Annotated in this window: 31 protein-coding genes, 1 other RNA gene and 1 pseudogene; 21 read left to right on the top strand and 12 right to left on the bottom strand. The window is 59.1% G+C overall.

Annotated elements, in window-relative coordinates:
* Positions 1-79 precede the first annotated feature (79 nt).
* Positions 80-1,498, top strand: coding sequence for an MFS transporter (locus tag IRZ31_RS03255; RefSeq protein ID WP_297149491.1), 1,419 nt, complete (start codon positions 80-82; stop codon positions 1,496-1,498).
* A 1,401-nt stretch (positions 1,499-2,899) separates the two neighbouring features.
* Here the strand turns inward: IRZ31_RS03255 and ssrA are convergent.
* From ssrA to fxsT, 3 genes are all read right to left on the bottom strand, one after another.
* Positions 2,900-3,266, bottom strand: a transfer-messenger RNA (tmRNA) gene (gene ssrA, locus IRZ31_RS03250).
* Between the two features lie 151 nt (positions 3,267-3,417).
* Positions 3,418-3,795, bottom strand: coding sequence for a thioesterase family protein (locus IRZ31_RS03245; protein WP_297149489.1), 378 nt, complete (start codon positions 3,793-3,795; stop codon positions 3,418-3,420).
* Between the two features lie 159 nt (positions 3,796-3,954).
* Positions 3,955-6,885, bottom strand: coding sequence for an FxSxx-COOH system tetratricopeptide repeat protein (fxsT, locus tag IRZ31_RS03240; RefSeq protein ID WP_297149487.1), 2,931 nt, complete (start codon positions 6,883-6,885; stop codon positions 3,955-3,957).
* Positions 6,886-7,195: 310 nt separating this feature from the next.
* Between fxsT and IRZ31_RS03235 the strand changes: the two genes are divergently transcribed.
* The 6 genes from IRZ31_RS03235 to IRZ31_RS03210 all read left to right on the top strand — a co-directional run bounded on the left by IRZ31_RS03235 (position 7,196) and on the right by IRZ31_RS03210 (position 14,906).
* Entirely contained in the window at positions 7,196-7,963 is a 768-nt protein-coding gene (locus IRZ31_RS03235; RefSeq protein WP_297149485.1) for a glycerophosphodiester phosphodiesterase family protein, read from the top strand.
* 219 nt (positions 7,964-8,182) lie between these two features.
* Positions 8,183-9,220 carry a glycosyltransferase family 2 protein gene (locus IRZ31_RS03230; protein ID WP_297149483.1) on the top strand — a complete coding sequence of 346 codons (1,038 nt, stop codon included), beginning with the start codon at positions 8,183-8,185 and terminating at the stop codon, positions 9,218-9,220.
* Positions 9,217-10,386, top strand: a complete 1,170-nt coding sequence (locus IRZ31_RS03225) for a lysylphosphatidylglycerol synthase transmembrane domain-containing protein (protein WP_297149481.1) — start codon at positions 9,217-9,219, stop codon at positions 10,384-10,386. Before IRZ31_RS03230 ends, IRZ31_RS03225 begins: the two co-directional genes overlap by 4 nt.
* Entirely contained in the window at positions 10,376-12,607 is a 2,232-nt protein-coding gene (locus tag IRZ31_RS03220) for a DUF2079 domain-containing protein (protein ID WP_297149479.1), read from the top strand. The genes IRZ31_RS03225 and IRZ31_RS03220 overlap by 11 nt, the downstream gene beginning before the upstream one ends.
* Before the next feature lie 42 nt (positions 12,608-12,649).
* Complete coding sequence (locus IRZ31_RS03215) at positions 12,650-13,909, top strand: hypothetical protein (protein ID WP_297149477.1); 1,260 nt, start codon at positions 12,650-12,652, stop codon at positions 13,907-13,909.
* A gap of 379 nt (positions 13,910-14,288) precedes the next feature.
* On the top strand, positions 14,289-14,906 hold the full coding sequence (locus tag IRZ31_RS03210) for a DUF4388 domain-containing protein (RefSeq protein ID WP_297149475.1): 618 nt from the start codon (positions 14,289-14,291) through the stop codon (positions 14,904-14,906).
* A 119-nt stretch (positions 14,907-15,025) separates the two neighbouring features.
* Here the strand turns inward: IRZ31_RS03210 and mfd are convergent, their stop codons facing one another.
* The 7 genes from mfd to IRZ31_RS03175 all read right to left on the bottom strand — a co-directional run bounded on the left by mfd (position 15,026) and on the right by IRZ31_RS03175 (position 25,356).
* Positions 15,026-18,337, bottom strand: coding sequence for a transcription-repair coupling factor (gene mfd / locus IRZ31_RS03205; RefSeq protein ID WP_297149473.1), 3,312 nt, complete (start codon positions 18,335-18,337; stop codon positions 15,026-15,028).
* 652 nt (positions 18,338-18,989) lie between these two features.
* Positions 18,990-20,480 carry an aminoacyl-tRNA hydrolase gene (pth, locus tag IRZ31_RS03200; protein WP_297149471.1) on the bottom strand — a complete coding sequence of 497 codons (1,491 nt, stop codon included), beginning with the start codon at positions 20,478-20,480 and terminating at the stop codon, positions 18,990-18,992.
* Between the two features lie 69 nt (positions 20,481-20,549).
* Entirely contained in the window at positions 20,550-21,734 is a 1,185-nt protein-coding gene (locus IRZ31_RS03195; RefSeq protein WP_297149469.1) for a metallophosphoesterase family protein, read from the bottom strand.
* Between the two features lie 194 nt (positions 21,735-21,928).
* Positions 21,929-22,966 carry a D-alanyl-D-alanine carboxypeptidase family protein gene (locus IRZ31_RS03190; protein ID WP_297149467.1) on the bottom strand — a complete coding sequence of 346 codons (1,038 nt, stop codon included), beginning with the start codon at positions 22,964-22,966 and terminating at the stop codon, positions 21,929-21,931.
* A 139-nt stretch (positions 22,967-23,105) separates the two neighbouring features.
* Entirely contained in the window at positions 23,106-24,569 is a 1,464-nt protein-coding gene (gene gatA / locus IRZ31_RS03185; RefSeq protein ID WP_297149465.1) for an Asp-tRNA(Asn)/Glu-tRNA(Gln) amidotransferase subunit GatA, read from the bottom strand.
* 3 nt (positions 24,570-24,572) lie between these two features.
* Positions 24,573-24,863, bottom strand: coding sequence for an Asp-tRNA(Asn)/Glu-tRNA(Gln) amidotransferase subunit GatC (gene gatC / locus IRZ31_RS03180; RefSeq protein ID WP_151726858.1), 291 nt, complete (start codon positions 24,861-24,863; stop codon positions 24,573-24,575).
* Positions 24,864-25,056: 193 nt separating this feature from the next.
* Entirely contained in the window at positions 25,057-25,356 is a 300-nt protein-coding gene (locus tag IRZ31_RS03175) for an acylphosphatase (RefSeq protein WP_223258250.1), read from the bottom strand.
* A 416-nt stretch (positions 25,357-25,772) separates the two neighbouring features.
* On the opposite strand from IRZ31_RS03175, the gene IRZ31_RS03170 reads away from it, so the two are divergent.
* The 9 genes from IRZ31_RS03170 to IRZ31_RS03130 all read left to right on the top strand — a co-directional run bounded on the left by IRZ31_RS03170 (position 25,773) and on the right by IRZ31_RS03130 (position 36,799).
* Positions 25,773-26,744: a MoxR family ATPase gene (locus IRZ31_RS03170; RefSeq protein ID WP_297149454.1), complete on the top strand. Its 972-nt coding sequence runs from the start codon at positions 25,773-25,775 to the stop codon at positions 26,742-26,744.
* A 3-nt stretch (positions 26,745-26,747) separates the two neighbouring features.
* Positions 26,748-27,971, top strand: coding sequence for a DUF58 domain-containing protein (locus tag IRZ31_RS03165; RefSeq protein ID WP_297149452.1), 1,224 nt, complete (start codon positions 26,748-26,750; stop codon positions 27,969-27,971).
* A gap of 127 nt (positions 27,972-28,098) precedes the next feature.
* Positions 28,099-30,477: a transglutaminaseTgpA domain-containing protein gene (locus tag IRZ31_RS03160; protein WP_297149450.1), complete on the top strand. Its 2,379-nt coding sequence runs from the start codon at positions 28,099-28,101 to the stop codon at positions 30,475-30,477.
* Positions 30,478-30,925: 448 nt separating this feature from the next.
* Positions 30,926-31,324 carry a hypothetical protein gene (locus IRZ31_RS03155; RefSeq protein ID WP_297149448.1) on the top strand — a complete coding sequence of 133 codons (399 nt, stop codon included), beginning with the start codon at positions 30,926-30,928 and terminating at the stop codon, positions 31,322-31,324.
* Between the two features lie 945 nt (positions 31,325-32,269).
* On the top strand, positions 32,270-33,208 hold the full coding sequence (locus tag IRZ31_RS03150) for an ABC transporter ATP-binding protein (protein ID WP_363325632.1): 939 nt from the start codon (positions 32,270-32,272) through the stop codon (positions 33,206-33,208).
* 8 nt (positions 33,209-33,216) lie between these two features.
* Entirely contained in the window at positions 33,217-34,059 is an 843-nt protein-coding gene (locus IRZ31_RS03145; protein ID WP_297149444.1) for an ABC transporter permease, read from the top strand.
* Between the two features lie 125 nt (positions 34,060-34,184).
* On the top strand, positions 34,185-34,883 hold the full coding sequence (locus IRZ31_RS03140) for a GNAT family N-acetyltransferase (RefSeq protein WP_297149442.1): 699 nt from the start codon (positions 34,185-34,187) through the stop codon (positions 34,881-34,883).
* Between the two features lie 225 nt (positions 34,884-35,108).
* Positions 35,109-35,315: a hypothetical protein gene (locus IRZ31_RS03135; protein ID WP_297149440.1), complete on the top strand. Its 207-nt coding sequence runs from the start codon at positions 35,109-35,111 to the stop codon at positions 35,313-35,315.
* A 161-nt stretch (positions 35,316-35,476) separates the two neighbouring features.
* Positions 35,477-36,799, top strand: coding sequence for an MFS transporter (locus tag IRZ31_RS03130; protein WP_297149438.1), 1,323 nt, complete (start codon positions 35,477-35,479; stop codon positions 36,797-36,799).
* A 29-nt stretch (positions 36,800-36,828) separates the two neighbouring features.
* On the opposite strand, the gene IRZ31_RS03125 is transcribed toward IRZ31_RS03130, so the two are convergent.
* Both IRZ31_RS03125 and smpB read right to left on the bottom strand, forming a co-directional pair.
* Entirely contained in the window at positions 36,829-37,302 is a 474-nt protein-coding gene (locus IRZ31_RS03125; protein WP_297149436.1) for a PaaI family thioesterase, read from the bottom strand.
* Between the two features lie 92 nt (positions 37,303-37,394).
* Entirely contained in the window at positions 37,395-37,901 is a 507-nt protein-coding gene (smpB, locus tag IRZ31_RS03120; RefSeq protein ID WP_297149434.1) for an SsrA-binding protein SmpB, read from the bottom strand.
* 214 nt (positions 37,902-38,115) lie between these two features.
* On the opposite strand from smpB, the gene IRZ31_RS03115 reads away from it, so the two are divergent.
* The 5 genes and pseudogenes from IRZ31_RS03115 to IRZ31_RS03095 form a co-directional block, all read left to right on the top strand.
* Complete coding sequence (locus IRZ31_RS03115) at positions 38,116-40,536, top strand: MMPL family transporter (RefSeq protein ID WP_297149432.1); 2,421 nt, start codon at positions 38,116-38,118, stop codon at positions 40,534-40,536.
* Complete coding sequence (locus IRZ31_RS03110; RefSeq protein WP_297149430.1) at positions 40,533-41,669, top strand: lipocalin-like domain-containing protein; 1,137 nt, start codon at positions 40,533-40,535, stop codon at positions 41,667-41,669. Before IRZ31_RS03115 ends, IRZ31_RS03110 begins: the two co-directional genes overlap by 4 nt.
* A 366-nt stretch (positions 41,670-42,035) precedes the next feature.
* Positions 42,036-44,684 carry a GAF domain-containing protein gene (locus tag IRZ31_RS03105; protein ID WP_297149428.1) on the top strand — a complete coding sequence of 883 codons (2,649 nt, stop codon included), beginning with the start codon at positions 42,036-42,038 and terminating at the stop codon, positions 44,682-44,684.
* A complete protein-coding gene (locus tag IRZ31_RS03100; RefSeq protein ID WP_297149426.1) occupies positions 44,681-45,460 on the top strand; it encodes a response regulator transcription factor in 780 nt (259 codons plus the stop codon). The genes IRZ31_RS03105 and IRZ31_RS03100 overlap by 4 nt, the downstream gene beginning before the upstream one ends.
* Positions 45,461-45,599: 139 nt before the next feature.
* A pseudogene (locus IRZ31_RS03095) lies at positions 45,600-45,821 on the top strand (hypothetical protein); the annotation flags it as partial.

Below are 45,821 nucleotides of genomic sequence, written 5' to 3'. Positions count from 1 at the left end.
TTAAGAGACCTATCATTGACAGGAAACGAGGTCCGATATATAATATTTATACATGAGAGATCATAAAGAGGCAAACTTAATGGCAAATATTTCCGAGCCTCCTCGGCGGCCTGCGGCTAGAGCTTCTCTCTTTAGTGGTTGGCTACGACGCAGCGGTCGGTTTTCTCGGCAGCTGACGCAGCGTTTCACCTTTGCGCGAGCCTTGGCCAGTCGTCCTTTTCGCTTGCTGTGGTTGGGCCAGACGATCTCGAACGTCGGCAATAATGTCTTCTCACTGGCGCTGGCCTGGCAGGTTTTGCTGATGACGCACTCGGCCACGGCGATGGGGCTGATCTTGATGGCGAAGCTGATCCCCAATCTGGCCTTTGTTCTGATTGGGGGGGTCGCTGCTGATCGCTTGCCGCGGCGCTCGATCGTGCTCTGGTCGGATGGCTTACGGGGCCTTGTCCTGCTCTCCGTTACAGTGCTCGGCGTTGCCGGTCTTCTTCAGCTCTGGCTGCTTGTGGTAGAGAGCCTTATCTTTGGGATCGTTGAAGGCTTTTTCAATCCTGCGCTGATGTCTCTCCCGCCCGAGCTTGTAGCGAAGGAGGAGCTGCCATCTGCCAATGCCTTGACCGCGCTGAGCCTCAATCTGGCGGGACTGGTGGGGCCGGCGCTTGGGGCTTTACTCATTGCCCTGGTAGGACCCTTTGCTGCCTTTGCCCTTGATGCTGTGAGCTTTTTTGTCTCGATGCTTCTCTTGTTCCCTGTTCCTATTGTTGAGCGCCACATGCGGCCTATGCAAGAGCAACTCGGCTCGTCAGCTCTGGCGCTGCGTGAGGACGCTGAAGGCGAGGAGGAGGGTCTCGTGAGAGGGCGGCTGTGGGAGCTGAGGTCTGGTCTGCAGAAGGTGCTGCAGGACGTTGGGGAAGGTCTGGCCTATGTCCGCCAATCGCCCTGGATCTGGGTGACCTTGCTCAGTGCGACTGTTGGGAATGTCTGCTTTATAGCCACTTTGGCGGTTTCTATGCCAAAGCTGGTGCAGGTTGTCTACGGACAGGGGGCTGGATTCCTTGGCCTTCTCCAGATAGCGGAGTCCGTTGGTTCTCTCCTGAGTATTCTCCTTTTGGGGATGATCTTGCGTCTGGGACGGCGCGGGTTGCTGGCCTACCTCATGCTGATGCTGAGCGCAGCTGGTGTGCTTGCTTTTGGCTTGATTCCGGCGCCGTTGGCGCTCTGGTTAGCTCCGCTGGCCTCGATCCTGGTCGGCTTTGGCCTGACCTTTTTTAACACGGTCTATTTCACTATTTTGCAGGAGCAGGTACCTGGGGACAAGCTAGGGCGTGTCGTCAGTCTGGATACCATCGGCTCCCTGGGTTTAGCACCACTGGGGCAAGTGCTGGGTGGGATTTTGACCGATCGGGTCGGAGCAGCGGCTGTCTTTCTGCTATTCGGGACCCTTGCACTGGGTAATTGTTTTTATCCGCTGCTTGTGAGAGAGGTACGGGAGACGCTCTAGACGGAGATGGGTGTCTGAGGGCCAGAGTTGGGGCCAATTGATCGCTTGTTGCAGGGAGGAAACGCAGCGGCCTGGCGCGCTTGATTACGCCGTGCCCATATGGCAGTGGCGCAAGATTGGCTGCTCTGCTACCACCAGATGCTGCGTGACCTGCGCCGAAAATGGCCCGCTGAGCGCGGAGTGCAGGAATTTCTCCGCATCTTACAGCTCCATGACATGAGCAGGACGCTACCCCGATGAGGCAAGCGGCGATTGAACAAGCTCTGACCTACGGCAGTGCCTATCTCGATGACTTCCTCTTGCTTGCACCACCTCGCCGACCAGCCACTGCCAGCCAGGACAGAATGCCTCGCCCCCGGCTGAACCCACACGCCCCGATCTGAAGGTCAGGTCATTGCCATGCGACCTGTGGACTTATCCCGCTATGGCCATTATTGAAGCTTTCCTGACAGCACAAGGAGGTCTGGGCCATGCAAGCACCTCGGCAGCGAGGTCAACGAGGTGAAGGATATCATCAACTTCCGCTATGACGGCACCTCTGTTGATTCCTTCAATCAATGGATCGGACGATCGTTGATGGGCCACCGCGGTCGGTCTTGGGTGGAGTGAGCAGTCCCATTCGATTGGATCGTATTATAGTAATACCGATACTCAGGGCACCGTCTGGACCTACGACCACTTCTATAGCGGCTCCTCCTGCGCCAATGGATGCCTTGCCGCTTCGCATCTGCACCTTTACTCTGAGTTCTTACGGATAACATTAGATGCATCGAGCCTATGCCGCTTCGCTGGTGCTCCTGGAGTTGGTAATCCTGGCTTCGCTCCTGATACCCTCAGCGCTACGTCGGACCTTGCCAGGCCAGCTCTCAGGAGGACGCTGGCTTAGTCTGGTCCCCTGCGTCTGGCCGCTTCCGTCCCTGCCAGGCCGTGGCCCGCAGTCTGTCGCCAGCCGTGCAAGGACAATCGCGGTGGCTGGTGGCTCACACCGTGGACGCCTTGGATCAAACCAGCTGGCGCATCGTGCACCAACCCCTGCCTGGGGAGGCAGATTGTGGAAGGGGGATCGGAGAGAGAGAGGATCGCCTGTCTCCTTTCAGGCGCGAAGGAGGTCCCTGATGCTATCCCCTCAAATACTCTTTCCTTGCTAGGAGATTATTGCCGCACAGCTGCGAGGGTGCAAAGCCTGGCTGACGCACCAGCTGGCGCCTGCGCGCTCCTCTCTGCACCGGAGTGCTGCTCTTGAGACATCAAGACTTTAGTATGACAGCGGACATCGATGACCACGGCTCGGTAGAGTTACTGAGAGAGGCGCTGAAACGGTGGAGTGCGCTGGAAGGAGGAGAGAGAACTGTCACACGGGAAAGGAGAAAGAGCGAGGCCGCTCAAGAAGCGGCCTCGATGTGGTGGAGATGGGGGAGAGTTGAACTCCCCGTCCAGGCAACCCTGTTAAAGGATATCCTACAGGCTTAGTCGGTGTATTGCTATGCGCAGAGGACTCCCACCGACAGGATTCCTCAGCGCTGGCCCTCTGGTCTTAGATGCCGATTAGAGGGCGATCACCGGCACCGCAGCCCGTGTCGTCGGCGCCCACATCTGACCCCACAGGCGAAGGTCAGAGGGACGACGCTCGCCTAATTAAGCGGCGAGAGCGTAGGAGTAATTTGCCTTGTTGGCAGTTATTTTTTCGCCGGTTGTTTAACGAGAGAGCACACCGGCACCTCGGCCTGCAATCCTTTCAACAGCTTGTCTGTCGAAACCCGTCATCCCCCTAGTGCGGTCGATCGGGTGGAATCAATCCCGATCGCCATCGCCAGACAGGCTTGGCCAGTCCAGGCGATCAGAGACAGGGTCCGATAAGAAGCCACTATCTTGTGGTCTCCTTATCCTACCACACCGTATAACACCCGTCAAGGGAGGAATTATTTCAGGCGTTCCAAAAAGCGTTGGAGGTGAACAATAAAACGCTCATGGATGCCTTCACCAATCTTCTTCTCCTCATCGTAAGCCTCAACCCTGAACACCAGGCGCCGCCCATCCACCTCAACCAGCTCGGCGGTCGCACGCACGCGCTGGCCGATCGGCGTTGCCGCCAGATGCTGCACATCAACGCGCGTCCCCACCGATACATACCCCTCGTCGAGGAAGTCAGCTACCGCTCGCCAGGCAGCATTCTCCATCAAGGCGATCATCATCGGGGTCGCAAAGACCTCAACACCCCCTGCCCCAACAGCAGCAGCCGTGTTTTCATAAACAACTGTCGTGCTCGCCTCACCTTTCAGCCCTGGTTGCAGACTCATAACTCCGCCTAGCCTTTCATTTCTTGTAGTCTTGATGAGCGACTCGCAGCAACGCGGGAACATACCGGCATGTTCCCGCGTGCCTCTCTCTACCAAGCTACTACACAACGCTCACCGTTCGCATCCTCACACGTCTTCGGTCCTTTCCGCAAGCATTAATTAGCTAGAGACTAACGCTTTCCCTGGACCGGGACCGGCTCCAACCTGGCCCATTGAGAGACCCTGAGCCTGCTGTGCCTGGATCTCCCGAGCACGGGCACGCAGCTCAAGCGCTCGACTGACCTGGCGCGTCTGCTGCAGGAGCAGGGCATAGTTTTCTAGAAAACGCGCATACGTCGGATGGTTCTTGCCAAAGGCACGCTCGCCAATCTCCAACGCCCGCTTGAAGAAAGCCCGCGCTGGGCCATACCTGTGCAAGGCCGTGTAGAGCGTGGCCAGATTGTTCAGATTGACAGCCAGCGCCGGATGATCAGCTCCTAGCGTCCGCTCGCGAATCTGCAGAGCGCTCTGATAGAGCGATTCTGCTCGCTCATACTCACCGCGATCATGGTAGAGCATCGCCAGATTTTCCAGACAGCTCGCGGTATAGGGATGCTCATCGCCAACCAGCTGGCGATAGATTGCCAGCGCTCGCTGATAGAGCAGCTCGGCCTGAGCATAGCGACCAGTCTCACGATAGAGCAAAGCGAGATTATTCAATGTCGTCGCCAGGTCTAACTGCTCGGCGAGCGGCAGACCCTCATGAATCGCCAGCGCCTTGAGATAGCACTGCTCAGCCTGCTCGTGATGCCTCTGGGCATGATAGAGGCTGCCCAGAGCGCTCAGCGTCTGCGCCACTGCTGGATGCTCGCCCCCCAGCAGATGCTCCCGCATGCGCAACGCCCGTTGATAGAGCAACTCAGCCTGCTCATAGCGTCCCTGTGCCCGGTAGAGTGTTGCCAACTCGTGGTACAGTGTGGCCAACAGAGGATGCTCAGGCGCCAGCTCTTGCTGCCAGCTCTCCAACACTTGCAGGAAAAGCGATTCGGCACGCTCGAAATCACGCCGATCACGGTAGAGCAGGGCCAGCCGATAGAGAGCACGGATCAATCCCTGGCGGTCACTCCCCGGCTGCCGCTCTTCAATCGCAACCACTCGCCAGTACAGCGCTTCTGCCTCGTGAAATCGACCTTGCTCCTCGTAAAAGAGAGCGAGGTTGTAGAGGCTGGCACTCAACTCAGGGTGTTCTGGCCCAAGCTGCTGCTCACGTATGAGCAGGGCCCGGCGTAAGTGCGGCTCAGCCTCACGGTAGGCTACACAACGCTGCAGGTAATAGCCGGTCTGCTCCAGGAGGCGCGCAGCATCAGGACTGACCAGCTGCCACTCTTCGATCCAACGAGCACAGGTAAGTAAGTGCGGCAGATAGGCCCGACAGAGAGCTGTAGGGGCAGCAGTCTCGCTCTGACAGGCGCTCTCTACCAGGCGAATAGTCTGCTCCGCCCACAGCAGACGCGATTCTCGACTCAGACGCTGACGGACAAAAGCGCTGACCTGGCGATGAAGGACCAGCGAGCCCTGACTGTAGTCGACCAGCGCAAAGCGGCGCAGATCATGGATCAGCCTGAGCAGATCGAAATGCTCCAGCAGAAGCTGAGCCAGGCTCTCCCCTAATTCACTGCCGCCGCTCACCAACATCTCAAGGGGAATATGATCGGGCTGCAGGAAGGAACAGAGACGCAATAGCTCGGCAGCACTTGGACTAGTGCGTTCGGCACGTGAGAGACTGATATGCAGCACAGCCGCCAACGACTCAGTGAGACTGTCAGCCAGATGAGTGGCCGGCCAGCCGCCACGGCGAAGCTCAACACAGGCTTGCTTGTAAAGATTCAAGTAACTGCTGAGACTACATTGCTCTGTCTCGATATAGGCTCCAGCCAAAACAAGCGCCAGGGGATTGGCCCGGAGCAAGGCAACCACCTCGTCAGCCCGGCTGGCCTCAGCTGGAGGAGCCTGCTCCAGCGTTGCCTCCATCGACAGCAAGCCAGCAGCGCGCAACAGGAGAAGGGCAGCTTCCTCCGCCGTCAGCGCAGGGAGCGTCACCTGCATAGCCTTGGACAGGGCTAGCGGCTGACGCGCTAGCAGAATCTGATGACCACGGGCTCCCACGGGCAGCAGATCGCGAATCATCTCACCATCCGCCACATTATCCAGGATAAGCAGCCAGCCTGGCCTCTTTTCTAGCCAACGACGCACGGCCAGGGCGACCAGATATTGGTTGGGAAGCGCGCGCTCCGGCAACTCCAGCACCTCAGCGATACGTGCCAACTCATGAATGAGCAGCTGGCGACTGGCAGCATTGACCCAGAGCACAGCCTCATACTCGTGGCCGTAGCGATAAGCATATTCAAGGGCCAACTGCGTCTTCCCGCTGCCGGCTGGTCCGCTCACCACTTGCGGCGGAGTGACCGCGCTGGCTTTGTTGCTAATAGGCGTGTCGTGCAGATAAGCCAACAACGAGGAGCGACCAGTGAAGAGCGGGTTCCGTCGATACGGTACCAGCCAGAGTGAGGGCAAAGACGAGGAAGAGGCCGCCGTCGCTGGATCAACTGGCGGGGTCGGTGGTGGGGGTAGCGGAATGGCCGCAGTGGAGGTGGCGCTCGCACTCGCAGCAGCAGAGAGCCAGGCCCCTAACTCTGCAGCCACCTGCTGCCAGGCCGCTTCACGATCCTCCCAGGCGCTAATTGCTACGCCATTAGTCGGCAGAGCCGCTAAATCGGCCAGTGGCGTATCTTCTCGCTCAGTTGGCCGCACGAGCACGGGAATCACCCGCGCCAGGCCAGCGTTATGACGTTGGAGAGCCACTTTCAGCTCGGCACTGTAGCAGTAGGCAGAGTGCACAAAGTCGGGGCTTACTAACAGAAGAATGAGCTGCGCTCGTTCCAGGGCAGAACTGATCTCACCGCTTCCTTGCCAGGAAAGACCCTGACCCGTAGCATGCTCCTCCCAATCAGCAATGAGACCTTGCCAGCGGAGTCGATAGAGATGATTGATAAGTTCGTTACGCGCGGCTTCGTCTTTGAAGGTGTAGGCCAGGAAGACCTTCACTGCCATGTTCTGGCTCCTTGCGTATGAGTGAGACAAGGGCAGTTCTTGCCCTACCGCCGGGAAGCACAAGGTTCTTCGCTGTCTGGCGAACGGATAAAAAGGATGAACGCCCCTTCGAGCGAAACACGAAGGTAACGTGCATCTTGTACTGTGGCTACACATCTAGTATACACTCAGTGAGAGAGAGGTCGCAATAAATGAGGTGAGGAATCCGACATGTCCCATGCTCGCTATCGGCTTCAGAGCTGATACGGCCCATCTGCTTCGCTAGAGAAATTTATTTAAACAGAGTGTAACACTTTATATGGAGTGATGTATGGCAAGTGCAGTTCAGCGTATTGCGCATCGTGGTGGGGCGCAACTGGCGCCCGAGAACACCCTGGCAGCTTTCCGACAGGCCTTAGCCTTGCCTGTGGATGCCATTGAGTTAGACGTGCAGATGAGTCGTGATGGCCATCTTATCGTCTTCCATGATGCCACTGTCGAGCGACTCACTGATGGTCGAGGAAACATTCTTGATCTAGACTTTGCCTATCTGCGCAGCCTCAACGCCGCGGCCCACTTTCCCGGTGGCTGGCCGGAGCCGCAACGTATTCCCACCCTGCGCGAGGTTCTTGATCTCGTCAAAGGACAGCGACGCGTCTGGATTGAAATCAAGCCGAGCCAGCGGGGAAGCGTTTATGGGCGCTTCCCGGGCATTGCCGAAGCGGTCGTTGAAGAGCTACAGCGTGCGGACATGCTCGCTCAGGCTGTGGTAATCTCCTTTGACTGGTATCTCTTGCCAGAAGTGAAGCGACGAGAGCCGAAGCTAGAGACGGGCGCGATCCTCTCCGAGGACATTTGGGACCCCCAGGCCGGGCAGGCCCTCGATACCCTGTTAGAGCAGGCTCGTGAGTTAGGCTGTAGCTGGCTGGATGTCGATGAGTCCCTTTTCCTACCGCAGTTGCCTGCCCTCGTCCATAGTTACGGCCTCAAACTTGGCGTCTGGACGGTGAATAGCGTCGAACGCCTGCGGGAGCTGGCGGTGAGCGGTGTTGATGCTCTAACCAGTGATCGACCCACTCTCTTCTCCGCTTTATCGTAGCCCCACGCATGGGCTGTCGAGCGCAGCGCGCTGCTATGTGCCCTCCAGGGGGAGGCGTGTCCTTTCTTAGCAGCCATTCGTTCTAGATCCAATGAGATGGTCCTCCCACACGTAAAGGTACCATCGGCTACTGTCAAGGAAGGACAGTATGCTATAATAGGCCGGCGCACGGAGAGCAGGCATCAGCCTAAACTCAGGGTTTTGTGGAGTCCCAAGAGTATGCAGCAGATGGAAATGTCATCGCTAGCTATTCCCCAACGAGCGGATACCGCCGTCACGGCCACTGCTGACAAGGAGAAGAGGCAGGGCGTGGGGATCTCGGTCGTGATCCCGGTCATGAACGAGCAGGAGAATATTCGACCCCTCTTCGAGCGACTGATCGCCCAGCTTGAACAGCTCGGTCAGTCTTATGAGGTGATCTTTGTCGATGATGGCAGTACCGATAATACCTTTGCCGAGGTGAAGGCCCTGCACGATGAACATCCCGGTATCGTGCGCGTCATTCGCTTCCGCAAGAATTTCGGCAAAACTCCAGCGCTGGTGGCGGGCTTTAGCCGCTGTCGGGGAAAGATTGTCTTTACGATGGATGGCGATCTCCAGGACGATCCTGCTGAGATCCCGCGCTTCCTGGAGAAGCTTGAGGAGGGCTATGATCTGGTCTCCGGTTGGAAGTATCCGCGCCTCGATCCTATTACCAAGACTTTCCCCTCGCGCATCTTCAATGCCCTGGTCAGAACGCTGACCGGTGTCCCGCTGCACGATATCAATAATGGCTTTAAAGCCTATCGGCGCGAGGTCATCGATGATGCCCATCTCAAGCTCTATGGCGAGTTCCACCGCTTTGTTCCGGTTATGGCCCAGTGGCGCGGCTACCGCGTGACCGAGATCAAGGTTCGCCATCACCCCCGTCGCTTCGGAGTCTCGAAGTTTGGGGCCCGACGCTTCGCTCGCGGGTTGATCGATCTGCTCAATGTGCTCTTCCTGACGACCTTTCTGCGTACGCCTTTGCGCTTCTTTGGCCCCTTCGGTTTCTGGACGTTCCTGCTCGGGCTGCTGATCGATGCCTGGGTGGTGATTCGCAGCCGCCTGATCGAAAATCAGCCTATTCATACGCAGCCAATGCTCTTCGTTGGCATTCTGCTCATGATCTTCGGGGTCCAGTTCGTTCTGGTGGGCCTGCAGAGCGAGATGATCCGCCATTATGCCTTCCAACCAGGGGAGGAGTATAGTATTAAGCAGGAAATCGATGTCCAATGAGCAGAGCGGTCCTTATACGCTGGGTCAAGGTCCTGGTGCGCTTCGGTCTGCCAGTGTTGGTGCTGGTCTTCTTCGCTATCCAGGTGAAGAATAACTGGAGCGCCCTGGCCTCCCATCGCTTTGAGTGGAATCCGGTCCTGCTGGGCCTGGCTTTCCTGGGCTTTGTGCTGCAGGAGCTGTCTTTCGGGCTGATCTGGAAAAATGTCCTGGCTCGCCTCGGCTACCACTTGCCCCTGGGCGCTAGCCTGCGTATCTATCTGGGTTCAGAGTTTGTGCGCTATATCCCCGGCAACGTCTGGCATGTGCTGACGCGTATTCTCTGGGTCGGTAAGTATGGCGTGCCGCGTTCACTGGCTTTCACTAGCATGGTGGTCGAGCTGGTGACGAAGCTGGCAACCGCCGCCTTCATCTTCGCGCTCAGCCTGCTTTTCTGGGGCGACATCCATGCACTAGGCTCAACCCAGGGCCTCTTCTTTCTCAGCTTCAGCGCTGTCGCTATGCTGGCGGTGCTGATCGGGCTGCATCCGCGTATCCTCGGGGGTCTGCTCAATCTGGCTCTGCGTCTACTCAGACGAGAGCCGGTGAGACTGGCTCTGCGCTACCGCGATATTTTGTTGGTCTCCCTCTTCTGGTGCCTGAGCTGGTTAATCGCCGGCCTGGCTTTCTATGTGCTGGTGCTGGCCTTGTGGCCGACGACACCTCTGGTGGCTCTGCCGATCTGCGTTGGCATTTACGCGCTCGGTTGGGATATCGGCTTCATCTCCTTTATCACGCCTAGTGGTTTAGGCTTCCGCGAGGGGGCCATTGCCCTGCTCTTCGCTTTCTCGCTGCCCGCTTTGCCTGCAGCCCTCGGCTATGTAATGGCCCTGCTCTCGCGCTTGGTCTCAACGCTGGCCGAGCTGCTCTGCGTCAGCGTGGCCTATCTCGGCGGCCTGCGCCAGATTCGCCAGATTCGCGCTGAGCAGGTGGCAGAGCAGGGAGAGGGACAAGGCGCATCACCGTCTGGCGAGCACCTGACTGCCCCCAAGGATGAGACAGCATCTCCATCTTTGGCTGTGACAGTCGGTCATGAAGAGCAGAAAGAGCGAGAGGGCCAGACGCCGCAGACTGCAGTCTCTGAGGAGACGGTCGCTTCCCATGATGGAGGGAGGGGGTATGAAAACTAGCTCTGCCCTGCGTAAGTGGCTGGCCGTCTGCTGGAACCGCCTCTATCTCTATCCTCCACCTGAGCCGCTGCCGCGTCGACGCTCCTTCTGGGTAGCGATGGCTTTGGTGGCGGGGGCGACTCTCCTCTTTTCTGCCTTCTTTATCTGGTATTTGACGGCCCGTCAGGATGCCTTCCAGACCAACGCCGAAGATCTGGGGATTATGGATCAGGCGGTCTGGTCAATTTTGCATAGCGGGATTCCCCATCAAACGATTTGCAACATTGTCGGTGATACAAATTGCTATGGCAGCAACGGGATTAGTCGCTTCGCAATCCACTTTGAGCCGATCCTCTTTCCTGTAGCCTTGCTCTATCTGCTCTGGGCGACGCCGAAGACGCTACTCGTGCTGCAGACATTGGTGGTGGCCACTGGCGCCTTCCCCGCCTTCTGGCTGGCCCGCCTGCGCTTGCGCAACGAGTGGATCGCTGTCGGTTTTGCCCTGCTCTATCTATTGCACCCTCTCCAGAACCTGGCCTTGCTCAATGACTTCCATGCCGTCACCTTTACCTCTGCCCTGCTACTGTTTGTGCTCTATTTTATGTATACAGGGCAGACAGTGTGGACCTTCATCTTCGCGGTTCTGGCGATGGCCTGTAAAGAGGAGATTCCTGTCCTCGTGGCCCTCTTCGGCTTGTGGTCGCTCCCCTTCCAGCGACGCTGGCGATCCGGCCTTGGCCTGGTCCTGCTGGCCCTCGCCTGGCTCGGGCTGGAGCTGGTGATTACGCGTCTCTCCGGGGGACCGTTGTTGGCCTCGCGCTACGCTCATCTCGGCAATGGACCACTCGATATTGCGAAGAATATCTTACTTCACCCGCTCACTATTCTAAAACAATATGTCTTCGAGCCACAGCATTTCTTCTATTTGCGTCAGGTGCTCAGCCCCACTGGCTATTTGCCGCTATTGGCCCCCTGGGTACTGGTGCTGGCGGTGCCGACGCTAGCGCTCAATTTGCTCAGCTCGAAGCCCGATATGTATAGCGGTCTCTATCACTACAATGCCGAGATTGTGCCCGTGCTGATCTTCGCGAGCATCGAGGCGCTAGTAGTTATTGGCTGGGCAGCTCAGTGGCTGCTGCGCTGGAGTCGTGCCCTCTGGAAGAGAACGACGGCTGCCTGGGAGAGCTGGCGCTCGCGCCTGCCCACGCCCGGAGCGCTGGCAGGTCTGTCGCGCTTGCCTAGTTCTCTAAGCTGGGGACAGCTCATCTTGCTGACACTACTCATGGTCTATCTGCTCGTCTCGGTGACGCGGGCCGATGACGCTCATGGTACAATGCCCTTTTCGCCGGGTTTCAAATGGCCGGCGGTCAGTGCCCATACCCAGCTCGCTGAGCGCTTCATTCAAATGATTCCACCCTCGGCCTCCGTTTCGGCCCAGTCGGCTCTGGTCCCCCATATCAGCCATCGGCAGCGCATCTACCTCTTCCCCTATGCGGATCAGCAGGCCGATTATATCTTTCTTGATGTGACGAGCGATATGTATCCGCTCTTCCTGAACAGCTATAGCGCTGAGGTCAAGAAGGTTCTCTTCAGTGGGCAATACGGTATCGTGGCCGCTCAGGATGGCTATCTACTGCTAAAACGCGGTCTCCCAGCTCCGGGCATCTCGTCCGTCTCCCCAGTGCAGAGCGGACCAGAGGCTCTACCCGCTCTGCCCAGCGCTTTCTGCTCCTTCCAGTGGGTTACGGAGCAGCAGGTGGAGCACCCGATCACGGCAACCTTCAGCAAGAGTGACAGCGCTCAGCCTGTGGTTGATGTGGTAGGCTACAGTACGCCGACACCAGCGACGATCGATGGTGGAACCTATCTGCAGTTCACGTTCTATCTGCAAGCCAGAAGCACCTCGCTGCCCGCGCTCAATCTCCTGGTCTTGCTCAGAGATAGCGCTGGCCATGAGCACCTCTTGTCGCAGGATTTCCCAGGCTTCGCTTTTTGCCCAACAACGACCTGGCGGCCTGGTCAGATCTATATGCTGAAGACTCTGGCTTTCAGCCTGGGTTCTGCCCACGTCGCTCCCGGGCTAGCCCATATTTCTATTGCGCTTGTACCTGTGAGCCGTTCGGGCAGTACAATGATGGATGTGCAGGCCAGACTGCCTGTGCAGCTGCAAAGTGCATCCGGGGCAGTGAGGGCGATACCGGATGCTCGGGAGTTGCAGTTGACGAGCGTGATTGTTCGCTAACTTCAGAGGCGCCGCTGAGTGCGCGTAGAAAGGGTTTGTGGCATGGGAGTTTTGCTTGGTCAACTCCCGCTAGCAGAGCTGGGACGCTTAAAAGCTGAGCTGGCGGAGACCTTGATCGCTAACTTCTGCTACCCGCGATTTTACGATTATCGAACCGAGTCTTTGCGCATGCGCCCGGTCGATAGCGCGAAGCGCAAGGAGGTCTGGCTCTATTTGAGCGCAGTCGATTTCACGGCCTGGAACCGCGTGGACGTGATGTCGCCGGAGCTGCAGACCTATATTGAGCGCCTCTTTATCCATTTCGTCCAGCGTAATCGGGCGTTTTTTGGTAATCAGGGGCGGAAGCGCATGGCCGATGTGCGCATGCTTATTACGACCTCTGCCCAGGCAGTGGCCGAGGGACTCCGCGCCCATCTGGCCAGTCCCCAGAAGAAACGGTCGGCCTTTGGCAGCCCCCGGCCAGTCCCTTCTTGGGCCACGACCCACGCCACTCCTCTTCCCGAGTTGGCTTGGGAGCAGATTAGTCAATCAACGCTCTTGTTGCAGCAACAGCTGCAAGAGCTGCGTGGAGAGGCGGGCAGCTATGAGGGCCGCCAGGGGGGCGCCAGCTTGTCCCCAAGCCCGGGGAGGCCAGCTATACCTCTGCCGGCGACTCCCACCGCCTCGGGTGCATTGGCCCCTGGCCGCGCGCCTGCCACGGCTGAGGAGCGCTCGTCTGCTGCTGCCTCCGCCGCGCCTGTTTCGGCACCACCAACGCGGCGTGTTCCTCCTATCCCCTCGCGCGCGCTGCCCGGCTCCCCTTCCTCTCCTGCGACAGCAGGCCCCCAGGTCGCGCCCGTGCGTCGCTCTTCCGGGAAGCTTCCTCAACCTGGGCCTGCTCCTCAGCCGGCAGAGACCTCATCAGCCCAGGCTGCTGCCTCGTCAACCGCTCCGGTGCCGGTCCAGCCTCGCTCACCCGCAGGCCCTCAAGCGAGTGGACGCGCTCCCGCTCCCACGCCGGCAGAAGGTACGCCGCTGCCGGCCAATGAGGATGTGACCATCTTTGAAGAGATGCGCCAGCAGCTGGTGCTCTGGTTGCGCCTGGAGGCGGTGCGCTTGGGCCTGGATATTTCTGGACAAAGTCCTTCTCAGTTGATCGAACTGCTGCGGCGCCAGGATGGCTTTGAACAGACGCGCCTGCAGGTTATTTCTAGCTTGCTGAATTTGATCACTCAAGTGCTTAAAAATGGCAAGGCCAGCCCGATGGATTATAAGCAGGGATTGATGTTCTTCCTCATGCATACACGCCAGTTGCGTCCCTGATATCCTGCTGCCTGTGCATTGCCTCTAGAGTCCTGTCCCCTCTCTAGAGGCAATGCATGCTTCTGCTTGAAGCTCGATTTATGCCAGGGTGCTTCCTTTTCCCTTGTTTTAGGGGAAAATGCTCCTTCTTCTGAAAACAGGGCCTCCATAAAAATTTCGTTAAGAATCTTCCCTACAGGAATATTTATGTTTTTTACACCTTCCCGCTCCCGTGAGGCTATGGTATAACACGTATAGTAATACGGGGATTTTTATGGCCTGGAGATACATCTTCTTGAGCGCGTACGCGCTCTGCTAACTGGCAAGAGGAACGAACGCTTCCTGAAATGGAGGCGGGTGGCTCTTGTTAGGAGGGACCCTGGAGGGAGTGTTATGCCTCATGGCTAAAGGTCGTGACAAGACTGCTGATAGCCTTCTACCTGTGTTGGAATTCTTCCGGACGAGGCAGCAGACTGGGCTGCTGAGCGTGGAGCGCCTGCGCAATGGACAGCTGGAGGAAGGGGAGATCTATTTGCGCGCTGGCCGTCCCGTCTATGCCGCTGCCGGTCAACTCGCCGGCCAGGATGCGCTCAATCTCCTGCTGACCTGGAGCCCTATCCGCTTCGCCTTTTTCCCGGATGCTCCTTATCCGATGCGCTCCGATAGCTCCTCTCTTCCCGCGGCGCGCCTCACCCCTTTGCTACCCGGGGTGGCGCGCAGTGAGAGCGATCCTCAGCTCCCTCTGGCGCCGGAGAAGGTCAACGACGATGCGGCTGGCTATATTGGTATATCTACATACGGTAGCAGCTATAAGCCTGGCCTCGAATGGCTGGTGCCGCGGCGCCTGAGCAACGATCTGAGCGTTTTAGCGCTGCTGAGTCGGCGACAGCGCTCGGTCTATCTGCTTGTCGATGGGCGGCGCACGGTTGCCGATCTTGCCCGTTGCACCAAGAAGAGCGTGCAGGAGATTGAACGCATCCTGATCGAGCTTCAAGAGCAAGGGCTGGTGGCTATCTGAGCCAGCGAAGAGCGAGCAAGCTCATCTGAGACAAGACTACTCTTGCCTTGCCCGGGCGCTGGCCAGGGATTGCCTGACCCGCCCGCCAGCTCACTGCTTGGCGAGGCGGTCAGGTCCGGTCAGGCTGCCGTGGTTATCATCGGCAGTAGTTCGCTCAGTTGCTGCAGCCAATTGGAACCAAGCAGGCGGCGTGGAATGCGGATAACCCCTTGCTGGACGCGAGCCTCGTTACGGAAGCGATGATAGAGGGCCACGCGGTTCGGAATCACCGAACGTCTGACGGTAACCACCAGCTCATTGTTTTTGAGCGAGATGGCCTCAATGCCCTGGTGGGCTGCCTCGATCTTGAGCCGGATGAGCGTGAGCAAGTTCTGCACCGGGGGCGGGGGTGCCCCAAAGCGGTCGGTCAACTCGGCAGTGATGGCCTCCACCTGCTCATGGGTGGTGAGATTGGCCAGACGCTGGTAGAAATTGACCTTCAGGGTGCGGTCCCCAATATACTCATCCGGCAAATAGGCATCCAGCGGTAGGTCAATGGTGACCCCGGGCATGCCCGTCTCCTCTTTCTGGCCCTGCAGCTCCTGCACCGCCTCGGCCAGCAACTTGCAATAGAGATCGAAGCCCACTGAGTTCATGAAGCCCGACTGTTCTGCCCCGAGCAGATTGCCCGCGCCGCGCAGCTCCAGGTCCTTCATGGCGATGCGGAAGCCGGCTCCCAGCTCTGTGGCTTCAAAGATGGCGCGTAGCCGCTTCTCCTGCAGCGGCGTCAGGCGGGCCTCCTTGTTGTAGAGAAAGTAGGCGTACGCCTGCTGGGCTGAGCGCCCTACGCGACCTCGCAGCTGATAGAGCTGCGCCAGTCCGAAATGGGCGGCGTTGTTGACAATGATGGTGTTAGCATTGGGAATATCCAGCCCATTTTCGATGATGGTTGTGGAGACCAGCACGTCGTACTCGCCGTTAGCGAAGCCCAGCATGATCCGCTCCAGCTGTTCCTCATTCATCTGCCCGTGAGCCACGGCGATACGAGCTTCTGGCACGAGCTGCTGCAGCTTTTGCGCCAGCATCTGGATGCCAGCGACGCGGTTATGCACGAAGAAGACCTGGCCTCCGCGGTCAAGCTCGCGCAAGATGACCTCACGGATCAGTCCCTCGTCATATTCCCGAATGGCTGTCCGAATGGGCAGGCGCTCCTGAGGCGGCGTCTCGATGACGCTCATATCGCGCAGGTTGACCAGAGCCATGTGCAGTGTGCGAGGAATCGGCGTGGCCGTCATGGTCAACACATCAACCTCGGTGCGCAGCTGCTTGAGCCGCTCCTTGTGCATGACCCCGAAGCGCTGCTCCTCGTCGATGATAAGCAGTCCGAGCTGGAAGAAGACAACGTCCTTCTGCAGCAAGCGGTGGGTGCCGATGATGATGTCGATTTTCCCCAAGGCGAGGTCTTCCAGAATCTGCTTCTGCTCCTTCTCGGAGCGGAAACGGCTTAGCAGCTCGACGCGCACAGGATAGGGCTTGAGCCGCTCCTTGAAGGTATTGTAATGCTGGAGGGCGAGGACGGTGGTGGGCACAAGGATCGCCACCTGGCGCTGATCCAGCACGGCCTTGAAGGCGGCGCGCAGAGCAACCTCGGTCTTGCCGTAACCCACATCGCCGCACACCAGGCGATCCATCGGCCTGGGGCGCTCCATATCGGCCTTAACTTCTTCAATGGCGCGCGCCTGGTCGAGCGTCTCCTCGTAAGGGAAGGCGTCCTCCAGCTCTTTCAACCACGGCTGTTCGGAATCAGGTGGAAAGGCATGGCCCTCGGTGGTCTCGCGCAAGCTGTAGAGACGCAGCAGCTCCCGCGCGACGTCCTGGACGCTCTCTTTGACCCGCGCTTTGGCTCGCGTCCATTCGGTGCTGCCCAGCTTGCTGAGAGCCGGCACGGCCTCCCCCATTCCGATATAGCGCGTCACACGGTCAAGCTGGTCCGTTGGGATGTAGAGCTTGTCGTTGCCGGCGTAGCGGATGAGCAGATACTCGCGCTCGACGCCGGTCAGATTCATTCTGACCAGGCCTTCGAAGCGCCCGATGCCGTGCTCCTGGTGGACGACGTAGTCGCCGGGATTCAGCTCGGTCAAGAAAGAGGCCGGCGTGACTGGTCGGCGTCGTTGGGCCGGGCGGCGCTTGGACCAGCCAAAGACCTCCGCGTCCGAGTAGACGTTAAGGCCCAGAGCGCGTGACTGCCAACCCTCTGCCAGATGCCCCTGGATGAGAGTGAGGCTGCCCTCGGCGGGCAGCTCTTTGATGCTGCTGCCAGGACTAACGTGAATCGGCCCCTCTTCTTCGGTGCTGGCCTCGTCGGCGAAGACCTCGGCGAGGCGACGCGCCTGGGCTGTGACGATCACAACGCGCTCGCGCCTGGCCAGCGCTTTACGGCAGTCGTGGACGAAGGCCCGGATGCGTCCGCCGTAGGAGTTCGCGCTGCTGCAAGTCGGCAATAGCGGCTCTTGACCGGTCGCAGACGCGCCAGACGCGCCATCGGGATCATGCTCCCCTGTGGCGGCAAGGATGCCGGCGAAATGGAGCTGACGGCGCTGCTGCAGACGCGGGCTCAGCTCCTCCCAGGAGAAGTGCGCCGGTCGCAGGTGGGCCGGGTTCTCGCGCTCCGCTTCCAGGCGGTCCTTCATCTCCTGGGCCTGGGCATCGAGGTCACGAATGCGATTCTGAATGTGCTCAGGCTCGTTGAGGATGACGAGGGCATCCTTGGGAAGGTAATCGAGCAGCGTCACCGGCTCGTGTAAGTAGGGTAGGTAGAAGGCGATGTCCTCGAAAGAACGGCCCTGGCGCAGCAGCTCCAGGTCGCGGCGCCAGCGTTCCTCGGCATCGCGATGGAGAATGCGCAGATCGAGCTTCTCTAGCTCACGGGCCGCCTGTGCTCCCCGCGTTGGCAGGGCCTCGCGCGCTGGCCCAATCAGACAGCTCGTGAGCGGATTGAGCGAGCGCTGGGTCTCTGGGTCGAAGGTTCGCAGCGACTCGACTTGATCGCCAAAGAACTCGACACGCACCGGTCGGCTCAGCGTGGGGGGAAAAAGGTCAACAATGCCCCCACGATGACTGAATTGACCCGGTTCCTCAACCTCGGCTACTGGCTCGTAGCCTAGATTGTAGAGGTGCTCCAGTAACAGCGAGAGATCCAGCTCCTCGCCCTGCTGCAGCTCATAGAGCGTGCGACCTAGCTCATGAGACGGCATCAGCGGCTGCGTCAAGGCCCTTGCTGCGCAGACGAGCAACAGCTGCGGCTCACGTCGCAGCAGGCCGATGAGAGCTTGCATGCGCTTCTGCAGCGTCTCGGCGTCGCTAAGTAGACGCTCGTATGGCAGGGCGGTGCGCCCCGGAAAATAGAGGACCTGGCTACCCTCCGGGGCAAACGCGGCCAGACTCTCTGCCATCTGCCGCGCCCCTTCTTCCTCATCCGTGACGATAAGCAGCGGCTGCTCGTATGCTGCCGCCAGCGCAGCAATAACGAAAGGACGGGCCGGTTCTGTAATTGCGTCAAGAACCGGCAGCCCTTCAGCAGCACGCAGCCTTCTGAGTAGTCGTTTGAAATCGGTTCTCTGGGTGAGCAGTGATAATAAGCCTTGGAGTGTCAATCTTGCCTCACAACACCAGCTAAGATTTCTTGGTGTGACTGGTTTCTTCTGCTATGCTTATTAGATTTGTTTGGTTGCTGGCTGGCTGAGGGCTTAGCTCAGCGGGTGCGGCATACTGAGGCGTCCCGCTCCTCTGGCACTGGCTGTCCCGACAAGGGGAGCAGGCCCATGCGGCGACCCTCAGTCTAGCACAGCGAGCCTGTTCTGTCGAGAGAGCAGGTCTTCCCATCAGCGTTAGCTGTTCAGCTAGAAAAGCATTGCTGCTCCACTGAGCCTGTGATCCCTCGCGACCTGACGGCTGCCAGCCGGCCTCTTCCCCACAGTCCCAGCAGACACGACACGCCAACCCGGGCCGAGGTCTGGCTCTGCAATGAGGATTAATCGCTCTTGTCTTTCTTATAGTTTATCTTATCATAAGCAGGCTCAGCTTGGCAAAAAGGCGTGGAGGCGCTCACTGAGCCTTGGGTGCCTCTGGTTGGCGGCTGCGTATGCGGGCATAGGCCCGTCCGATGGCGGTACGGAGGCGTTGGGCCGAGGCTTGCAACGCCTCATCGCTATCGCGGCCAAAGCCACCGGAGCGTGGGGTTCCTCCGATTTCCAGGATAGCAGGGCCAGCAAAGCCGCGTGCGAGCAACTCTTCGCAGTAGCCCTCGATATCCAGGGTTCCCAGGCCCAGGGGCAGATGGTAATTCAACTGTGGTAATGGTGTATCCGAGACATGGATCAGGATCATCCGCGGAGTCAGTGCCAGGTAGCCGGGCAGGGCTTCAGGAAGGGTATGATTGATGTCCCAGACGAAGCCTAGCTCGGGCACTTGTTCCAGCAACCAGGCGCAACGATCCGGTCTGGCGAAGGGGCCAGCCGCAGGCTCGTTGTGCTCGATCCCCAGCAAGAAAGGTGGAGTCTGGGAGGTGGCCAGAGCCAGGGCCTCCTGCAGAGCGGGGACAAGACGTTCTTCCAGAGCCTGCAGGGCATCATGGCTGCTGGGCGAGGCCGTGAGATGAAAATGGACGCGACTACAGGGTAAACGGCGGATTGCTGGAAGATTGGCCGCCAGCACTGTGGCCAGGGTTGCCCCGCTTGGCGTGGTTCCTGCTGCCGTCAGAGGGAGAGTGATCTCCAAAGCGCAGGCCAGGCCAGACCCCTGTAGGGCCGCCGCGACCGCCTCAAAGGAATCTCCTAGCGTCTGCTCGCTAAGCCCTGTTTCTGAACCACGGAGCTGCAGCCACTGGAAGCCACAGGAGCGAGCAAAGGCGATCTCCTCGCGCAGTGGACGCCAGTGGCTGGGGAAAAGGCGGGCTACCATGCCGATCTGGATCGGAGGGCGGCGGGTTTGTTGACGCTGACGTTGTTCCTCTGCGCGGCGCCGGGCTTCTGGATCACTATTCACCACGCTCATAGCGGTCTCCAGGCCGCGTGTGAGCACCAGCTCGATAGCTGCCACGGCCTCGTCTTCAGCCCGTTCCAGTTGGCTGCGCTCTGCAGCAGGAGGGACCCCCAGCACATAATCGATCACGCTCATACGTGGGTGAGTCGGGCGTCCAATGCCAACGCGCAGGCGTGGAAACTGATCACTATGTAAATGGTGAACAATGCTCTCCAGACCATTGTGACCGCCAGTGCTACCGCGGGCGCGCAGGCGCAAACGTCCGACAGGAAGATCGAGATCATCGCAGACGACCAGGATATCCTGGGGAGAAAGCCGATACCAGCGGGCAAGAGCGCCCACGGCCTCGCCGCTGAGATTCATATAGGTCAGGGGCTTCACCAGAACGACCTTCTCTCCCCCAACCGAGCCACTGGCCAACAAGGCCCGATTGCGCTCTTCGCTCCAGCGCCAACCCAGCTTCTGAGCCAGCTTCTCAACGACACGGAAGCCGACGTTGTGACGCGTCGGCGCATATTGAGGGCCAGGGTTGCCCAGTCCAACAATCAACTTCATTTATTGCTAATTCAGAGATCTGTTATCTATTTTTAGGAAGAAAAAGGCGAAAAGAAATCTATAGCCGAGCTAACGACCGTAGGCCAGGCGTATAGCCAGATACTGGGGCAGGCCGGCCTTAATGATTTTCTCCTGTGTCTTCTTAATATCGTAGGGCACACGGTAGAACTCAAAGCCGGCTTCTGTGTCATAGATCATGAAAGCGGCGCGTGGATCACCATCGCGTGGCTGTCCCACTCCACCGGGATTAATAATCGCCCGGTAGCCGGCGGGCGGGTCCCAATGGCCTTCTGGCGGAGTCAGCATCTCGTTGGTGACCTTGATCATGCTCTGGCTGAGGCCAAGCAAGGCCAGCAGTTCCTCGATCTCACTGTTGAGGCGATCCTCGGCGCTGACAATCTTCTCCTCGGAAGTTCGCGATTCGATCGCCTCAAGCGCCGCCACAATATCGGCGTACTCACCTTCCTGCTCCAGCTCGTTAGGCTCGGTCCTGGGGGTCTGTTCGTCGGCAGAGGCCTGCTCGACACTGGCAGCTTCTCTGGTTGTCGCTGGGGCAGCCGTCTTTGTCACTGCTTCTTGCATCTCCTCAGCGGCCTCCTCCTCCGTCAGGTCAAGGCTCTCGCCTTCGCCCAGGCTGGCAGGGGCGGACCGCTCTGAGCCTGAATTGCCTGTGCTGCTCTCATCGGCCTCGGCGGCAGTCGCAGCAAAAGCCGTTTCCTGCGCGCGTTCCCCAGAAGCGCCAGAGCTGTCGGCCTTGTTAACGCTCATAGGCTGCTGGAAGATCACTGGAATATGGGTATGGCCCACAAAGCAAAAGCGGCTACTAAAATACTGGAAGCTACGCTCAGCCAGCACCTCGGAGGTCAGGTACTCCCAGAGGGGGCCGTAAGGACTCCCATGTACGAGTGTCACGTCGCCGATATCAAGGCGCTCTGGGAGGTTAGCCAAAAACTCGCGATGCTCTTCCGTCAGCTGCTGAGCAGTCCACTCGGCGGAGATGCGCGCGGCGGCGCTAAAGTCGTCAAGATCGATCTTGTTTACCGCCGCCCAGTCGTGGTTGCCCGCGATGATCACATCAGTACGCTCGCGCAGCAAAGAGATACAGGCATTGGGGTCGGGGCCATAGCCAACCAGGTCCCCCAGGAACCAGATTTGATCGATGGGTTTCTCTTTAGAGATCTCATCGATCTTGGCGAGCACTGCTTCCAGTGCTTCCAGGTTCGCGTGTATATCGCTGAAAACGGCGTAACGCATTGCTGTCCTTTGTGCCAAAGGTTAGTGCGAGCATGGTCAGGTCGTAAAGTTTATTCTATCATGTTTGCGTTCACCTGACCAGTACGTCTTGCCGGCAAGATGGCCCAGAATCCGGCATCGCATAGCGGATCTGGCAGAAGCCACCAGATGCAAGCAAGATCTGCCGCGGCCAGCCTCGTCGTGCATCCTCTAAGCTAGATAGAGGGTGGTGCCGAGGGGCCGGGAGGCGCGAGGGGCAGCGAGAAACCCCAGTCGAGCAGACGGCGGGCGTCCTGAAAGCGAGCTTCGGGGCCAGGGGTATCGAGCACGACGCCGATCAGGTGATGGCCGTTGCGCGTAGCCGAAAAGACCAGACAGTAGCCAGCCTCTCCCGTAAAACCCGTCTTGATGCCTGTCGCCCCTGAGTACGTGCTCAGCAACTCGTTTGTCGAGGTCCAGACGTGGGCCGCATGAGTAGCGGTTGCTGGCACCGAATAGACGCGCGTTCCCACAATCTGGGCAAACAGTGGGATGCTCATAGCATAGTGAGCCAGACGCACCAGGTCAAAGGCCGTGGTATAGTGGCCTGGTGCCGGCAGCCCATCCGGGTTGGCATAATGCGTCTGGAACAAGTGTAGTCGCAGAGCAAAAAGATTCATGAGAGCTACGAACTTCGCCGTCGAACCAGACAGGCCATCGGCAATCGCAATAGCCGCGTCGTCGCCCGAGGGGAGCAGCAGCGCATAGAGCAGATCGCGCAGCGTCAGCTGCTCTCCCACCTGTAAGCCTGCATTGCTCCCATCATTATCGCGGACCTCGCTCACCGCGTCGGCGCCGACCGTGATCTCCTGATCGAGATTGCCGATTTGCAAAGCGATGACCGCCGTCATAATCTTCGTTGTGCTGGCCATAGGGCGCGGCACCTCACCGTTGATATCGGCCAGAATGCGATCGCTATCGGCGTCCAGCAGCATAGCCTCGGCGGCGGTCAGCGAGGGGGGTGAGCCGCGAGGAGTCAACACGGGGGCCAGGGTTGGCCGTGGTGTTGGCGAGAGCGAAGACGACCCTACAGTTGGGGTCGCCGTCGTGCTGGTACCGCCTGCCAGCCCGGTCCCCCAAGGGGTAAAAACCAGCAAAGAGGCCCCAATAGCGATGCAGGCGGCCAGGACCAGGAGTAGCGCCGCCAGTAAGCGACTGACCAGCGGTGACAAACTTGGAAAAGCAGAACGGGGACGATACTGCTGTTGTGGCAAGGCCAGGCTCTCCTTCTTCGGCTCCGTCCACAGCAGGTAGAGGGCAGCCAGATGAGAAGCGGATGGTCGCTTACCTTACCTTGCCTTGCCTCGCTTGCCCAGGCGAGGCAAGCTGTCTGGGCTGCTCTCTTCCTCTACGCTACAGGGCCGGGCGCTGGGTATGATAGTCCGTTACACGCTGGAAAGCATCAGCCACGCGCAGAATCGTCGCCTCGGCAAAGGCGTTGCCGAGAATCTGCAGTCCTACGGGCAGGCCCTCGCTGAAGCCGCTGGGAATCGAAATGCCGCAGATCCCGGCCAGATTAGCCGGGATAGTGAAGACGTCGTTCAGGTACATCTGGTAGGGATCTGACAGCTTCTCCCCCAGCTTAAAAGCCACCGTTGGTGAGGAGGGGCTGACCAGTACATCGCACTGCTCGAAAGCACGCTCGAAGTCCTGTGCGATGAGCGCCCGCACCTTCTGGGCCTGTTTATAGTAGGCATCGTAGTAGCCGGCGGAGAGCACATATGTTCCCAGCATGATACGGCGCTTGACCTCTGGCCCAAAGCCATATTGACGTGTCTTATCAAGGGCCTCCCACATATCGCTGGTGTCGCGATAGGAGTAGCCGTACTTCACGCCATCGTAGCGAGCCAGATTGGCGCTTGCCTCGGCAGGGGCGATGATGTAGTAAGCGGCGACCCCATAGCGGGTATGGGGCAGTGAGACCTCGCGAATCTCGGCCCCCAGCTCGCGCAAACGATTGACCGCCTCCTGGCCAACGCGCGCCACGCCGGGGTCCATACCAGGGGCTTCCCAGTACTCGACAGGCACACCGATACGGAGACCGCGGATCTCGCCCGTTAGCTCCGCCGTATAGTCGGGGACAGGAGTGGCTGAGCAGGTGGAGTCGCGTGGATCGGGGCCGGCGATGGCCTGCAGCAGCAGAGCGGCATCGCGGGCTGTACGCGCGAAGGGCCCGATCTGGTCCAGTGAGGAAGCGAAGGCAACCAGGCCAAAGCGGGAGACGCGACCGTACGTTGGCTTCAGTCCTACCACGTTGCAGAGTGCCGCCGGTTGACGAATCGAGCCGCCAGTGTCGCTGCCCAGCGCTCCCGGAGCCATGCCCGCGGCCACGGCAGCCGCCGAGCCGCCGCTGCTGCCGCCGGGTGTGCGTTCCAGGTCCCAGGGGTTATGCGTGGGGAAAAAAGCCGAGTGCTCGGTCGAAGAGCCCATTGCGAACTCGTCCATATTGGTTTTCCCGAGCATCACCGCTCCTGCGGCCTGGAGGCGCTCCATTACCGTTGCATTAAAAGGAGGGCGGAAATGCTCCAGCATGCGCGAGCTGCAGGTCGTTGGGATATCCTTGGTGCAAATGACGTCCTTAATGGCCAGTGGGATGCCGGTGAGAGGGGTCACCTGCTCGCCGCGCTGCAGGCGCTGGTCGGCCTCCTGGGCCTGTTGGAGCGCCAGGTCTGCTGTCACCAGAGTAAAGGCACGGAGGCGCCTATCGAGGGCCTCAATCCGCTCCAAAAAAGCGCGTGTCAGCTCAACAGAAGAAATCTGGCGCTGGCGCAGCAGCGTTGCCGCTTCACTCAGCGTTAGCTCATGCAAAGCGCTCATCGACTAGGACTCCTCCAACACAGCATTCACCTTCAGACATTGCTCCTCCTGGTCGGGGGCATTGGCCAGGAGCACTTCCGGGGGATAGGAGGGACCAGGCTCATCCTCGCGCATCACGTTCGTGAGACGTGAGGCATGGGCCAGGGGAGAGACCCCGCTCACGTCTGCCTCGCGCAGAATAGCCATATGCTCCAGAATGCTGGAGAGCTGTTGACGAAAAAGCTCAACCTCCTCGTCGCTCAAGCCGAGCCGTGCCAGCTGGGCAATGTGGAGTACCGTTTCTCGATCGATCAAGACCCCGAGCCTCCTTCAATCTGACTAACCTGCTGATCGCTTGCCTTTTCTTTTTATACAGTGGAAGCTCTAACGAGCCAGGATAGAGACGCTTGACGAATCAGAATCTGCAACAAGCATCAAAAAGCGCTCTCAGGAAGACAGTGCAGGGTGAAACTGCGCTGCCCAACGGAACAGCAGAGCAGCAAGTGAGCTACCAGCGGATATGGAAGCCACTCAGTGGCTCACTGGGCTGGCGCCAGTCGACGCGGACCTCATGGACCTCGGCGGCGGAAGGACCACGGTGCAACAGAGTCAACAACCGTTCCAGAGCGGCGCGTGGCCCTTGCGCCAGCACCTCCACGCTGCCATCGGCCAGGTTGCGCACGTAGCCGCGCAGACCAAGAGCTGTGGCGTGATGCATGACAAACTGGCGGAAGCCAACCCCCTGGACATATCCCAGGACGCGGGCGTAGAGTTCTTGCCTCTCGTTGTCCTGTTGCATGGCTTTCATGATATCATATTCACCCTTCTGAGGATAGTCCTTTCTTTTAGGGGCAGGACGGATGGCTTAGCCCGACTGGCTGGAGGACAGCGGCGAACGAATGGAAACCTCCTGATGCTCGCGCCTGCCTTCCGTCTCCCTCCCCAGATGGAGGAGAAGAGGCCATTCCTTCAGCCAAAATTCAGCAATCTTTGCTAGACTGGCTCTAGATTGCGATCGTTGCTCCACTATCAATGTTATTATAGGAGAAAAACGGAGGCAGACGCTTTAGCAATCGCCAGTGCTCAGGTCGCGCCACAGGAGAAGGGTAGGAAAGGCTGGCGTCCGGGGCAAACTGGTATCATCCAGGCGGGCAGTGTGGTACACTAAAGCAGGTTGAGCTGTTCCTGGATTCGGGCCTCCGTGACCTGATCGGAGAGTAGAGCATGCAGTCAGTACAGGATCTCGCTGCCGCTGTTCAGCGAGTGATTCGCAACGTTGAGAGCGTCATTGTTGGTAAAGCCGAAGCTGTCACCTTCACCCTGATCGCCGTCATCTGTCGGGGCCACGTCTTGATTGAAGATGTGCCGGGCGTAGGCAAAACGGTCCTGACCAAGTCCATTGCGCGCTCGATCGGCTGTAGCTTTAAGCGCATCCAGTTTACCCCTGATCTGCTGCCAACCGATATCACCGGTGTCTCGATCTACAACCAGAAGACGGGCAATTTCGAGTTTCGCCCTGGGCCGATTATGGCGCAGATTGTGTTGGCCGACGAGGTGAACCGCGCAACACCCAAGACCCAGTCGGCTCTGCTGGAAGCGATGGAGGAGTCGCAAGTTACCGTCGATGGCCGGAGCTATCCCTTGCCTGAGCCATTCATGGTTATGGCTACCCAGAACCCCATCGAATACGAGGGAACTTTCCCCTTGCCCGAGGCCCAGCTCGATCGCTTCATGATGAATATCAGCCTGGGCTATCCTTCCCCTGCCGATGAGATCAATATCCTCAATAGCCAGCAGCACCATCACCCGCTGGAGGATCTGCAACAGATCATGACAGCGGAGGAACTGCTAGAGATACAGAAGCAGATTCGCGCTATTCATGTTGACCAGTCTATTCGTGAGTACATTGTGGCCATCACCAACGCCACGCGCAATCATGGCAACATCTATCTGGGAGCCAGCCCTCGCGGCTCGCTAGCGCTCTTCCGCGCTGCGCAAGCGCTGGCGGCCATTCGCGGGCGTAACTATGTGATCCCAGACGATGTCAAGATGATGGTCAAACCAACGCTGGCGCATCGAATCATCGTCACCCCAGCGGCCCGCGTGCGCTCGGTCACCTCCTCGGCCATTCTGGACGAGATTCTGCAGACGGTGCCGGTCCCGGGCGCCTGGGTCGGAGGAGGAAAGGCGCGCTGAGCCATGCGGAGCTGGCAGACCGTTTTTCTGGTGCTCTTGATTGTGGTGACGGGCTTTCTGGCCATCAGTAGCGGCTGGAAGGCGCTCTATGTGGTCACCTATGTATTGCTGGCCGTCTTTCTGCTCTCACTGCTATGGGCCCATTACAGTCTGCGCGGATTGGTCTTTCATCGCGCGGCCCCCTTTGGGCGCGTCCAGGTGGGTGATACCTTCGACGAGCGCCTGATGTTAGATAATGTAAGCATCTTTCCCAAGCTCTGGGTGCAGATCGTCGATGGTTCCACGCTGCCTGGCCATCGCGCTGGTTATGTCGCCAGCATGGGCGGGCGCAAGCGCGCGCTCTGGCGGGCCCGTACGGTCTGTCGGCGCCGAGGTCGCTACCAACTTGGTCCCGTGATTGCCAGTAGTGGCGACCCCTTTGGCCTCTTCCGGCGTCATCGTCTGCTCTCGCCGGCCTATGAGATCCTCGTTCTCCCGCGCGTCATTCCTCTGGCGGGCTTTGCCTTTTTTACTGGTGGCCTGCCCGGTAAAGGACGCAGTACCCGTCGCGCGCTCCATACGACAACGAACGCTACCACCATCCGGGAATACGCAAGCGGCGATTCGCTCAGCCGCATTCACTGGCCCTCAACGGCACATTATAATAAACTGATGGTCAAGGAATTCGATCTTGATCCAGCAATGGATGCCTGGATCTTCCTTGATCTCCATCAGGCCGTGCAGGCGGGCGAGGGAGAAGAATCGACAGAAGAATATGGCATTACGATCGCGGCCTCGCTCGCCGTCTATCTGCTGCGTCAGGACCTGTCTCTGGGCCTGATTGTCAACGGTGAGCGTCGAGAGTTTCTGGCGCTGGATCGCGGCGAGCGCCAGATCGAGCGTGTGCTGGAGCTGTTGGCGGTGGTCAGGGCGGGATCTGGACCGGACTTGAAGGAGGCGTTGGCGCTGGATGCCCTGCATTTTGGTCGCAATACAGCGGCCATTGTGATTACCCCTTCAACCTCGCGCGACTGGCACGAAGGGTTAAGGCACTTGCGCCGCCGTGGGGTCCAGGTGGCGGTAATCGGACTGGAGGCCGCTTCTTTTGATGGGCGACCCGTCGATGAAGATACGTGGGCCTTGCTGGAAGGCGAGGGCGTTCCCGTGCTGCGCGTCAGACGGGGCGACTCGCTAGCAGAGGCGCTCGAACGCGGCCCGAGCGTGCGCTCTCTCCAATGGAGGTCTTGATATGGGCCAGGCCACTGCTGATCGTTTCTCTCGGCTGTTCTCGGAGCCTGAACGCCGCCCCAAGGGGGCAGGTTCACCAGCCCCAAACCCGGATAAGCCAGGGTTGAGCTGGTCCTCGCTCAAGGAGTTGTTCCATCTCGAAGAAGGCTACTTCTCGCTCGTGCTGGTGACCATCGTCGTCTATAGCACCATCTGGTCGGTGCAGGTGGCCGGCTGGGTAGCCCATCTGGAGGTGCTCACCCTGACGACCGCACTTGGCCTGCTGCTCGGCCTGTTGGCCGGGCGCCAGCGCTGGCTCCCTCCCTGGCTTGTTCTGCCGCTGGCCCTCATACTCGGTCTGCTCATCGCCTACTGGCAGACCGCAACTGCTGACTTCAACAGCAGCTTTCCTCTCTTCTTCAGCGCCCTGCGGGCCTGGGTGGCGATCGCTCTGGCTGGCGGCACGAGTAGCGACGATTCGATCTTTCTCTTCCTGATCACTGCTCTCAGCTTCTGGCTGGCCTATGCCAGTGTCTGGCTGGTCTATCGCACTCGTGTGCCGCTGCTGATGATTCTGCTCAACGGCGCGGTCCTGCTCATTAATCTCAGCAATGTGCCCGTTGGCTACCTGATCTTCCTCTTTGTCTTTTTGTGTGCCTCTCTGCTGCTCTTGCTGCGCTTTTCTCTCTTTGAGTCGATGCGCCGCTGGAAGCGACTGGGTCTGCGCTGCGCCGACGACCTGGGCTGGGACTTCATGCAGGCCGGCCTGCTGGTCTCGCTGGCGGTGGTTATTCTCTCCTGGATTCTGCCGGGCAGCTATGTCAATGCCGATGCCGCTCAGATCTGGGATCTTGACAGCAACCCCTGGGTGCAGGTTGAGAATGCCTGGAACCGTCTTGTCGCTGTCAATGGGGGAGTAATTCCATCGAATCGCGGCAACTTCACCAATTCGCTGGTGCTGGGTGGCAATCCGCATCTGAACAACGACATCGTTTTCCGCATCACGAGCAGCGAGGGAGGGCAATATATTGCCTCGCTGGCCTATGACACCTACGATGGGCGTGGCTGGTCGACCAGTCCCACCTACAGTATCTCGCTGCCGAAGGGTCAGCAGATTCCGCCCGAGGGCACGCCTGTCCATGCCGTGACGCTGCAGATCACAGTCGTCAATCCCCCGGGCGAGCAGCAGCCCTACCTCTTCACGCCCTGGCAGGCGGGCCAGCTTGACCAGCCTGCGGTTGTGCTCGTGAGCAAAAACACTACCAGCATCGTGGCCGTGCTGCGCAAAGGGTCGAAGCTAGCGGCAGGTGATCATTACACGGTCCAGTCGTATGCCTCCTCGGCGGATGTCAAGACTCTAGAATCGGTCCCTTTCCCTTCCGCAGCTCCCAAGCTGCCACCCAACTACGAGGGCCCTCTCCCCACCAATTATTATGATCCCGCCATCCTGCAGACCTATCTGCAGTTGCCTCCCCATCTTGATCCCAATATTCGCATCCTGGCCGAGCGGCTGACCGCCAGCGCTCACACCATGTACGACAAGGCAGTGGCCTTAGAAAACTACTTCCGTGGCTACACCTACTCAGTCGATGTCCAGCTGCCTCCCGGCGATGAGCCGGTCTCCTGGCTGCTCTTCCGCAGCGGTCACCGGGCGTTCTGTAATTACTTTGCGACGGCGATGGCGGTAATGGCGCGCGAACTTGGGATGCCGGCGCGAGTGGTGACTGGCTATGCGCCAGGCACCTACGATCCTTCTACCCATCAATGGGTTGTGCGTGGTACTCAGGCCCATGCCTGGACTCAGATCTACTTCGCTGGCTATGGCTGGATCAATTTCGAGCCTTCGCCGGGATTTCCGACCTTCACGCGCCCGCTTCCCAATCAGTACAGCTCGTCAGATAGTAGCTCGACAATCGCATCCGGTCAGAGCATTTCGCCCAGCGCCACGACGCCGCGGCGTCTCCCGCTGCCGAATGATGAAAGCGGGGTGGTGGGAGGCAGTTCCCAGGGGGGCGGTCTGAGCTGGCAGCAGTCATTGAGCTACTTCGCCCTGAGCGTAATCTTTGCTCTTGCCTGCCTGTTGATGCTCTTTGCCATCTGGTGGCGGCGGCTCTTCCGCCACTTGCGCCTGACAGCCCAAATCTACGGGCGCATCTGCCTGTTGGCGAGCTGGGCCGGCCTCACTCTCCGTCGCGCTGAGACGCCTCATGAATATATCCAGCGCCTCAGTCACCTGACTCCCGAGCAGGCGCCCCTCTTGCAGCGTCTGGGGGATCTCTACGTGCGCGACCTGTGGGCGCCCCCGGGCAGCCCTGAGCACCCAGCCAGCTCGGGTGAAATGCGCGAAGCGCCAGCCCTCTGGCGGCAGATTGAGCCGCGTCTCTTCCTTTACCTCCTGCGTCATCCGCATGTGCTGGCCAGGGCGCCTGTGCACTTTATCCGTTGGCTCTGGGAACATCTGCGCCGTCTCTGGCGCCGAGGTCGCTCGTTCGATTTGCCAGCGCCAACCGTCCTGGAGGACCTCTGACGCTTGTGTGCGAGGTGAGAGAGAAGGCTCAGCCGGAAGGAGCCAGGGAGCACTTGACCTGCTCTCCCTCTTCCATAAAGGTGGGCCGCCGGGGACCTCTGGATTCATCGAGGGGAGGAAGGCGGCCCCCTCTGGCTCTCTCCCGGGGATTGACATGGCTGCCTCTCTCCTAGTATCCTTGTTCGGTGAGGTTTCAAGGCACTGACCTGTGAGTCAGCAACGGCTTCGCCTCACACTGCATGGGGGCGGGTCACCTCATGCCACCATGCTCTGCTGTCCGACGGGGCAGTGGGCTGTTGTCGACCAGCCCTCAAGCCCGGGCCGCTGCGGCTGCGGGCAAGCCCCCTGGCTCAAGCTAGGGGTCGTTGACTAAACTGTACGATGCCACCTTGCTTTCCCAAGCCAGGGTGGCATGTGCCCTTTAAGCTGATCCTTATGGAGTGACGCGATGATTGATCGTGTTGTGCTGGAACAGGATCGGGAGATGCTGGCCAGCATCCGGGAACGGCCTCTGGAGATTCCCGATGCCTATCCGGTGAAGCTGCAGGTGCTCGACCTGGCTCGCCACGTGGTCGTCGCCCCGGATGGAAAGCGCTATGTGCTAGCGACCTTCGATGATCGCCGCCTGGGCCGCGGCTTTGTCACAGCTGTCTATCCTCAGCAGAATGGTTATCTCACCCTCTATCGGTTGGTGATCTACGAGCATAGTAGCAATACCCCGCAAGAGGCGATTGAGTGTCATAAACGACTGGCAAAGATCATCCAGCAAGGGCAACTGCTACAGTTTGTGAAACAGGCGAAAGCCGAGGCGAAAACCGAGGCGAAGGCCGGGCAGGGTAGCCGTTAGCCCGGCCTTCGCTCTATTGGCCAGCGTTGATCTTCCCTTGACAAAGCGATTTTTCTACCGTATACTTGTTCTAGACTTTTTCTAAAAAGTAATCATTCACTCGAAGTCCTGTGGCCCCGTGCCGCTGGTTCGGGGCCTTTGGTTTGGTGTCCCCATCTGGGACTAAAAGACATTCGCTGCGCTTAGCGCAAGCCCAAGGATAGGGGGTGAGCTAATGGTAAGCAATCATGCGCTCCTGGTCTCTTTGCCTCTGCAGCAGAAGAGGAGCAGGGGGATTGTTTTGCCTTTCGCTACCTCTGCCTTTTCCGAGGGCTTCGCTGGCCTTTCTTCGCTGCTACTCACTACTCCGTGCCTGGTTGACTCGGGGATCAGTGGGCCCATTAGGGGGGAGCCACCGCCTGTTTTACGCCTGGCGCCTGATGTGTGACAAAAGCGCCAGGTGCTGAAGAGCGACCTCTCGACCGTGGGCACTGAGACAGCAACCTTCAGTCCCACGGTTTTTTGTCGCCTTTTTCCTGGTCGAGCGAAGACTTCCATCCTGATCCCTGGGTTGCTGAAGCCTCGGAGTGCTGAGACTGAGAAGCCTCGGAAAAACAGGGCCGAGTTCGCTTCCGTCGGCCACGAGACTCCACTATTCACCTGCTCGACATGTCTGTCCGCTCATCTGACCCAGAGCTAGCTAACGGACTGGCTGATTGACTGGTCCAGTTTGAAGCCTGTCATGGCCTTGCCATACGACTCGTCCTGAGCTGTGTGCTTCCAAGGCGGGTGGAGCTGTCCTTTAGGGCAGATGGAAGACCGGTCGAGTGACCGTGGTAGCAGACCCTGGCTGGTAGTATCTTTCCGATCGACCGTTCTGGTTTCTCTCCACGCTGGAGAGCAGCGTGGACCGGACGGGGACAGCCAAGACGATGCTCACAAGCAAAGGAGGTTTACTGCATGGCGATGCAGCGCCTGCTCCCAACATTACCTACATCGACGATGGCAGATCACCAAGAGGAGCAAGATGCTGTTCTTGTTGAGGAGGTCACGAAGGTCTTTACGAAGTCTCGTCCCTGGCTGCCCTGGCAGAAAGGAGAAGACGCGCGCACGGTGCGGGCGGTGGATCAGGTGAGCTTACGGGTTAAGCGCCGCGAAATCATTGGCATTCTCGGCTCAAATGGCTCGGGCAAATCCACCCTGATTCGCATTCTCTCCACGCTGCTCATTCCTGATAGCGGGCGGGTCACGATCTTTGGCTACGACGTCGTGCGGGACGAGGCCATCGTGCGCCGTCTGATCAACCGCGTGAGTGTTGAGGCTTCCTTCTTCAAGAAGCTCTCGCCTATGGAGAACCTGATCTATGCGGCGCGCCTCTACAACCTACCAGGGCATCTGGCGCGCGAGCGAATTGTCTCCATCCTGGGGCGCCTGGGAATCGGGGCCGCGCGCATTAAGCAGCCGCTGGAGGATATGTCGCGTGGCATGCAGCAGAAAGTCGCCATTGCCCGCGCTTTTCTGACGGCCCCCGTGCTGCTGCTCCTGGATGAACCGACGACTGGCCTCGATCCTCGCTCAAAGCTGGATGTGCAAACCTTTGTCCGCGAGCTGCGCGAGGTTCACGATGCGACGATCCTTCTGACGACCCATGATCTGGCGGAGGCTGAGGCTCTCTGCGATCGTGTCGCGATTATCGATCAGGGACGTATTGTGGCGCTTGGTTCGGTTGACGAGCTGAAGCAGGAAGTGATGCGCCAGCTGGGGCTGAACGTACCCGCGAGCATGCATCAGGTGTTCATGCACTATACAGCCAGCCATCGCATCACGGAAGAGGATATTCTGCGCTATGGCAGTTGGGAAAAAGCCTTTGAGGCTTTAGAAGCTATGCGGGAAGAGGAGGAATAAAAGTATTTATGATGTTTAATGCTTTAGTGCACCGAGGGCGGGCAACCTACGCTTTCTTTGAGCGCAACTGGAACCTGACCAGACGCTACTGGGCCTGGGAAATTGTCTGGTTGCTCTACAACATCGTCAACGCTCTCAGCGTGACCTTCATCGGGGCTGCTGCGGAGCAGATTACCGGGGCGAAGGTCAAGTTCGACACCAACTCCTTGCTGTTGGTGCTCGTGATCGGCACCTCGGTCTGGTCCTATCTCAGTGTAACCTTCGACGGCGTGACTGACATTATCAATATGGAGCGCTGGGAGGGCACCATCGAATATACCTTTATGGCCCCCATCTCGCGCTTCACCCATATGGTCGGGAGCTGTCTTTACGCTGTTGCTCATGGACTGCTCTTTACGCTGATACAGCTGCTGGTCATTGCAGCTTTCTTCCATATCGATCTAAGCCATGCTAATTATCTGACGGCGCTTTTTTTGCTGTTGCTAGGTAGCATCTCATTTATCGGCTTTGGCATCGGGGCAGCGATTCTACCGCTGCTGTACACGGAGAAGGGCATGCAGATGTCGTTCATCGTCAAAGCCGTCCTGTTGCTGGTCTCGGGGGTCTACTATCCTATCTCAGTGCTGCCGGGCTGGATGCAGCCGCTAGCGCGTATTTCGCCAGCTACTTATGTACTGGAGGGCCTGCGCGCAGCGATCATGCAGGGCCGGCCTCTCTGGTCTCCTGAGATCTGGAGCTGTACCTGGCCCCTGATTCTGACGGGCCTGATTAGTGTGCCAGCGAGTGTCTACGCTTTTAGTCTGGCGGAACGCTATGCCAAGCGAACGGGGAAGCTGAAAAGAAATGGCTGAGGCCCAGGCCCTGGCCGCTCTGTTGAAGGTCTGTCGCCAGCTGACAGGCTGAAGAGCCAACCAGCGAATGGGCTAGGGCTGGGCCATTTATCGCCGTGGTTTCCCCTTCCGGAGGAGGAAAACGGATGGCTGTTTACTTGCGCGATCTCTCGGCGCGCACTCCGACAGCCGCGGACCTGCCGGCTGTCAAAGAACTGTTTGCCATCTGTGCACAGGTTGAAGGGGAGCAGGAGGGCCATGAGGAAGATGGAGATCTCAGTGCAAGCTGGCAGCGAATGGATTTCCAGCTGAACAGTGATGCCTGGTTAATTCTGACGCATCAGGGGCAGGTGGTGGGCTACGGTGCTGTTTGGAATGTCGCCGCCGCTGGGGCTGAGTTGGCGAAAGGGTGCAACTGGGCTTTCTGCGTGCGCGTTCACCCGGCCTATCGAGGCCGAGGTATTGGCACCCTCTTACTGCGCCTGGCGGAACAGCGCGCGCGTGCCGCCCTGGAGAACGTTGAAGCCAAAGAGCGTGCCTGCGCCTTGCTCACAACGACGGTGGCCTATAGTAACCGGTCCGCCCGAGCCTTATTAGAACGTGAAGGCTATCACTTAGAGAGGAGCTTTTGGCACATTGTCATTGAGAGTCAGACGCAAGCAGCCTGGTCTGAGCGAGGGCGCCTGACGCTAGAGCTGGAATTGGAAGAGGAGGTACGCTCAGCTCCCGATTCCAAAAGCCCGGCACGGCTGTTAGAACCTGCAGGGAGAACGATGGTGCGCCACTACTGCTGCTATGAGAAACAGCTATTGTCTGGAGCGCTCAATCTTCTGAAGACAGAGTAGCGCAAAGCCTAGTGCTGCTTCTGACTGATAGCCAGGGCCAGCCTCTTTTGCCTTGCTCGTCTGGGACTCCACCACGCGTGGCGAGTGAGGGCTGAGGCTGGCCTACTTGGTTTCTGGAGAGAGAGGGAGGGGGGAGGGCGTTACTTTCTTTCTGCCTCTCCCGTCCTGATGATAGAGAGCTGTTCGGGGGAACTATTTCATCAGGGAGAGAGAGGATTGTCATTGATGCCACTACTGGCTCTTTCTCTGAGCAGTGCTTCTGATCATCAGGGATTGCGTATATTATTGCTGGTGCTCCTTATCGTAGCAGCCGTCCTGCTGATCGTAGGAGGGATTATTGCCGTTTGGACCTTGCGCAGCTATCGCAAGGCCACAGCAGCAGGCCACTATGGCCTCTCAGGCGAAGGTGAGGGTCAGGCGACGCGCTTCTAAGCATGGAGAGGGCTGGACAGGTCAGGCTGGCAAGCTGGCTGTGAGCGCTAACGGCGACCTCACTGAGGAAGAGGGGGCAAAGCAAGCGGCGAGGAAACTGACCTACGTGCGACGACCTGGAGAGATAGGCAAGTAGGTTGGCTGGAACTTGAGGGGGCAATATGGTGCGGCGATCGGCCATCCCGCTTATTGTGGGAACCTTTCTCTTGCGCGTCAATACAGGTGCTGGGGGGATCGTCCTGGGGCTGTTCCTGGCCCGCCTGGCTATTCATGCAGGACATCACATTACGGCCATTCAGGTGGGCCTGCTGGCTGTCGTCTATTATGCTACTGAGCTAACGCTCGCGCCGTTCATGGGAGCGTTGAGCGATCGCTGGGGACGGCGCCTTTTTATGGTTCTTGGCCCGCTACTGGGTGTGCTGGGGATGCTGCTGATACCGCTGACTCCTATGACCTCGCCGTTGCCCTTCTTACTGACCTTGCAGGTGCTTGCGGGCCTGGCGACAGCGATGATCACCCCGTCAGTCCTGGGCTACCTGGCCGATTTGACCAGGCGGAATGAGCAAGGACGCATGCGGGTTATGGGCTTCTATGAGCTGGCGACCAGTGGCGGGATAGCAGCCGGGGTCGTCGTAGGCGGCTTTGCCTGGGACCGCTTTGGTTCCTGGGCTTTTGCTCTGTTAGCCCTCTTCTATGCCTTGGTGACGCTCTGCATGTTCCTGGCTCCTCGTGTGACCCAGGTGACTGAACACACTGGCCCGGCGCTGCTGGTGAGACGCTATCTGGCAATCTTGCACAAGCCGCGCCTCTTTATCTTTATTCCTGCTTGGATCTGTATTAGTGCCCTGCTGGGTATCTGGGTCAGCTCACAGCTGCCTTTCTTGCTCTCCCGCCCTGGACGCATGGGTGATCAGCTCTTAATGGGAATCATGAGCGGACCTGGTGGCGGTGGTCGTCTGAGCCTGGTCCTGGGTAGCTATGTCCTCTTCTTCGGTCTCTCACTTCTCTTCTGGGCCTGTTTCCTTGCCCATCTGCCCCGCCTGATGATGATGCTCACTTCCGTCACTGGTCTCTATGTGGGCGTGATAGCCCTCTGGGGCATGAATCACCGCCTCGGAGGTGATTTGGCCCCAGGGATCTGGATTCCTGTGCTACTGCTAGGAATCTTTGCGGAAAGCAGCTTTGCCCCTTCTGCCCTGGCTTACCTGGCAGATCTCACTGAGGAGAGCGCGATGGATCGCGGTCTGCTGATGGGCCTCTATTCGGTCTTTCTTGGCCTGGGCCAGTTGCTAGGCAATGGCCTGGCTGGTCTCTTCGCCCATCGTCTTGGCTTTGACGGCCTGATTTGCCTGACAGCCATCCTTGGCCTGGTTGCACTGCTCTCACTCCTGACACTCCTCCGTCTCGAACAACGTTACGCTGCTAAGGCCAGAGAGACAGGCGAAACCTCAGTTGCCGAACGCTCACGCATCGCTTCTTTTTAGTTAGTTAGCCCGAGAGGCGAGCTGGCAAACTAGCCAGCGCGCTCGGCGTTGGCGCCCTTCTCCTCGCCTGGGAAGATATAGAAGGTGCTCAAGACTCGGGCCACCGCGCGCTGTTCCTGCCTGTCCTCGCTCTGGTGGTAGACCGTAGCCTCCAGCACTGCCGTGGTCCGGCCCTGATGGATGATGGCAGCCTCCGCCAGCAATTGCCCATTGCGCACGGCACGGAGATAGTTGATCTTGGCCTCGATCGTCCCGGTGCGCGTCCCTGGCGGATAGGAGGCCAGGAGCGCCATAGCCATAGCTGTATCGGCCAATGAAAAGATCACGCCGCCGTGCACCAATCCCTGGGGGTGCATCAGCCGTTCATCGACCGTCAAGCGAACTCGCCCACGCCCTGGCTCCGCCGCCTCTACGCGCATGCCCAGCAGCTGGCCGAAGCCTGGGCGCTGATTGATCTGTTCTACAAAATGATGAGTTTGCTCCACTTGCTTTTCCTGGTCCATTGGCGACTTGTTCCTCTACTGATGAAAAAAAGCGAGATGTAGATCAGCTTGTGATTTCGCCGCCCAACCCATACGGCGGCGAAGCATCGGCTTCAGCGGCGACGCAGGGCACGCTCCATCTCGCGACGGGCATCGCGCTCGGCAATAGCCTCCCGCTTGTCGTAGAGCTTGCGCCCGCGGCAAAGGCCCAGCTCAATCTTGGCGAGGCCGTCTTTGAGATAGAGCTTCAGAGGGATCAGTGTCATCCCTTTCTGGCTGACCTTGCCGAGAAGCTGGTTGATCTCGCGGCGGTGCAGCAGCAACTTGCGAGGGCGCAGCGGATCATGGTTGTGGATGTTCCCATGCTCGTAGGGAGAGATATGCATATTTTCCAGCCACAGCTCGCCGTTTCTGCCGATGGCGTACGCGCCGCGGAGATTGACCTTGCCAGCGCGAATCGACTTAATCTCGGTGCCAGCCAGAGCGATCCCGGCCTCTACCGTGCGCTCCACATCGTAGTCATGGTAAGCCTGGCGATTGACAGCGATGACCTGAATTGGCTTGCCATCGCCCTGTGCCGGCTTTTTCGTTGTCGCCTGCTTTGCCAACTGCTTCGTCATAGGACCTCCTCCGAGTGCCAGCTCCCCTTGACACACAGACAAAAGCTGTCTACTAGTATAACAGCAATGTCGTTCAGGAACATCTTCACAGCGACCCCCGCACGGAGAAGAACGCGGAGTGAGGGGCGAGCGGCTCGGCAGCCTTGACTGAGCCGTCAGAGCCGGCAGCACAGCCGGTCTGCCAGGCGCAGCCCCCAGGTGAGGAAGAGTATACATGCAGAAACCGAGAAGGTCAATTTTTTATGCGCTAGGCCAGGTGACCGTTCGGGCACGCTGGCTGATCCTCCTGCTCTGGTTACTCCTGGCTCTCGTTGCCTTACCCTTTGCGCCACGGGCCAGCCAGGTGCTTCAGCCGGGGGGATTGCTCAGTCCTGATGCTGAGTCACAGCGGGCGCTCGATCTGCTCACCAGCAAGCTCCATCTCAATCCGACGGTTGTCCAGGTGATTTTCATTAGCCAGCGCTATCGTGTGGACAGCCCGCAATTCGTCCAGCAGATGCAGCAAGCACTCGCCGAGGTGCGGAGCTGGCCTGAAGTGGCGAGCGTCGTCACCTACCTGGATAATCCACGCCAGATCTCGCTCGATCGACATGGCGCCTATGCCAATGTCATGCTCAAGACTGATCCCGACAGCGCGCCGCGCCTCTTACCCGAGCTGGAGCGCAGGCTGAGGGCACAGCCGGATCTGGAGATTCACGTTGGCGGCAGCCCTGTCTTCTACGAAGATATTCAGTTTGTCAGCGAGCGCGATCTGCGGCGAGCTGAGCTGCTGGCCTTTCCTTTTGCCCTTATTGCCCTGCTCCTGGTCTTCCGCTCTGTCATTGCCGCGCTCTTACCCACCATCATCGGTGGCGGAGCGGTGGTCGTGGCGCTCGCTATTATCTTTGGTCTGGGGCACGTCACCCCGCTGTCGATCTTTGTTTTGAACATTACCACTCTCTTCGGCCTCGGGCTGGGGGTTGACTATTCCCTCTTCATGGTCAGCCGCTTCCGCGAAGAGTTAGCGCGCGGGCGCAAGCCAGGTGAGGCGGTGGCCGTTACCGTGGCCACCGCTGGGCGAGCTGTGACCTTCTCCGGTTTTACCGTCTCAATTGGCCTCTTCGGACTGACCTTTTTCCACATCAACATGCTGCGCTCGGTAGGTCTGGGTGGCATGCTGGTGGTCATGCTCTGCGTTATAGCGGCCCTGACCCTGCTACCGGCCATGCTGGCCGTTCTGGGAACGCGCGTCAACGCCCTGCCCGTGCGCCTCTCCTGGCTGTGGCGCTGGTGGAGTCAGCGGCGGGCTGCGCATGCCGATGCAGCGGCGGAAGAAGTGGCTGTGGCTGGCGCACGCAGCGCCCTCATTCAGCCGCATCAGGGATTTTGGTATCGGCTATCGCATCTGGTCATGCGCTATCCACTGCGCTTCTTCTTCCCGGTCTTAGTGCTGCTGGTGGCTCTCGGGTTACCCTTCCTGGCGGTTCGCTTCTCGGCGCCAGGGGCCTCGATCCTGCCCCAAGATGTCCCATCGCGCGTCTCCTACGATCTCTTAATCTCGCGTTTCAACGCGCGCGAGACAACGCCCATTCTACTGGCCGTTCAGATGCAGGGCAACGTGCTGACGCCCAACAATATCGCCTTGCTCTATCGCTATGTCCAGCGGCTAGAAGCTGATCCGCGCGTGGCCCGCGTCGACAGCATCGTCAGCGCTGATCCTCGTCTGACTTTGCAGGAATATGAGCTGCTCTACACCCACCCGCAGCTCATTGCTGATCCCTATTTATCCGGTCTGCTCAAATCCTCGGTCGCGGGCAACCTGGCGATGGTCACTGTCATCAGTAAGTATGACATGCTTTCAGAGCAGTCAGAGGCCCTTGTGCTGACCATTCGCAACACGCCTCCGGGGCCGGGCATGCATGTGCTTGTCGCCGGAGGGAGCGCCAGCAACATCGACTACGTCGAGGCCCTCTACGGAGATTTCCCAAAGGCGGCCCTCATTGTGGCTGGCATCACCTATGTCGTGCTCCTGCTGCTCTTCCGCTCGCTGCTGCTGCCGCTCAAGGCCATTCTTATGAATACGCTATCGATCCTGGCCAGCTATGGCGCGCTGGTCGTCATCTTCCAGGAGGGCTTCTTGCATCAGCTGCTGGGCTTCACACCCCTGGGCTTCGTCGAAGCTTCCAGCCCCATTCTCCTCTTCTGCTCACTCTTCGGCCTCTCGATGGATTATGAGGTCTTTCTCCTCTCCCGCGTGCAAGAAGCCTACTGGGAGAGCGGCGACAATACCCAGGCGGTGGCCCTTGGCCTGCAACGCAGTGGAGGGATCATCACCAGCGCGGCTGCCATTGTCGTGGTGGTCAGCGCCTGCTTTGCCACTGCCGACATGATCCTCGTGAAGGCTCTCGGGTTGGGCATGGCCCTGGCAGTCATCTGCGATGCCACGCTCGTTCGAGGTCTGCTGGTGCCAGCGACCATGCGGCTCTTGGGCAATCTCAACTGGTGGCTGCCATTTGTCGGGGTCCAGCGCCGGCCTACCCTCCTGGCTGAGGAGGAAGCAGGCCGCCGCGAGGTCAGCGGTGAGGGAGGAACGTTAGTGAGCGGTGAGGGAGAGCGGCCTGCTCATCCCCCGTCCCAGCAAGGAGGAAGGCTATGATCAGCACGCTGCATAAGAGGGACTGCCGCCTTGGGCAGCTGCTCTATCTTCTGCTGGCACTGCTGGCCGGACTGAGCGGCTTGAGTGCCTGCGCCTTTCCGGGTATTCCGGCTACTTCAGCGCAGCTGCCGCTGGTGCCTGCCACTGCCCAGGCGACGCCTTTGCCTCCCATTCGCCTGCCCCAGGACGAGGCACCGCATAAGGACCTCACCGAGTGGTGGTACTATACTGGCCACCTCCAGGCCCGCGCCAACGACGGGCGTCTCCTGCGCTACGGCTTCGAACTAGTCTTTTTTCAAGTATTGCGTAGCGACCTGCCGCCTGTCTATGCTGCTCATTTTGCTATCAGCGACATCACCCGTGGTCAGTTTCACTTTGCGCAGCAGCGCGTGCTGCAACTGGAACCTTCATCAACGGGGGCAGGCAGCCAGGGAGGTTTTCAGCTCCAGGTCGGCCCCTGGCGCATGCAGGGGCGCAATGGAAAGGATCAACTGGCAGCTGTCATGCCGGACTATGCCCTGCAGTTGCAGCTACAGGCGCTCAAACCAGCCATCTTGCATAATGGCAACGGGCTGATCACCTATGGCCTGGCAGGCTTCTCCTACTATTACTCGCGCACTCGCCTGGCCGTCAGCGGCCTCCTGGTTGATCACGGTCAGACGCTAACTGTCACGGGATTGGCCTGGATGGACCACCAGTGGGGAAACTTCCTCACTCTGGCCGGCGGCGGCTGGGACTGGTTCAGTTTGCAGCTCAATGACAACAGCGAGCTGATGCTCTATCTGATCCGTGATGCCAGCAAACAGATCATCTCTACCTATGTGAGCTTCATAGATCCCAGTGGTCAGGACCACCTCTTGCCGGCCAGCGCTCTGCGCGTTCAAACCCTGGCAACCTGGCTGAGTCCCGTGACCCATGCCCGCTATCCTTCTGGCTGGCTGATCACCATCAGCAATGGGCGCTTCTCCGCCCAGCTCACTCTTCAGCCAGAGCTGAAAGATCAAGAGCTGGTCACCTACCAGTCGACTGGCAACGCCTATTGGGAGGGGGCTGTGAGCATCCAGGGTCAGAGCGCAGGCCATGCTGTCGACGGGGAGGGCTATGTTGAACTGACCGGCTATGCCGCTGCGTAATCCCTTGGAGGAGGGAGAGAGCGCCTGTCTTGGCGGACGGAGGTTGCTCGATCGGATCGAGCGCGCCTGTTGGTAGTCTTGCCGCCCGTCTGACAATAGAGTAGACTTCAGCAGAGAGCCAGAGCCGAGCCAGAACGCCCTGCAGAAAAACCGTTCGGTCGGCTTGAGGACAGCTCCAATAGTACCTTCAGGCCAGAGGGAGGCGCATCTCCAGCTCAGCAGAAGCAGAGTAAGGCGATCAATGCGGATGAATTTGCTGACTACTTGTGTCATCCTTTTGTGTTATACTGCTGATGATTGTGTAGAGAAAAAACTCCAGGCTAACTGTTCAAGAGGTGGTAGCCCGGTTCATTGTTGGGGGGAACAATGAAAGCAGGGACGCGCGTCTCCACGCTAGATGAATCTGCTATCGTCGAGCGTGTGTTTCGCATTATTGCGAGCGTGCGCGGCTCGAAACCCGACTATACCAGGCTTGCCGCAGAGCTGACGCCGACCATCCCATTTGACGTTTTTGGCGTAGTCCTGCTGAGGCATGACCGTCAAGCTGTGCGCGTGACAGTCTGCTGGCGAGGAGAGGGCGATGCTTGGCAAGCGCGCTATCATCAGCACCCACTAGCCGAATCGCGAGCGGAGCAGGTGCTGAAGCGCCCCATTATGCTCGTCGAGAACTATCCGCAGGGAGCGGATGGACCACCGGCGAAGGTAGGGGATGCCCTCAGCGGTCACCCGCAGCTGCGCTCGGCAGCCATTGTGCCATTAGTAGTCGAAGATCGTGTGCTGGGCACCCTGGAGCTGGGGAGCTGTCAGCTGGGTACCTATGATGATCCCTCGCTGCGTCGTCTGCTGGAAGCAGTAGGGCGGGTCCTGGCGGCTGCTATCGAAGGGGTGCAGGTAGGCGGCAGCGCCCAGATTCAGGATCGGCAGCGGGAAGCGCTCAAAGCCGTCTCCAGCGCTCTGGCTTCGACGATGGATCTGGCCACCATCTTTCAGCGCATCGTCAACGGTGTTGCTGAGGCGCTGCGCGTCTGCTCAGCGATTGTCACCATCGACCGCCCAGGGCAGAGAGGAGTCTTACGCCTCGAAGCTCAGGCGGGCCTGGAGGCTCGCACCCTCGCGCGTATTATTGAGAATGGGCAGGCCCTCAGCGAGCAGTGCATCATTGGCTACAGCCTACTTCATCGCCAGCCGCAATTTTCTAATGATATCGGCAATGACTCGCGCTTCCCGGCCAGTCAGCCTCTCTATAGCCAGCTCAAGATCCGCTCTATCTTTGTCCATCCACTGGTCACTGATTCCACCGTTTACGGAGCCTTACTGCTCTGCTCTGAAGAACCGGGCGGTTTTACACCACTCAAAGTAGACATCCTCTCACTCTTTGCGAGTCAGGCCACTATCGCCATTCACAATGGTATGCTGCTCGAAGCGGTACGGCGGCAGCAGCGCTTTCGAGAGATCATTGCGCGACTCGAAGCGACCCAAAGGCAATGGGGCGAAGAAGCGGAGGAGCAGCTACTGGAGCAGGTTCGTAGCGAATTCGAGCAGACCTTTGGCATCAGCTTTATGAGTCTCCTGCGCTTCATTGCTGACTATCTGCTGGCCTGTCCTGAGCAGAACCTGCAGGCTCTGATGAACGCCGTGCGTCAGCGCAGCCAGACTGTTGGAACCCCCCAGGCGTTGCCTGATGGGCAGATGATAGACATGGCAGGTACAAAGGGCGTTGCTCCGGCGCAAGATTCCAGCGCCGTCCTACTCACACGCGGTGCTGAGGAAGCGCTTGAGCGCGCCAGCATACTGAGCGAACTGAGCCGCCTGGTCCAGCTTCATGAGCACCTGCCGGGTCATCTTACCGATGCCTGGTTTGCTGTTGATCTCAGCGGGCGCTGCATCTACATGAATCCAGCGGCGGAGAGCCTGTGTGGCGTTCGCCTGCAAGCTGGAGATAGTCGGAGACTCGCTGAAATTTTCTCAACCCTGCTCATCCTTGCTCGCAATCGTGAGCAGCTGGAGCAATACCTCGGCCAGTTTACCCAGGAACAGGCACGGACCTGGGAGCTACGCTGTGCCTTTGCCAGCGAACCACTACGTGAGAAGACGACCACCAAAGCGGCAGACGGTGACGAGAACAAGCGACACGAGCGGCGAGGGGGAGCCGGCCAGGACGACACGAGCCTCGATCGCCACTATCTCTTCACCCGCCACCCTGTCAAAGATCAGCACGGCCAGCTCAAAGCCTACGCGCTCCAGGCCCACGATATCACCGAGCAGGTGCGCGACGAAAAGAACAAATTAGCCTTGCTCTCCTCGGTCTCGCACGACTTGCGCACGCCCCTCACCTCCATCAAAGCGGCCATCACCGGGCTGCTGGAGCCAGGCATTGTCTGGGATGAAGAGACGCGGCGGGAGATTCTGCACGAGGTCGATACCGAGACCGATCATCTGACCGTGCTCATCAACGCGTTGATCGAGATGTCGCGCATTGAGATGGGGGCTCTCACCCTAGAGAAAGAATGGTGCGACATGGGAGAGCTGCTCAACAGCGCCCTTCTGCGCTTAGAGCGCAGCCTGGGAAGGAAGCTCAACATTCGCTTGTATCTGCAGCCTCCATTGCCGCTTCTTGTCCACGCTGATTACGCACAGCTGGAGCGCGTCTTTTATAATCTGCTGGAGAACGCTCTGCGTCATAACCGATCGGACGAGGAGATTGCTGTCAAACTAGAGATCGTTGACGGCGTACTGCACGGTCGCCTTCTCGCTCATGGCTATCAGCTGCCGGAGGGAGAACGCGAGCGTATCTTCAAAACCTTTTATAGTGTTGATCTCCAGGGAAATGGCCTGAGTCTGGCCATCTGCCGAGGCATCATCGAGGCGCATGGAGGGCGGATCTGGATAGAGTCCTCCTCGGGAGGAGGAGCCATCTTTGTCTTCGCCCTGCCAGTCTGCTCCTGTGGTCCCGGTCCCGGCCCGGCCCACAGTCTGCCTTCGCCCGCTGCACGGTTGTCGGAGGAACAAGCATGAGATCCCGAGGCAAGCGCATCTTAGTTGTCGACGATGAACTCTCAATTCAGCGTATTTTGCGCAGAAACCTGCTCATGAGCGGCTACGAAGTGCTGGTAGCCGATGATGGAGAGGAAGCGCTCAAAGCTGTGCGCCAGCATGAACCTGACCTGATCCTACTCGACCTCTGCCTGCCGGGGAGCATCGACGGCCTGGAAGTCTGTGAGCAAGTTCGCCGCCAGAGTCAGGTGCCCATCATCGTCCTCTCAGCCAGAACCGAAGAGAAGCAGAAGGTCCGCGCCCTGGACCTGGGGGCGGATGATTATCTGACCAAACCCTTTAGTAACGCCGAACTGTTAGCGCGTGTGCGGGCCTGCCTACGCCGCGCTGCCAGCGGTGGGGGGGGCAGGCAACAGGAAGAGGCACAGATATTGAGCAGCAGCGATGGCTATTTGGTCATGGACGTTGAGCGCCGTTATGTGCGGGCGGGCGATCGTGAGGTTCGCCTCACCCCGACAGAATTTGAGCTATTGCGGCAGCTGATGCTGCACGCTGGCAAAGTCCTGACCCATCGCACATTGCTGCGAGCGGTGTGGGGGCCTGAGTACGGAGAAGAGGCGGATTATCTGCGCGTCTATGTTCGGCAACTGCGGCGCAAAGTCGAGCAAGAGCCTTCGCGCCCGCGCTATATCCTCACTGAGCCTGGGGTTGGCTATGTTTTCCAGGCGGATGGGAGACGTGATCAGCAGCCGACGGCTGCCTCCAGCGTGAGCAATGTCGCCCCGGCAGAGGAATAATTAATGGGATTTTAATGCTAACAAGGCCATCCTTTATGGCGAATTGAGCCGGCTTGCTGTACACTGTTATTCGGAAGAATGGGAGTTCTTTACCATATTACCGGTATTTCTTGACAGAGGCAAAGCGAGCAGGCATGCTATGGCTAGAGCGATGGTGCGGCCAAGGCCGCTCAGAGTCCTCATTGTGGGGCAGCAGGAAAGCCTGAACACCATCTTAGAGAGGCATCTGCGCCAGCGCGGTTATGAGGTCCGAGTCCTGCTGCGTGAGGGAGAGAAGGACCTGGGGGGGTGGGTAGGAGACGTCCTGTTATATGACATGGATGGAGATGGGGAGGGGGCTAGAGGAAGAGAGGGGGAGAAG

Origin of the sequence: Thermogemmatispora sp., assembly GCF_019683635.1 — a bacterium.
Taxonomy (GTDB): Bacteria; Chloroflexota; Ktedonobacteria; order Ktedonobacterales; family Ktedonobacteraceae; genus Thermogemmatispora.
The sequence above is the reverse complement of the archived record's forward strand: the minus strand, read 5'-3'. Positions and strand labels throughout refer to the sequence as shown.

Bases quoted from the DNA above. Each gene is read 5' to 3' on its own strand.
- IRZ31_RS03255 (WP_297149491.1), top strand. From the start codon at position 80: ATGGCAAATATTTCCGAGCCTCCTCGGCGGCCTGCGGCTAGAGCTTCT.
- IRZ31_RS03245 (WP_297149489.1), bottom strand. From the start codon at position 3,795: ATGAGTCTGCAACCAGGGCTGAAAGGTGAGGCGAGCACGACAGTTGTT.
- fxsT (WP_297149487.1), bottom strand. From the start codon at position 6,885: ATGGCAGTGAAGGTCTTCCTGGCCTACACCTTCAAAGACGAAGCCGCG.
- IRZ31_RS03235 (WP_297149485.1), top strand. From the start codon at position 7,196: ATGGCAAGTGCAGTTCAGCGTATTGCGCATCGTGGTGGGGCGCAACTG.
- IRZ31_RS03230 (WP_297149483.1), top strand. From the start codon at position 8,183: ATGCAGCAGATGGAAATGTCATCGCTAGCTATTCCCCAACGAGCGGAT.
- IRZ31_RS03225 (WP_297149481.1), top strand. From the start codon at position 9,217: ATGAGCAGAGCGGTCCTTATACGCTGGGTCAAGGTCCTGGTGCGCTTC.
- IRZ31_RS03220 (WP_297149479.1), top strand. From the start codon at position 10,376: ATGAAAACTAGCTCTGCCCTGCGTAAGTGGCTGGCCGTCTGCTGGAAC.
- IRZ31_RS03215 (WP_297149477.1), top strand. From the start codon at position 12,650: ATGGGAGTTTTGCTTGGTCAACTCCCGCTAGCAGAGCTGGGACGCTTA.
- IRZ31_RS03210 (WP_297149475.1), top strand. From the start codon at position 14,289: ATGGCTAAAGGTCGTGACAAGACTGCTGATAGCCTTCTACCTGTGTTG.
- mfd (WP_297149473.1), bottom strand. From the start codon at position 18,337: ATGGCAGAGAGTCTGGCCGCGTTTGCCCCGGAGGGTAGCCAGGTCCTC.
- pth (WP_297149471.1), bottom strand. From the start codon at position 20,480: ATGAAGTTGATTGTTGGACTGGGCAACCCTGGCCCTCAATATGCGCCG.
- IRZ31_RS03195 (WP_297149469.1), bottom strand. From the start codon at position 21,734: ATGCGTTACGCCGTTTTCAGCGATATACACGCGAACCTGGAAGCACTG.
- gatA (WP_297149465.1), bottom strand. From the start codon at position 24,569: ATGAGCGCTTTGCATGAGCTAACGCTGAGTGAAGCGGCAACGCTGCTG.
- IRZ31_RS03175 (WP_223258250.1), bottom strand. From the start codon at position 25,356: ATGAAAGCCATGCAACAGGACAACGAGAGGCAAGAACTCTACGCCCGC.
- IRZ31_RS03170 (WP_297149454.1), top strand. From the start codon at position 25,773: ATGCAGTCAGTACAGGATCTCGCTGCCGCTGTTCAGCGAGTGATTCGC.
- IRZ31_RS03165 (WP_297149452.1), top strand. From the start codon at position 26,748: ATGCGGAGCTGGCAGACCGTTTTTCTGGTGCTCTTGATTGTGGTGACG.
- IRZ31_RS03155 (WP_297149448.1), top strand. From the start codon at position 30,926: ATGATTGATCGTGTTGTGCTGGAACAGGATCGGGAGATGCTGGCCAGC.
- IRZ31_RS03150 (WP_363325632.1), top strand. From the start codon at position 32,270: ATGCAGCGCCTGCTCCCAACATTACCTACATCGACGATGGCAGATCAC.
- IRZ31_RS03145 (WP_297149444.1), top strand. From the start codon at position 33,217: ATGATGTTTAATGCTTTAGTGCACCGAGGGCGGGCAACCTACGCTTTC.
- IRZ31_RS03140 (WP_297149442.1), top strand. From the start codon at position 34,185: ATGGCTGTTTACTTGCGCGATCTCTCGGCGCGCACTCCGACAGCCGCG.
- IRZ31_RS03135 (WP_297149440.1), top strand. From the start codon at position 35,109: ATGCCACTACTGGCTCTTTCTCTGAGCAGTGCTTCTGATCATCAGGGA.
- IRZ31_RS03130 (WP_297149438.1), top strand. From the start codon at position 35,477: ATGGTGCGGCGATCGGCCATCCCGCTTATTGTGGGAACCTTTCTCTTG.
- IRZ31_RS03125 (WP_297149436.1), bottom strand. From the start codon at position 37,302: ATGGACCAGGAAAAGCAAGTGGAGCAAACTCATCATTTTGTAGAACAG.
- smpB (WP_297149434.1), bottom strand. From the start codon at position 37,901: ATGACGAAGCAGTTGGCAAAGCAGGCGACAACGAAAAAGCCGGCACAG.
- IRZ31_RS03115 (WP_297149432.1), top strand. From the start codon at position 38,116: ATGCAGAAACCGAGAAGGTCAATTTTTTATGCGCTAGGCCAGGTGACC.
- IRZ31_RS03110 (WP_297149430.1), top strand. From the start codon at position 40,533: ATGATCAGCACGCTGCATAAGAGGGACTGCCGCCTTGGGCAGCTGCTC.
- IRZ31_RS03105 (WP_297149428.1), top strand. From the start codon at position 42,036: ATGAAAGCAGGGACGCGCGTCTCCACGCTAGATGAATCTGCTATCGTC.
- IRZ31_RS03100 (WP_297149426.1), top strand. From the start codon at position 44,681: ATGAGATCCCGAGGCAAGCGCATCTTAGTTGTCGACGATGAACTCTCA.